This is a genomic window from Streptomyces sp. CA-106110, from assembly GCF_050936285.1.
GTDB lineage: Bacteria > Actinomycetota > Actinomycetes > Streptomycetales > Streptomycetaceae > Streptomyces.
Genome location: NZ_JBNJNB010000001.1, coordinates 2,049,968 through 2,107,515, shown reverse-complemented (window position 1 = coordinate 2,107,515; position 57,548 = coordinate 2,049,968). Strand labels below are relative to the sequence as shown.

Below are 57,548 nucleotides of genomic sequence, written 5' to 3'. Positions count from 1 at the left end.
GCATCACGCCCACCGCCGAGGCCGCCGACCTCGCGGGCTGCGACGCGGTCATCGAGGCGGTCTTCGAGGACCCGGCGCTCAAGCACAAGGTGTTCCAGGAGATCGAGAACATCGTCGAGCCCGACGCGCTGCTGTGCTCCAACACCTCGACCCTGCCGATCACCGCACTCGCCGACGGTGTGGAGCGGCAGGCCGACTTCATCGGACTGCACTTCTTCTCGCCCGTCGACAAGATGCCGCTCGTCGAGATCATCAAGGGGAAGCGGACCGGCGACGAGGCGCTGGCACGCGCCTTCGACCTGGTCCGGCAGATCAACAAGACGCCGATCGTCGTCAATGACTCGCGCGGCTTCTTCACCTCCCGGGTGATCGGCCACTTCATCAACGAGGGCGTCGCGATGGTCGGCGAGGGCATCGAGCCCGCGTCCATCGAGCAGGCGGCGGCCCAGGCCGGCTACCCGGCCAAGGTCCTCTCCCTGATGGACGAGCTGACGCTCACCCTGCCGCGGAAGATCCGCAACGAGTCGAAGCGTGCGGTCCAGGAGGCGGGCGGCACCTACACCCCGCACCCGGCCGAGGCCGTCATCGACCGCATGGTCGACGAGTTCGGCCGCACCGGGCGCAGCGGCGGCGCCGGCTTCTACGAGTACGGCGAGGACGGCAAGCGCGGCCGGCTGTGGCCGGGGCTGCGGGAGCACTTCACCAAGCCGGGCCACACGATCCCCTTTGAGGACATGCAGGAGCGCATGCTGTTCTCCGAGGCGCTGGACACCGTCCGGCTCCTTGAGGAGGGCGTGCTCACCTCCGTCGCCGACGCCAACATCGGTTCGATCTTCGGTATCGGCTTCCCCGGCTGGACCGGTGGCGTCCTGCAGTACATCAACGGCTACGAAGGCGGCCTGCCGGGCTTCGTGGCCCGCGCGCGGGAACTCGCGGAGCGGTACGGGGAGCGGTTCACGCCGCCCGCGCTGCTGGTGGAGAAGGCGGAGAAGGGGGAGCGCTTCACCGACGCGCGCTGACGCGGGCCGGTGCGGCTCGGGGACCCGCGGGGATCAGGAGTCTCCCGCGGGTCCTCCGTCTGTGAGCCACTCCCGCAGCTCCTCCTTCAGGGAGCGCTGGAAGCTGGTGAGCAGGGCCTGGACCACCAGCGGGTGCATGTGCGCGGACAGGGACTTCACGGCGGTGGAGTCGCGCTCGGCGACCGCGTCGCGGAACAGGTGCGACAGCTCGCGTGCCGCCGCGCGCGAATGCTCGATGAGCGCGGCCCGGGCCGCGAGGATCGTCTCCAGGCCGAAGGGAACGTCGAGGAGTTCGACCCCGAGCCGGAGCAGGCCCGGGTCCACGCGATACGTACCGTCCTCGTCCGGTACGGCCGCGTTCATCGCCGTGAGCAGTTCGAGGTCCTCCGCGCCGAGCGGCCGCCCCGCTCGCCGTTCCAGCTCCTCGCGGGGCAGGGTCTCCGCCGTGTCCGGCCCCCAGGACGCCACGACGGCGCGGTGGAGGGCGAGGTCCCGGGCGCTCACGTCCGCCGGCAACTGCTGCAGATGGCGCTCGATCGCCGCCAGGGTCATGCCCTGGTGCTGCAGCTCCTCGATGAGCGCCAGCCGGGCCAGATGCCCGGGACCGTAGTGACCCACACGCCGCGGGCCGATCACGGGCGGTGGGAGGAGCCCTTTGGCGCTGTAGAAGCGGACGGTGCGGACCGTGACGCCCGCACGCGCGGCGAGCTCGTCGACGGTGAGCGTCTGCTCCTCGGTCTCGGTCGTCATGTACAGCAGTATCGCTGTCTCACCAGAACTGTGACACCAGTAGGCCCCGAGCACGACCACATGGCGAACAGTCGAGCGCAATATGACCAGCGGGTGATGTTCAGGTAACGATCACGTGAGATGTGCCGCTCTGTGAGGTCCGCCACCGCGTGCACGGCGATCTCTGCGGGAAGGTGACGCCTTGGTCTGTGCCACGTCAGGGGTGGCCGGACCATGCCCCGATCCGGACACTCGCGCACCATCCCTGCGCCGGGCGCACCAGAGAGTAGATCCACTCGTGAGCAAGGACGCCGTGAACACGGCCGTGGCCGCATCCCGCACCGATGCCGCCCGGACGCCCGCGGATGCAGGCGACGCCGGCTACAGCAAGGACCTCAAGGCCCGCCACGTCAACATGATCGCGATCGGTGGCGCCATAGGCACCGGTCTGTTCCTGGGCGCAGGCGGCAGACTGCACAACGCCGGTCCCGCACTGGCCGTCGCCTACCTGGTCTGCGGCGTCTTCGCCTTCTTCGTCGTCCGCGCCCTCGGCGAGCTGGTCCTGTACCGGCCGTCGTCCGGGTCCTTCGTGTCGTACGCCCGTGAGTTCCTCGGTGAGAAGGGCGCCTACGTCGCCGGCTGGATGTACTTCCTCAACTGGTCGACGACCGGTATCGCCGACATCACCGCCATCGCGCTCTACACCCACTACTGGAGTTTCTTCACCTCCGTCCCGCAGTGGGTGCTCGCCCTGATCGCCCTCGCGGTCGTCCTGGCCGTGAACCTGATCTCGGTGAAGATCTTCGGCGAGATGGAGTTCTGGTTCGCGATCATCAAGGTCGCCACGCTGGTGAGCTTCATGTTCGTCGGCATCTTCCTGCTGGCCACGCAGCACAAGGTCGGGGGCGAGACGCCGGGTCTGAGCGTGATCACCGACCACGGCGGGATCCTGCCGCACGGCCTGATGCCCGTCGTCCTGGTGATGCAGGGCGTGATCTTCGCGTACGCGGCCCTCGAGCTGGTCGGCGTCGCGGCGGGCGAGACCGCCGAGTCGGAGAAGGTCGTCCCGCGCGCGGTGAACTCGATCATGTGGCGTGTGGGCCTGTTCTACGTCGGCTCGGTGGTCCTGCTGGCGCTGCTGCTGCCGGGCTCGGTGTATTCCGGCGACGAGAGCCCCTTCGTCACGGTGCTGTCGAAGATCGGCGTCCAGGGGGCAGGCGACGTGATGAACCTGGTCGTCCTGACCGCCGCGATGTCCTCGCTGAACTCCGGCCTGTACTCCACGGGCCGCATCCTGCGCTCCATGGCCATGGCCGGCTCCGCGCCCAAGTTCACGGCCCGGATGAACCGCAGCCAGGTCCCCTACGGCGGCATCCTGCTGACCTGTGCGGTGTGCGTGCTCGGCGTCGTGCTGAACTACCGATTGCCGAGCCAGGCATTCGAGATCGTGCTGAACGTGGCGTCCCTCGGGATCGTCAGCACCTGGGTGATCATCATGGTCTGCCACCTGGTCTTCGTCCGCCGTGCCAAGGCGGGTCTCGTCGCCCGGCCGTCCTTCCGGCTGCCCGGCAGCCCGGTCACGGAGATCGTCACGATCGCCTTCCTGCTGGCCGTGCTCGGCCTGATGTGGAACGACCCCGAGGTCGGCCGCAAGACGCTGATGCTCATCCCCGTGATCGCTGTTCTGCTCGTCGGCGGCTGGTTCGCACTCCGCCGCAGGATCTCGGACGCCGCGGACCGGGAACTGTCCGACTTCACGAAGTAACGGCTGACGGGCCGCTGTCAGTGGCGGCCCCTACGGTGGCGTCATGTCGGATATCACCTATGTCCGGGGTGACGCCACCGCGCCGTCCGGCGGGGGCGTCAGGCTGATCGCCCACGTCTGCAACGACATCGGGGGCTGGGGAAGGGGTTTCGTCCTCGCCCTGTCGCACCGCTGGCCCGAGCCGGAAGAGGCGTACCGCGCCTGGCACCGAGACCGTGCGGCGAACGACTTCGGCCTGGGCGCGGTCCAGTTCGTCCGGGTCGAGCCGGACGTATGGGTCGCCAACATGATCGGACAGCGGGGGATACGAAGGGGCGGCAAAGGCGTGCCCGTGCGGTACGAGGCGATCGACACGGCGCTCGGGGCGCTGGCCGACAAGGCGGTGGAACTCGGTGCGTCCGTCCATATGCCGCGTATCGGGTGCGGGCTGGCGGGCGGCAACTGGGCCCGTGTGGAGCCGCTCGTCGTCGAGCGGCTGGTGAAGCGGGGGATACGCGTGACGGTCTACGACCTCGACGGCTGACGGCAGGCGTCCTCTGGCCGCCCCGGGTCCCGCTCCGCGGCGTGGACGCGGAGCCGGACCCCGGGCCGGACCGGTAGGACCATGGGTGTCCGGCCCGGACTTCAGCGGAACGAGGCTGGTCAGCCGCCGTGCACGTCGTTCGTCGTCTCGATCTTCTTCCACGACTTCGGTGCGGTGGGAGCGGTGGCCGCTCGTGTCACGGCCGCCGTCCGTGCCGCCGGTGCGGACGGCTTCGACGGCTGGAACAGCCAGGTGTCGAACAGTGCGGCCAGCGGCTTTCCGGACACCTTCTCCGCGTACGCCTGGAAGTCGGCGACCGAGGCGTTGCCGTACGGGTGCTGCTTCGGCCAGCCCTTCAGGATGGCGAAGAACGCGTCGTCGCCGACCTCGTTGCGCAGAGCCTGGATGGCGAGCGCGCCCCGGTCGTAGACCGCCGTGTCGAACTGGTTGTCCGGGCCCGGGTCACCCGGCTTGACCGTCCAGAACGCGTCGTCGGCCGGATGGGAGGCGTACACGTAGTCCGCCAGCTCCTGCGTCGTGCCCTCGCCCTCGTGCTCCGACCACAGCCACTGCGCGTACCGCGCGAAGCCCTCGTTGATCCAGATGTCCTTCCAGCCCTTCAGCGACACGTCGTCGCCGTACCACTGGTGCGCCAGCTCGTGGACGACGACCGATGTGTTCGAGCCGTTCGCGAACTGCTTGGGGCTGTAATACACGCGGGTCTGCGTCTCCAGGGCGTACCCGGTGGTCGTGTTCGGGACGTACCCGCCGACCGAGTTGAAGGGGTAGGGCCCGAAGTAGCCGGTCAGCCAGTCGACGATCTCCCCGGTCCGTTCCACGCTCGCCCGCGCGGCCCCGTCGTTGTCCCCGAGGTCCTTGCTGTAGGCGTTGACGACCGGCACGCCGTCCGACGTCTGCCCGGTCGTGATGTCGAACCTGCCGATCGCCAGCGTGGTGAGATACGTCGCCTGCGGCTTGTTGGACCGCCAGTTGTAGCGGGTCCAGCCGAGCTTCGAACTCGTCGACTGGAGCGTGCCGTTGGAGATCGCCTGCGTGCCGCCCGGCACGGCCACCGACACGTCGTAGGTCGCCTTGTCGAGCGGATGGTCGTTGCTGGGGTACCACCACCACGCCGCCTCGGGCTCGTCCGCCGCCACCGCGCCGTCCGGGGTGCGGTGCCAGGTGGTGAAGCCGTACGCGCTCTTGGTGGACGGCACACCGCTGTAGCGGACCACGACGGTGACCGGCGTGCCCTTGGGCAGCGGGGTGGCCGGGGTGATCTGGAGTTCGTGCTGGCCGGAGGTGGCGAACGCCGCCTTCGCGCCGTTGACCCGCACCTCGCTCACGTCCAGCAGGAAGTCGAGGTCGAACCGGGAGAGGTTCTGCGTGGTGGTGGCGAGAATGGTCGCCGTGCCCGCCAGCTCGTCCGTCTGCGGCTGGTAGGTGAGCCGGAGGTCGTAGTGGGAGACGTCGTATCCGCCGTTGCCGTAGTACGGGTAGTAGGGGTCGCCGATACCCGGTGCGCCGGGCTGGAAGCCGGCCGCCGATGCCGGGATCGCCAGCAACAGGGAAGCCGCCGCGAGCGCGCCCGGGGCGATGAGTCTGCGGTGCACGAGAGCTCCAAGTCATAGGGGCACGAGGTCAGTTCGGACCCTATTCAGTTCCTGTGAGACCAGGCATGTCCATGGCACCCCCTGTCACACGATCGCCATCCGGCCGTCATGACCGCAACCGTCCCGCAGTGCTTTCCCGGCCATACGCTCCCGTCTGTCCGCCACGCCGTCAGTTGCCCTCTTCTGAACGGGAGTTGTCACCTGTACCGTCCCGCGCATGCCGAAACGCACGCGCTACACGATCTGGCGACAGCTCGCGACCGCGACCGTGGCCGCCCTGCTGGCCGCCTTCCTCACCCCGTCGGCCGCCCACGGTGCGCCGCGCGAGAGCCGGCCCGTCTACTCGTACGAGAACGCCGTCCGTGAGTCCGTCTGGGTCGACACCGGGCTGGACGGCGACGGCGACGGAAGGAACGACCGGGTCGCCGTCGACATCGTCCGGCCGCGCGAACCCGCCGCGCAGGGCCGCAAGATCCCCGTGATCATGGACGCCAGCCCGTACTACTTCTGCTGCGGGCGCGGCAACGAGAACCAGTTGAAGACGTACGACGCCGCGGGCCACGTCGTCCAGATGCCGCTTTTCTACGACAACTACTTCGTTCCGCGCGGCTATGCGTTCGTCGGCGTCGACCTGGCCGGAACCAATCGCTCGGACGGCTGCGTGGACGTCGGCGGACGCTCCGACATCCAGTCCGCCAAGGCCGTGATCGACTGGCTGAACGGCCGCGCCAAGGGCTACACCACCCGCACCGGCTCCGCCCGGGCCAAGGCGACCTGGACCAACGGCAGGACCGGCATGATCGGCAAGAGCTGGGACGGCACCATCGCCAACGGCGTGGCCGCCACCGGCGTGAAGGGCCTGAAGACCATCGTGCCGATCAGCGCCATCTCCTCCTGGTACGACTACTACTTCGCCAAGGGCGCGCCCCTGTACGACTCGGGGCCCGACTGGCTCTCCGACTACGTCGACAGCCCCGCCGCCCGCGCCAAGTGCGCCGCCGTGCAGCACAAGCTCGTCGACGGGGCGCCCCGCACCGGTGACTGGACGCCGCTGTGGACCGAGCGCGACTACGTCAAGGACGCGAGCAAGGTGCGGGCCAGCGTCTTCCTCGTGCACGGCATGCAGGACCTCAACGTCCGCACCAAGCACTTCGGCCAGTGGTGGAACGCCCTCGCGAAGAACGGTGTCCACCGCAAGATCTGGCTGTCCCAGACGGGCCACGTCGACCCCTTCGACTACCGGCGCGGGGCATGGGTGGACACCCTGCACCGCTGGTTCGACCACGAACTCCTCGGCTACGACAACGGCATCGACCGCGAGCCCATGGCCGACATCGAGCGCCACCCCGACCAGTGGGCCACCTCCGCCCTCTGGCCGCCGCGGGGCACGGCGACGACGACCCTGCGTCCGGGGCAGGGCTCCCAGGCGGGTGTCGGCGCGCTCGGCCTGCACAGCGGCACGGGCACCGAGACCTTCACCGACGACCCGCGGCTGAGCGAGACCGACTGGGCCGCGCACATCGACGAGTCCACCCCGGGCAAGGCCGGGTTCGTCACCCGGCCCCTGTCGAGGGACCTGCGCGTGTCCGGCTCCTCCACCGTGACCGTCACCGTCACCCCGACCACCTCCACGGCTCATCTCTCCGCCGTGCTGGTCGACCTCGGCCCCGACACGATCCGGGACTACGCCGACTCCGGCGAGGGCATCACCACGCTCACCGGCCGCACCTGCTGGGGCGCGAGCACGGCCGGTGACAGCGCCTGCTTCAAGGCCACCGAGGCCAAGAAGGCGGACGTCGGCTTCACCGTGTTCAGCCGTGGCTGGGCGGACCTCGGCAACTACGCCTCGGACCGCAAGGGCGTACCGCTCACTCCGGGCCGGGCGTACCGGATCACGCTCGACCTGGCCGCGACCGACCATGTCGTCCCCAAGGGCCACCGGCTCGCGCTGATCGTCGCGGGCACCGACAAGGACCTCATCGACCCTCCGTCCACCACCCCCACGCTGACCGTCGACCTCGCCCGTACGTCGGCCCGCGTGCCGCTCGTCGGCGGGGCGCCCGCGTTCGCCCGCGCGGTCTCCGGCTCCTCGTCCGCCGCTCCCGCGCCCACCGGCCTGGACGGCGTGCGGCACCCGGACACCCTCCACCGTGTTCCGGGAGACAGCCGCTGATCGAGCGACGACTGCCGGACGCCGACCACTGACGGCACGAGAGGCGGCCGGGCCCACAGGCCCGGCCGCCTGATTCACGGCTCGGCCCCGCAGGGCCCTGACCGCCCGGCCCCACGGCGGCGGTGGCGCCCTGCGCCGGTACCAGCACCGGTGTGCCGTCCCACCGGGCCGGTCGACGCCCGGTGTGATTGGGCCGGGCGTCCCGCGCTGGTTAGGATCGGCTCTCTGATGACTGCCACTCTCGTCGCCAAGGACCTCGCCGCCGGGCACGGCGACCGCTCGCTCTTCTCCGGGCTCGACCTCGTCGTCGCCCCCGGTGACGTGATCGGACTCGTCGGAGCCAACGGGGCCGGCAAGTCCACCCTGCTGCGGATGCTCGCCGGACTGATCGCCCCGGAGCGCGGCGAGCTGCGCCTGTCCCCGCCGACCGCCACGGTCGGCCATCTGCCGCAGGAGCCGGAGCGGCGGCCGGACGAGACGGTCCGCGCGTTCCTGGCGCGCCGTACGGGGGTGGCCGAGGCACAGCGGCTGATGGACGAGGCGACGCAGGGGCTCGTCGACGGCACGCCCGGTGCCGACGACGCCTACGCGGTGAGCCTGGAGCGCTGGCTCGGGCTCGGCGGCGCGGACCTCGACGAACGAGCCGAGGAGGTCGCCGACTCGCTCGGCCTCGGTGTCGGTCTCGACCAGCCGATGACGTCCCTGTCCGGCGGTCAGGCGGCCCGCGCCGGGCTCGCCTCACTGCTGCTGTCACGCTACGACGTGTTCCTGCTCGACGAGCCGACGAACGACCTCGACCTGGACGGCCTGGAGCGCCTGGAACGCTTCGTCGGCGGACTGCGCGCCGGGACGGTGGTCGTCAGCCACGACCGCGAGTTCCTCACCCGCACCGTCACCAAGGTCCTCGAACTCGACCTCGCGCAACGGCAGATCAACCTGTACGGCGGCGGATACGAGGCCTACCTGGAGGAGCGCGAGACGGCCCGTCGGCACGCTCGTGAGGACTACGAGGAGTACGCCGACAAGAAGGCCGCCCTCCAGGACCGGGCCCAAATGCAGCGTTCCTGGATGGACAAGGGCGTGAAGAACGCCCGACGCAAGGCGGGCAACGACAACGACAAGATCGGCCGCAAGTTCCGCAGCGAGTCCAGCGAGAAGCAGGCGGCCAAGGCCCGGCAGACCCAGCGCATGATCGAACGCCTGGACGTGGTCGAGGAGCCCCGCAAGGAGTGGGAGCTGCGCATGGAGATCGCCGCGGCCCCCCGTTCGGGCGCGGTTGTGGCCACACTGAGGGACGCGGAGGTACGGCGAGGGGACTTCACCTTCGGTCCGGTGTCCCTGCAACTGGACTGGGCGGACCGGGTCGCGGTGACGGGCGCGAACGGCGCGGGCAAGTCGACACTGCTCGGCGCCTTGCTGGGCCGCGTCCCCCTGGACGCCGGCCATGCCACTCTCGGCTCCGGCGTCCAGGTCGGCGAGGTCGACCAGGCACGCGGGCTGTTCCACGGCCCCCAGCCCCTGCTGGACGCGTTCTGCGCCGCGGTCCCGGACACGGAACCGGCGGACGTACGCACCCTGCTCGCCAAGTTCGGGCTGAAGGCCGACCACGTCCTACGCCCGGCGGCGACCCTCTCGCCGGGCGAGCGCACGAGGGCCGCCCTCGCCCTGCTCCAGGGCCAGGGCGTCAACCTCCTCGTCCTCGACGAGCCGACCAACCACCTCGACCTCCCGGCCATCGAGCAGCTCGAGTCGGCCCTGGACTCCTACCAAGGCACACTGCTCCTGGTCACCCACGACCGCCGAATGCTGGACGCGGTGCGGGTGAATCGCCGCCTGGAGGTGGCGGACGGCAAGGTGACGGAGCGCTAAGGACCCCGGTCGGTCGTCGGCCGCGGCCGCCCTTCGGCTTGTTCGCCGAACACCGAGCGCTCTAGAGTGAGTTCACTTCGACGAGACGTTCCCCCAGAAGTACGCCGCAGAGCGGGAGCGTCCCACCTCGATGAGGTGCCGGAGGGGCGGCAGCCTACTTTGTCGACCCTTCCTTTCGGAGGTCTCCTTCATGAACGTCGGAATCGGCCTGCCCATCGGCGACCCGGCCATTCTTCTCACCTGGGCCCGGCAGGCGGAGGCCGGGCCCTTCAGCACCCTCGGCCTGCTGGACCGGCTCGTCTACCACAACCCCGAACCCCTGGTGGCGCTCGCCGTCCTCGCGGGTGCCACCTCCCGCATCCGCGTCCAGACCGAAGTACTGCTCGCCCCGCTGCGCGACACCGCCCTGCTCGCCAAGCAGGCGGCCACCCTGGACCGGATGACCGGTGGCCGGCTGGTGCTCGGTCTCGGCATCGGCGGCAGGGACGACGACCACCAGGTCACAGGCGTCGACATTCGTACCCGGGGCAGGCGTCTCGACCAGCAGATGGCGGTGCTGCGCCGACTGTGGTCCGGCGAGCCGTACGGTGACGGCGCCGGGCCGATCGGGCCGCTGCCCGCCCGTCCCGGTGGCCCCGAGGTGCTCTTCGGCGGCTTCAAGCCCGTCGCCCTCGAACGCGTCGCGCGATGGGGAGACGGCTTCCTCGCCGCCGCGCCGCTCTCCTGGGCGGACGGCCTGTTCGACACCGTCCGGCGGTACTGGCGGGAGCACGGCCGTGCGGGCGAGCCCCGCATCGTCGCCCAGGTCAATGTCGCGCTCGGTCCGCAGGAGGTGATCGACGAGGCACGGGCGGCCATGCACGCGTACTACACCTTCACCGGCATGGCCGACCGGATGGTCGCCGGCATGCTCACCACGCCTGCCGAGATCCGCGACACGATCGCCGGCTTCTCCGGCCTCGGTGCCGACGAGGTCATGCTGTACTGCTACGGCCTCGACCCGGCGCAGGTGGACCGACTCGCCGACGCCCTGTGATGCCCCGCGGGTCCAGGTGAGGATCCGCCTCGAAGCCTGATCCGGTCGTCCGCAGAGCCCACGAAGAGCCCATCGTCCCCGGCATCTTCGGTCAGGCGGTGCACGCGTTCCGCGCGACGCGCGTCGGTGCGCCCCAGGGGCCCGGACCCCGTTCATGGAAGGGGTCCGGGCCCGGTGGGTTCAGCGGCGGCCGTTCTTCGGGTCGAGCAGGCCTGCGCGGCGCAACGCGTCGGCCATCGCGCTGTTGGCCGGCGGGGGCGCCTGCCGGGAGCCGCCGCCCTGGCGGGGCTGCCGCTGCTGCGGGGCACGCCCGCCACGCTGCTGGCGCCCGCCGCCGCCCTGCTGGGCAGGAGCCGCCTCGTCTTCCAGACGCAGCGTCAGCGAGATCCGCTTGCGCGGGATGTCGACGTCCAGCACCTTCACCTTGACGATGTCGCCCGGCTTCACCACGTCCCGCGGGTCCTTGACGAAGGTCTTCGACATCGCGGAGACGTGCACAAGGCCGTCCTGGTGGACGCCGATGTCCACGAAGGCGCCGAAGGCGGCGACGTTCGTGACGACGCCCTCCAGGATCATGCCGGAGGACAGGTCGGAGATCTTCTCCACACCCTCCTTGAAGGTGGCCGTCTTGAACGCGGGCCGCGGGTCGCGCCCCGGCTTCTCCAGCTCCTTGAGGATGTCGGTCACGGTCGGCAGACCGAACGTCTCGTCCACGAATTCGGACGCCTTGAGCGAGCGCAGCACCGACGTGTTGCCGATCAGCGAGGCCACTTCCTGGCCCGCGGTCTTCACCATGCGCCGGACGACCGGGTACGCCTCCGGGTGCACGCTGGAGGCGTCGAGCGGGTCCTCGCCGTCGCGGATCCGCAGGAAGCCCGCGCACTGCTCGTACGCCTTGGGGCCGAGCCGCGCCACGCCCTTCAGCTGCGAACGCGAGGTGAACGGGCCGTTGGTGTCACGGTGGGCCACGATGTTCTCCGCGAGCCCGGAGGAGATGCCGGAGACCCGGGCCAGCAAGGGGGCCGACGCCGTGTTGACGTCCACGCCCACGCCGTTCACACAGTCCTCGACCACCGCGTCCAGCGAGCGGGACAGCTTCACCTCGGACAGGTCGTGCTGGTACTGGCCGACGCCGATGGACTTGGGGTCGATCTTCACCAGCTCGGCGAGCGGGTCCTGCAGGCGGCGGGCGATGGAGACCGCGCCGCGCAGCGACACGTCCATGTCCGGCAGCTCCTGCGAGGCGAAGGCGGAAGCGGAGTACACCGACGCGCCGGCCTCCGACACCATCACCTTGGTGAGCTTCAGCTCCGGATGCTTGGTGATCAGTTCACCGGCGAGCTTGTCGGTCTCACGGGAGGCCGTGCCGTTGCCGATCGCGACGAGCTCGACCGCGTGCTCCTTGGCGAGGCGCGCCAGCTTGGCGATCGCCTCGTCCCACCTGTTGGCCGGTACGTGCGGGTGGATGACGTCGGTGGCGACGACCTTGCCGGTCGCGTCCACCACGGCCACCTTCACACCCGTACGGAACCCGGGGTCCAGGCCCAGCGTGGCCCGCGTGCCGGCCGGGGCGGCGAGCAGCAGGTCGCGCAGGTTGGCCGCGAAGACGGTGACGGCCTCGTCCTCGGCGGCCGTGCGCAGCCGGAGCCGCAGGTCGATGCCAAGGTGCACGAGGATGCGGGTGCGCCAGGCCCAGCGGACCGTGTCGAGCAGCCACTTGTCGGCGGGGCGGCCGCGGTCGGCGACCTCGAAGCGGTGGGCCATCATCCCCTCGTAGGAGGAGGGGCCGTCCGTCGGCTCCTCGGGCTCGAGGACGAGGTCGAGGACCTCCTCCTTCTCGCCGCGCAACATGGCGAGGATGCGGTGCGAGGGCAGCTCGGTGAAGGGCTCGGCGAAGTCGAAGTAGTCGGCGAACTTGGCGCCCGCCTCCTCCTTGCCCTCCCGCACCTTGGCGGCCAGGCGCCCGCGCACCCACATCCGCTCACGCAGCTCGCCGATCAGGTCGGCGTCCTCCGAGAAGCGCTCGGTGAGGATCGCCCGTGCGCCGTCGAGCGCGGCCTGGGGATCGTCCACCCCCTTGTCGGCGTCGACGAAGGCGGCGGCCGCGGCGAGCGGCTCCACCGTCGGGTCGCCGAGCAGGCCCTCGGCCAGCGGCTCCAGCCCCGCCTCGCGGGCGATCTGCGCCTTGGTGCGCCGCTTCGGCTTGTAGGGGAGGTAGATGTCCTCCAGTCGCGCCTTGGTCTCGGCGCCCCGGATCTGCGCCTCCAGCTCGTCGGTGAGCTTGCCCTGCTCGCGCACCGACTCCAGGATCGCCGTGCGCCGCTCCTCCAGCTCCCGCAGATAGCGCAGCCGCTCCTCGAGCGTGCGCAGCTGCGCGTCGTCGAGCATCTCGGTCGCTTCCTTGCGGTAGCGGGCGATGAAGGGCACCGTCGAACCGCCGTCGAGCAGCTCGACTGCGGCCTTCACCTGCCGCTCCCGTACGCCGAGCTCCTCGGCGATCCTGCCTTCGATGGACCCTACGAGGGGTGTCGTCACGATCCCGTACCGCCTTCTCCACTGAGGTTGCGCGGCAATTGTGGCAGGTCGCACCGACAGCAGGAGCTCAGGGCGGGAACACGGGCGGTTTCGGGTCGCGCGGGGCGGTCTCCGCCACTGGACCGCCCCGCGCGACCGGCTCCCCACACCCGGCGGGCGCCGCCCCGCGCCGTGGCCGGGACCCCGCAGGACAGCCGGGCCGGAGCCCGGAACGGCAGGGTCACCACGGCGGCGACGGCATCGACCGTCCGGCGCAGCACGTCTGCGATCGCACGGACCACAGAACTCCCTTTCGTCGTATCGGCGTGTCCGCCGATACGACGTCCGGGTACCTCATCCCTTGCCGATCATGCCCTGGGGAAAGGCCCCGGCCACCAGAACCGTGGCGAGCAGCCCGCCCGCCAGCTCCGTCAGCCGCTCGACGCCCGCGGCACCGAGGTGTTCGTAGGGAGCCCGGTCGAGGCGGTCGGTCTGCACCTCCAACTCCTTGCGCAGTGCGGTGCCGTGTTCGGTCAGCTCGCCGTCCGCGTCGATCAGCCCGCGCTCGCGCAGCCGCGCGGACGCCGCGTCCCAGTCCTCCCTGCTCCAGCCGCGCGTGGCCAGGGCCCACTTCGGGGCCATGCCCTTGCCGGTCGCCGTGTGCGTCACCAGTGCCTCGACCGGACCGAGTTCCGCGCCCAGCAGCACCGCCACATGGCCGTCCCCGCGGTGCTCCCGCAGGAGTGTGGCCGCGTGCCAGAACGCCAGGTGCGGCTCCTCGGGCACAGGCAGGTCGGCGTGCGCGGCGTACAGCGGGCGGGCGTGTGCGGTGCAGGCCTCTGTCGCGCGCAGTGCGAGTTCCGCGGCCTCCGCCATCTCCTTCGAAGCCACGCACTCCTCGCCGAGCAGCCGCCGCAGTGTCGTGTCGACGGCGCGCATGCGGGCGGCGAGCACCGCCTTTGGCCGGGCCGTCTCCCACACGGCGGGCAGGTGCAGCGCCACCATCCCGGGCCGGAAGTTGTAGAACGTCGCCGTCACCACGCCTGCTCCCACCGGCCCCATCGCGGCGGCCCTGACCGCCAAGTAGGCGGCCCTCCGGTCGGCGAGGCCCAAAGCGGTCAGTTCCCGGTCCAGATCCGGTGAGAAGTAGTGCGTCGAGTGCAGCGGATTGATCACGTTGTGGCAGCGCCGCCCGGCGCGCTCCGGAAGGGGAGTGGTCATGCCCGGCACGTTACCGACTGGTCGGTACGCAGGGAACGGCCGGGATCGCAATGGCAGGAAAGGTGGGCTGCTCGTCCTTGCAGCCATCCTGGGCTCCGCCAAGAATCGAGGTCATGCGCACCCTCCTGGTCGTCCTCTTCGACGCTGTGCAGAGTCTCGACGTCACCGGTCCGGTCGAGGTCTTCGCAGGTGCCGAGACCGGCTTTCCCGGCACGTATCGCATCGTCACCGCCTCACTCGACGGTGCCCCTGTCCGCACCTCGAGCGGCCTCACACTCGTCCCGGACCATGCGCTGGCCGATGCGCCCCCTCCGCAGACGCTCATCGTTCCGGGCGGCCAGGGCGCCCGGAGTCCCGACCCGCGACTGGTGGACTGGCTGCGGGAGCACGGTCCGCACGCCGGCCGTCTGGTCTCCATCTGCACCGGAGCGATCCTCCTCGCCCGCGCGGGCCTCCTCGACGGCCGCCGTGCGACCACCCATTGGGCCCACTGCGACACGCTGGCCCGCAACCACCCGGAGATCGAGGTCGACCCCGACCCCATCTACGTACGCGACGGTCATGTCGCCACCTCGGCCGGCGTCACCTCGGGCATCGACCTCGCCCTGGCCCTCGTGGAGGAGGACCTGGGCCGCGAGGCCGCCCTGACCATCGCCCGCCACCTCGTCGTCTTCCTGCGCCGCCCCGGCAACCAGGCCCAGTTCAGCGCCCAGCTCGCCGCCCAGACGGCGCGGCGCGAACCCCTGCGCGAAGTCCAGCAGTGGATCACCGAGCACCCGGGCGACGACCTCTGCGTGGACACACTCGCCACCCGCGCCCGGCTCTCGCCCCGGCACTTCGCCCGCGCATTCCAGGCCGAGACCGGGATGACGCCGGGCCGCTACGTGGACCGCGTCCGTCTCGAACACGCCCGGCGCCTCCTGGAGGACACCGCCGACGGCATCGAACAGATCTCCCGCGCCAGCGGCTACGGCACCCCCGAGGCGATGCGCCGCGCCTTCGTGAAGGCACTCGGCGCGGCCCCGGCGGAGTACCGGCGCCGCTTCCGTCCGGCAGCCACCCACTGATCACCTCGGATCACACAGCAACCGCCCCTGACCGAAAGGAAGCCCATGCAGATCGCGATCGTTCTCTTCGACCGGTTCACGGCCCTCGACGCCGTGGGCCCGTACGAGACCCTCGGCCGGCTCCCGGACGCGGAGACCGTCTTCGTCGCCGAGCGGTCCGGGCCTGTGCGCAGCGACACCGGCGCCCTCGCGCTCACCGCCGACCGGACCCTGGCCGAGGTGCCCGCCCCGGACATCGTCGTCGTCCCCGGCGGACCAGGCCAGACCCCGCAGATGGAGAACGAGGCACTCCTCGACTGGTTGCGCTCCGCAGACGCCACCAGTACCTGGACGACGTCCGTGTGCACCGGCTCCCTGCTGCTCGCCGCCGCAGGGCTGCTCCGGGGCCGCCGCGCCACCTCGCACTGGCTGGCCCTGGACTTCCTCGCGCAGTTCGGTGCGCAGCCCACGGGCGAACGCGTCGTCTTCGACGGCAAGTACGTCACCGCCGCCGGCGTCTCCTCCGGCATCGACATGGGACTCACCCTGCTCGGCCGCATCGCGGGCGACGAGCACGCCCAGGCCGTACAACTGCTGACCGAGTACGACCCGCAGCCGCCCTACGACGCGGGATCCCCGGACAAGGCGCCCGCACACCTCGTCGTGGAGTTCCGTACGAAGAGCCGCTTCATCCTGACGTAGTCCAGGTGAACCGCGGCTGCCTGCGCTCCAGGAACGCCGCGACGCCCTCCGCGGTGTCGCCGCTGCCGCGTGCCTGCTCGGCCCAGTGCGCGTCCCGGTCCGTGCGCCCGTTCGCGAACTCCTTGGCCGCTGCCTGCGTCAGCTGCGAACGGGAGGCGAGCACGCGGGTGAACTCGGCGACACACTTGGCGAGTTCACCCTCGGGCAGCACCTCGTCGAGCAGGCCCGTCCGTAGTGCCCGTGCCGCGTCGATCAACTCACCGGAGAACAAGAGGTACTTGGCGGCGCCAGGACCCACCAGCGACACCAGCCGGCGGGTGGAGGAGGCCGGGTAGACGATGCCGAGCTTGGCCGGCGTCACCCCGAACAGGGCGCCCTCCTCCGCGAACCGCAGGTCGCAGGCGGCGGCGAGCTGTGACCCACCGCCCACGCAGTGGCCGCGGATCGCCGCCAGGGTCGGCTTCGGGAACGCGGCCAGCGCCTCCTCGGCGAGCACGGCGAGGGTCTGCGCGCGCTGCGGCGATCCCCGCAACGTGGAGATGTCGGCGCCCGCGCAGAACGTGCCGCCCTCACCGGTGAGCACCAGCACCCGGACAGCCGCATCGGCGGCCAGCGTCTCGAGCAGCGGCGGCAGCGCCTCCCACATGCCGGCCGTCATCGCATTGCGCTTGGCCGGGTGGTGGATGACGACGGTCGCGACCCCGTCGGTGACGCGGTGCAGCAGTTGCGGCTCCATGCGCCGGATGCTATCCGCACCCGTGGAACCCGTGATCAAGAAGGGTCGGGCGCACCGGACGGACGAGTCGGCGCGCAACCCGTACAACCCGAAGAGTTCCGAAGTCGGCGCGACATGGACAGGATCCGGTCATTGAGTCGACCGCGCCATGCGTCAACGGTCAGATGTCGTCGATACCAGCCGACTTGTGCTCAGTCATTCGGGACGGACCAGTGCATTCCCAACACTCGACGTGTGGTGACAATCGAGCGCAAGGGTGGCGACCGGACGATGGAGAACCAAGGGCGGGGGTTCGGCTCGCGCCCTGAAGGCGGCGGGGAGGCTCCGGACGGCCGCAGAGCATCGGGGCCGCTGCCGTACGAGGGGGTGTGGCGGTTCACCGCCGCCGCCGTGGACGTCTCGGTGCCGCAGGCGCGGCACGCCGTCCGCGATCTGCTCGCCCGCCAGGGCGTGCCCGCATCGGACGACACTGTGTACGCACTGCTGCTGATCGTGTCCGAACTGGTCACCAACGCGGTGCGGCACGCGGCCCTGCTGTCGCCGCTCCTCGCGGTGGAGGTCGCCGTCGGCCCCGAGTGGGTGCGGGTGTCGGTGGAGGACGAGCATCCGTACCGGCCGAGTGCCCTGGAGACCGATCACGGACGGACCGGCGGCCGGGGGCTGCTTCTGGTCCGTGAGATCACCAGGGAGGCGGCCGGGGTCTGCGACGTCGAGCACACGGTGAGCGGGGGCAAGGTGATCTGGGCCGCGCTTCCGCTCAAGCACCCGGGGTTCGTGTGATTCCCGCGAGGGGCGTCAGGCCCACCAGGGGCGGCTGAGTCCGTCCGGCCGGGCGGGCCGGACGGACCTTCGGATCACCAGCCGGCGGCGGGCCCGGTCAGCTCTCGGACCGCCGGCCGCGCCGCCTCCAGGACGGTCATGAACCACGAGGAGAACGTGTCCTTGGCGTGCCGCTCCGCCAGCTCCTCCGCGCTCACGAAGGCCGTCGCGCCGACCTCCTCGGGGTCCGGGCGCGGAGAGGACTGCACCAGCCCGACGAAGAGGTGGTTGTACTCTTGCTCCACCAGACCCGAGGCCGGGTCCGGGTGGTTGTAGCGGACCGTGCCGGCCTCCGCGAGCAGCGACGGGGAGACACCCAGCTCCTCGTAGGTCCGGCGGGCCGCCGCCGCGAAGGGGGCCTCGCCCGGATAGGGGTGGCCGCAGCAGGTGTTCGACCAGACACCGGGGGAGTGGTACTTGCCCAGCGCCCGCTGCTGGAGCAGCAGCCGACCGTGCTCGTCGAAGAGGAACACCGAGAACGCGCGGTGGAGGCGGCCCGGCGGTTGATGGGCGGCGAGCTTCTCCGCCGTGCCGATCGTGGTGCCGTTCTCGTCGACGAGCTCCAGCAGAATCGCCTCGGCGGCGCCGTTCGGCGCATGGTGCGCCGCGCTGGCGGGTGTGATCGGCATACCTATCCTTCGCATCGGTTGTCCAGCCCCAAGTCTGCCGTACGAATCCGGCACTCCCGGCACTTCGTGACTCCCCGCATGTCCCACCCCGGCCGTCCGGACGGGCCCTCCGGCCCTCACGGAACAGACGCCGTGAGCGGCGGGACACCTGATCGTTCCCGGCGCCGGGGAGGCGGAACCGCCCTGCCGGGGGGCGCCCACCGCACATACGGCGTCCGGATGCGCGCCCGTACGCCGGAGCCCACCCCTACCTCACGACGAGGTGTCCTTCCGGGACCGTCGAGCGCGATCCCTCCGGCGTCCTGGGGACGCCGGAGGCGCGCGGTCAGCCGTGACGCTGCTGCGGGTGGTGCAGCTGCCAGCCCTGCCAGGCCGACTCCACCATCTCGCGCACCCCGCGCCGCGCGCTCCAGCCCAGCTCCCGCTCGGCCAGCGCGCAGGACCCGACCGCGCGCGCGGCGTCACCGGGACGGCGCGGCTCGACGATGGCGGGCGTGGTGTCCCCGGTCACCTCGCCGATGAGCGTGACGAGCTCCCGTACCGAGACGCCCTCGCCGCGGCCGATGTTCACGGTCAGGTCGCCCGTCGAGCCCCCGGCCAGCCGCCGGGCCGCCGCGAGGTGTGCCTCGGCGAGATCGGCGACGTGGATGTAGTCGCGTACGCAGGTGCCGTCCGGCGTCGGATAGTCGTCGCCGAAGATCCGCGGGGCCTCGCCGCGGGTCAGCCGGTCGAAGACCATCGGCACGACGTTGAAGATGCCCGTGTCGGCCAGCTCCGGCTCCGCGGCGCCCGCCACGTTGAAGTACCGCAGGCACACGGTCGCGATGCCGTGCGCCCGGCCCGCCGCACGCACCAGCCACTCGCCCGCGAGCTTGGTCTCACCGTACGGGCTCATCGGGGCACAGGGAGTGTCCTCCGTGATGAGGTCCACATCCGGGTTGCCGTAGACGGCCGCGGACGAGGAGAACAGGAATTGCCGGACGCCGGCTCCCGCCACCGCGTCCAGGAGCGTCGCCAGACCGCCCATGTTCTCCTGGTAGTAGCGCGTCGGCTCGGCCACGGACTCGCCGACCTGCTTGCGCGCGGCGAGGTGGACCACACCGGTGACCCCGTGCTCGGTGAGGACCCGCTTCAGCAGCTCACCGTCCAGCGCGGAGCCGTGCACCAGCGGAATGCCCTCCGGCAGTCGCGCCGGCACCCCGGTCGAGAGGTCGTCCAGGACGAGGACCTGCTCACCCTCCGCGGCCATCGCCCGCGCCCCATGTGCCCCGGTGTATCCGGCCCCGCCGGTGATCAGCCATGTCATGGCCCCTCACCCTATGCCCGTCCGGTGAACCCCGTCCCGGCACCGGGGGCGGGAGGATCCCTATGAAAATGGCGAGACGCGCATGTGCCCGCACAAGGCGACCGCGATGTCGTGCTTGTGTTGATCTGCGCCGGTGGTTTGGTGTGCGCTTGCCCGATCCGTGATGATGATCGCGGTGACGGCGATACAGGCCGGGTTGATCAGTTCATGAACGGCCGGTGAACACCGGCTGCCAGGCATCCGATAGCCTCTGCCGACATGCCCGGCGCCTGCCCCGGGCTCCCGCACCGCACACATGACCGACGTTCAGGCGTCGGGCCCCAGGGAGTGAGTTCGTCTGTCGACCGCCATCCTCACCGGTCAGCCGGTCCCCGGATCGTCGCTCGAGGGCGATCTGCGGTCCCTCGGCTTCGACGTGCGGGTCGCCACCGGCGCCGGAGACGCCGAGACGATCCTCGCGGCCGTACCGGAGAACCAGCGGGTCGCGATCGTCGACACCCGTTTCGTGGGCCATCTGCACGCGCTGCGCCTCGGTCTCACCGACCCCCGCTTCCCGGCCGCCGCCGTCCCCGGCGCCGTCACCGCCCAGCCCGCCGCCCGCCAGGCGCTCACCCGCGCCCTGGCCCGGGAGAACTCCGCCATGACGGGTGCAGCGGCCCCCGAACTCCCGGCCGCTGCCCCGGTCCCGGCCCCGATCGAGGGGGAGGACCGGCATGAGCCGGGAGGCGCCGCCACCGTCACCGACAACGTGGCCGAACGCGTCACCGCGGCCCTCGACGCCGACGGCGTCCCGGTCCACCGGCCCGAGCTCGGCACGCTGGTCGCCGCCGTCCCCACCGATCCGCAGACCCGCAACGAGGCACGGCAGGCCGTCGCCGCCGTAGACGACGAGGCGGTACGCCTGCGCAGTGCCGTCAAGGCCCGGGACGGCTTCTTCACCACGCACTTCATCAGCCCCTACTCGCGCTACCTGGCCCGCTGGTGTGCCCGTCGCGGTCTCACTCCCAACCAGGTGACCACCGCCTCGCTGCTGACCGCCCTGATCGCGGCAGGCTGCGCGGCCACCGGGACCCGTGCCGGCTTCGTCGCCGCGGGTGTCCTGCTGATCGCCTCCTTCGTCCTCGACTGCACCGACGGGCAGCTCGCCCGCTACTCCCTCCAGTACTCGACGCTCGGCGCCTGGCTCGACGCCACCTTCGACCGCGCCAAGGAGTACGCCTACTACGCGGGACTCGCCCTCGGCGCGGCCCGGGGCGGGGACGACGTCTGGGCGCTGGCCCTCGGCGCGATGGTCCTGCAGACCTGCCGGCACGTCGTGGACTTCGCCTTCAACGAGGCGAACGCCGGCCAGCCTGCCGCGACGGCCGGCGCCGGCCCCACGGCGGCCCTGTCGAACCGCGTCGACGACGTCGGCTGGACGGTGTGGGTGCGCCGGATGATCGTCCTGCCGATCGGTGAGCGTTGGGCTCTGATCGCCGTCCTGACGGCGGCCACCACCCCCCGGATCACCTTCACCGTGCTGCTGATCGGCTGCGCCTTCGCCGCCACCTACACCACCGCCGGCCGTCTGCTGCGCTCGGTGACGCACAAGGCCCGGCGCACCGACCGGGCGGCGCGGGCGCTGGCCGACCTGGCGGACAGCGGGCCCCTCGTCGAGCTGCTGCTGCGCACGGGCCGCGGCACCGTCAGGCAGGCCGCACCCGTCCTCGCCCTCACGGGCGGCGTCCTCGTCGTGGGCTCGGCCGTCCTGTGGGGCGCCGGATGGCAGACCGTCCTGTGCGCCGCCGGCTATGTGGTGATGTCCGCCATCGCGGTCCGGCGCCCGCTGAAGGGTGCCCTCGACTGGCTCGTCCCGCCCTTGTTCCGCGCAGCCGAATACGGCACCGTCCTGGTGCTGGCAGCTGAATCCGGGGTAAACGGAGTGCTTCCAGCGGCTTTCGGACTGGTGGCTGCGGTCGCCTACCATCACTACGACACGGTGTACCGCATCCGCGGCGACGCGGGCGCGCCGCCGCAGTGGCTGGTGCGCGCGATCGGCGGGCACGAAGGCCGGACGCTGCTGGTCACGGTCCTGGCCGCGCTGCTCACTGCCGCGCAGTTCAAGGTCGCGCTCACGGTCCTCGCCGTCTGTGTGGCCCTGGTGGTGCTCAGCGAGAGCGTCCGCTTCTGGGTGGCCGCCCACAAGGGCGGCGCGCCCGCCGTACACGACGAAGGAGAACCCGCATGATCGGCCTCGTGCTGGCGGCCGGCGCCGGACGGCGCCTGCGCCCCTACACGGACACCCTGCCCAAGGCTCTGGTGCCGGTGGGGCCCGCGGGTATAGAGGCCGGCCCGACGGTGCTCGACCTCACTCTCGGCAACTTCGCCGAGGTCGGACTGACCGAGGTCGCGATCATCGTGGGCTACCGCAAGGAGGCCGTGTACGAGCGCAAGGAGGCGCTCGAGCGCGAGTACGGCCTCAGGCTCACCCTCATCGACAACGACAAGGCCGAGGAGTGGAACAACGCCTACTCCCTGTGGTGTGGCCGGCGCGCCCTCGAGGACGGTGTGATCCTCGCCAACGGCGACACCGTCCACCCGGTCTCGGTCGAGAAGACGCTGCTCGCCGCCCGCGGTGACGGCAAGAAGATCATCCTCGCCGTCGACACGGTGAAGAAGCTCGCCGACGAGGAGATGAAGGTCGTGGTCCGCCCCGGCAAGGGCGTCGAGAAGATCACCAAGCTGATGGAGCCGTCCGAGGCGACCGGCGAGTACATCGGTGTCACCCTCATCGAGGGCGACGCCGCCGCGGAGCTCTCCGACGCGCTGAAGACGGTGTGGGAGACCGACCCGCAGCAGTTCTACGAGCACGGCTACCAGGAACTGGTCAATCGCGGCTTCAAGATCGACGTGGCACCGATCGGCGACGTCCCCTGGGTCGAGATCGACAACCACGACGACCTGGCCCGAGGGCGGGAGATCGCGTGCCTGTACTGACGAGGCTCATCCCCTCGCCGGTCGTCGTCGACATCCGTCCCGGTGCCCTCGACGATCTGGCGAGCGTGCTCGCGGACGAGCGCATCTCGCACTCGGGCAAGCTGGCCGTCGCGGTCAGCGACGGCTCCGGCTCCCGCCTGCGTGAGCGGCTCGCCCCCAAACTGCCGGGCGCCAGCTGGTACGAGGTCGGCGGCGGCACCCTCGACGACGCGGTCCGGCTGGCCGGCGCGATGAAGGCCGGTCACTACGACGCGCTGGTGGGCCTGGGCGGCGGGAAGATCATCGACTGCGCCAAGTTCGCCGCGGCGCGGGTCGGCCTGCCGCTCGTCGCGGTGCCCACGAACCTGGCGCACGACGGCCTGTGCTCGCCGGTCGCGACCCTCGACAACGACGCGGGCCGCGGCTCGTACGGTGTGCCGAACCCGATCGCGGTCGTCATCGACCTCGATGTCATCCGCGAGGCCCCGGCGCGTTTCGTCCGCGCGGGCATCGGCGACGCCGTGTCCAACATCTCGGCGATCGCGGACTGGGAGCTGGCCAACCGCGTCAACGGCGAGAAGATCGACGGCCTGGCCGCGGCGATGGCCCGGCAGGCCGGGGAGGCGGTGCTGCGCCACCCGGGCGGCATCGGGGACAACGACTTCCTCCAGGTACTCGCCGAGGCGCTGGTCCTCAGCGGTATCGCCATGTCGGTCTCGGGCGACTCCCGACCGTCCTCCGGCGCGTGCCACGAGATCAACCATGGCTTCGACCTGCTGTTCCCAAGGCGCGCCGCCGCCCACGGCGAGCAGTGCGGGCTGGGCGCCGCCTTCGCGATGTATCTGCGCGGCGCGCACGAGGAGTCCGTGTTCATGGCCCAGGTGCTGCGCCGGCACGGGCTGCCCGTACTGCCGGAGGAGATCGGCTTCACGGTGGACGAGTTCGTCCAGGTCGTGGAGTTCGCCCCGCAGACCCGGCCCGGCCGCTACACGATCCTCGAACACCTCGACCTGAAGACCGACCAGATCAAGGACACCTACGCCGACTATGTCAAGGCCATCGGTAGCTGAACTCCGTCCCGTCGTTCACCCCGCGGGGGTGAAGGACCGGCGCAGCGGTGAGCACTGGGCTGGACGCCTCTACATGCGGGAGATCTCGCTGCGTGTGGACCGCTACCTGGTGACCACGCGGGTCACGCCCAACCAGCTGACCTACCTGATGACTGTCTTCGGCGTCCTCGCAGGCCCGGCCCTGCTGGTGCCGGGCGTCGCGGGCGCCGTGCTCGGCGTGGTCATGGTCCAGCTCTACCTGCTCCTCGACTGCGTCGACGGCGAGATCGCCCGCTGGAAGAAGCAGTTCTCGCTGGGCGGGGTGTACCTGGACCGGGTGGGGGCCTATCTGTGCGACGCCGCGGTGCTGGTGGGCTTCGGGCTGCGCGCCGCCGACCTCTGGGGCTCCGGGCGGATCGACTGGCTGTGGGCCTTCCTCGGTACCCTCGCCGCCCTCGGCGCCGTCCTGATCAAGGCCGAGACCGACCTCGTGGGCGTCGCCCGCCACCAGGGCGGCCTGCCGCCGGTCAAGGAGACCGCCTCCGAACCGCGCTCGTCCGGTCTGGCGCTGGCCCGCCGTGCGGCCTCCGCGCTGAAGTTCCACCGCCTGGTCCTCGGGATCGAGGCGTCCCTGCTGATCCTGGTCCTGGCGGTCATCGACGCGATCAGGGGAGACCTCTTCTTCGAGCGGCTCGGCGTCGCCGTGCTGGCCGGTATCGCGCTCGTCCAGACCCTGCTGCACCTGGTGTCCATCCTCGCCTCCAGCAGGCTGAAGTGAGGGGCGCGATAACGGTCGGGGCGGTGGTCATCACCATGGGCAACCGTCCCGCCGAGCTCCGCGCCCTCCTCGACTCGGTGGCCAAGCAGGACGGCGACCCGGTCCAAGTGGTCGTCGTCGGCAACGGTTCGCCCGTCCCCGACGTCCCCGACGGCGTCCGGACCGTGGAGCTGCCCGAGAACCTCGGCATACCCGGCGGCCGCAACGTCGGCATCGAGGCCTTCGGCCCCAGCGGCAGCGATGTCGACGTGCTCCTGTTCCTGGACGACGACGGCCTGCTGGCCCGCAACGACACCGCGGAACTCTGCCGCCAGGCCTTCGCCGCCGACCCCCGGCTCGGCATCGTCAGCTTCCGCATCGCCGACCCCGACACCGGTGAGACACAGCGCCGCCATGTGCCGCGGCTGCGCGCCTCCGACCCGATGCGCTCCTCCCGGGTCACCACCTTCCTCGGCGGCGCCAACGCCGTCCGTACGAAGGTCTTCGCCGAGGTCGGCGGTCTGCCCGACGAGTTCTTTTACGCCCATGAGGAGACCGACCTGGCCTGGCGGGCCCTGGACGCCGGCTGGATGATCGACTACCGGTCGGACATGGTGCTGTACCACCCCACGACCGCCCCCTCCCGGCACGCGGTCTACCACCGGATGGTCGCCCGCAACCGGGTCTGGCTGGCCCGCCGCAACCTGCCCGCCGTCCTCGTCCCCGTCTACCTGGGCGTCTGGATGCTCCTGACGCTGGTGCGCCGTCCCTCGCGGGCCGCCCTGAGCGCCTGGTTCGGGGGTTTCCGGGAGGGCTGGACGGCTCCGTGCGGTCGCCGGCGCCCCATGCGGTGGCGCACGGTGTGGCGGCTCAGCCGACTGGGCCGACCCCCGGTGATCTGACAAGCTCGATAGACGGAACCCGGCGGACGGGCCTCCACCCCGGCCCGCACCACCTGCGCGGGCAGGCCGCGCACACGGAGGACGGGGGGTGCGCCGACCTGTGGGTGAGACAACGCATGACGGCCGTATCGCGGTGAGCGAGGGACCGTCACTCGACGAAGGGCTGAGCGCGGCCGAGCTGGCCGCCAAATACGGGCTCGCGGTCAGCGGTGCCCGGCCCGGGCTCGTCGAGTACGTCCGCCGGTTGTGGGGACGGCGTCACTTCATCCTCGCCTTCTCGCAGGCCAAGCTCACCTCGCAGTACAGCCAGGCCAAGCTGGGCCAGCTGTGGCAGGTCGCCACTCCGCTGCTGAACGCGTGCGTGTACTACTTGATCTTCGGGCTCATCCTGAAGGCCAGCCGGGGCATGCCGCACGGTACGTACATCCCGTTCCTCGTGACCGGCGTGTTCGTGTTCACCTTCACCCAGAGCTCGATGATGGCGGGTGTCCGGGCGATCTCCGGCAACCTGGGCCTGGTGCGCGCCCTGCACTTCCCGCGGGCCTCGCTGCCCGTCTCCTTCGCGCTGCAGCAGCTTCAGCAGCTCCTCTTCTCGATGATCGTGGTCTTCGTCGTGGTGGTGGGGTTCGGCAGCTACCCGCGCCTGTCCTGGCTGCTGATCGTTCCGGTGCTGGCGCTGCAGTTCCTCTTCAACACCGGTCTCGCGATGATCGTGGCGCGTATGGGCGCGAAGACGCCGGACCTTGCCCAGCTGATGCCGTTCGTCCTGCGTACCTGGATGTACACATCCGGGGTCATGTTCTCCCTGCACACCATGCTCGCCGGCCGACCCGAATGGGTCGTACGCGTGTTGCAGGTGAACCCGGCCGCCGTCTACATGGACCTGATGCGTTTCGCGCTCATCGAGGACTACGGGGCCGAGAACCTCCCCCCGCACGTCTGGGCCCTCGCGCTCTTCTGGGCGGTCGTCGTCTTCGCCGGCGGTTTTGTGTACTTCTGGAAGGCGGAGGAGCGGTACGGCCGTGGCTGAGCAGAACACCGGGGCCCGGGTGCCCACCGTCATCGCGGACGACCTGCACATCGTCTACCGCGTCAGCGGTGCGAAGAGCGGCAAGGGCAGCGCCACCGCCGCCCTCAGCCGCATCCTCAAGCGAGGCTCCGACGACGCGGCGCGCGGCGTGCGCAAGGTGCACGCGGTCAGGGGCGTCTCGTTCGTCGCCTACCGCGGCGAGGCGATCGGTCTGATCGGTTCGAACGGCTCCGGCAAGTCCACCCTGCTGCGGGCCATCGCCGGCCTGCTGCCCCCCGAGCGGGGCAAGGTCTACACCGACGGTCAGCCCTCGTTGCTCGGTGTGAACGCCGCCCTGATGAACGACCTGACCGGCGAGCGGAACGTCATCCTGGGCGGCCTGGCGATGGGCATGTCCCGCGAGGAGATCAAGGCCCGCTACCAGGAGATCGTCGACTTCTCGGGCATCAACGAGAAGGGCGACTTCATCACCCTGCCGATGCGCACCTACTCCTCCGGCATGGCGGCACGGCTGCGGTTCTCCATCGCGGCCGCCAAGGACCACGACGTCCTCATGATCGACGAGGCCCTCGCCACCGGGGACCGCAAGTTCCAGATGCGCTCCGAGGAGCGGATCCGGGAGCTGCGCAAGGAGGCGGGCACGGTGTTTCTGGTCAGTCACAACAACAAGTCGATCCGGGACACCTGCGACCGCGTCCTGTGGCTGGAGCGCGGCGAGCTGCGGATGGACGGCCCGACCGAAGAGGTCCTCAAGGAGTACGAGAAGTTCACGGGCAAGTAACCGAGTGATCCACAGGGCCCCGCCGGAACGTTTCCTGCGGGCCCTGTGTCTGCAAAGGAAACGCCAACTCTGTTTGCGGTCAGGAATCTTGACACCAATCGGTGTGTTGTTGTGATGTGCAGGACACCCCGACGAACCTCGCTCCGTTGTACAACGTAAGCTGTACCGGTGCTGATTCGCGGCAACTGGGGCGATAATGCCCCGCACCCCCACACACCTGCCGCGCTGCGCGGAGGCGGGGCGGCGTGTCCGAAATAGGATGTATTAGGTCAGCAGTGTAGAACGGGAGATGTGACGGCAATGGCTACGGAAAGTCTGCAGCTCCGCGAGGCATGTGCCGTCTCCGCGGCGGGCGGCGAGCGGTGACCCAAGCCGGGACGGCGCGCACCGGCGATCCGGAGCGCGGCACCCTCGACAAAGCTGCGGACGAGAACTTCCCCGTGGCGCCCTTTTTCCTGCCCAGGGCCTGGCGTGCCGATCTGATGGCCGTCTACGGCTTCGCCCGTCTGGTCGACGACATCGGTGACGGCGATCTCGCTCCCGGTGGCGCCGACGCCCGCCTTCTCGGCGTGCCGCCCGAGGAGGCGGAGGACCGTCTCACCCTTCTGGACGCCTTCGAGGCCGATCTGCACCGGGTCTTCGACTCGACGCCGCGTCACCCCCTCCTGCGCCGCCTCCAGCCCACGGTCCGGCGCGCCGGCCTCACCCCTGAGCCGTTCCTCGGCCTGATCGCCGCCAACCGCCAGGACCAGCTCGTCAGCCGGTACGAGACCTACGACGACCTCCTCGCCTACTGCGAGCTGTCCGCCAACCCGGTCGGCCGGCTCGTCCTCGCCGTCACCGGCACCTCCACCCCCGAACGCATCCGGCGCTCCGACGCGATCTGCACCGCACTGCAGATCGTGGAGCATCTCCAGGATGTGGCAGAGGACCTCGGCCGCGACCGTATCTACCTGCCCGCCGAGGACATGAAGCGCTTTTATGTCCAGGAGACGGATCTCGCCACGAAAACAGCAGGCGCATCGGTGCGCGCTCTGGTTGCATACGAAGCAGAACGCGCCCGCGATCTCCTGAATGAAGGCGCCCCCTTGGTGGGTAGCGTCCACGGCAGGCTGAGGCTGCTGCTTGCAGGGTTCGTGGCGGGAGGGAGGGCGGCTGTCCACGCGATCGCCGCCGCCGAGTACGACGTACTTCCCGGCCCGCCCAAACCCGGCAAGCTCCGGTTGCTGCGTGAGGTGGGCGTGACTCTGCGAGGAGAGGGGTGATCCGGACCGTGGAGTCGGAACAGCACATGTCGCGACCGGTGCTCGCCGCGTACAGCTACTGCGAGACCGTCACCGGGCAGCAGGCCCGCAACTTCGCCTACGGCATCAGGCTTCTGCCAACGCCCAAGCGCCGTGCGATGTCCGCGCTCTACGCGTTCTCGCGGAGGGTCGACGACATCGGCGACGGCGTACTGGCGCCGGACGTCAAGGCCGAGCGGCTGGAGGAGACCCGGAGGCTGCTGGACCGGATCAGGAACGAAGAGGTGGCCGAGGACGACACCGACCCGGTCGCGGTCGCCCTGGCCCATGCCGCCCGGCACTTCCCGATCCCGCTCGGGGGCCTCGACGAACTCATCGACGGTGTCCTCAAGGACGTCCGCGGCGAGACCTACGAAACCTGGGACGACCTGAAGGTCTACTGCCGCTGTGTGGCCGGGGCCATCGGGCGGCTCTCGCTGGGTGTGTTCGGCACCGAGCCGGGGGCGCGGGGGGCCGAACGTGCGCCGGAGTATGCCGACACGCTCGGGCTCGCGCTGCAACTCACCAACATCCTGCGGGACGTTCGCGAGGACGCCGAGGGCGGGCGCGTCTATCTGCCCGCCGACGACCTCGCCAAGTTTGGCTGCTCGGCCGGGTTCCACGGGCCGACCCCGCCCGAGGGCTCCGACTTCGCGGGCCTCGTGCACTTCGAAGTACGCCGGGCCCGGGCCCTCTTCGCCGAGGGCTACCGGCTGCTGCCCATGCTCGACCGGCGCAGCGGCGCCTGCGTCGCCGCCATGGCCGGTATCTACCGCCGGCTCCTCGACCGCATCGAGCGCGAGCCGGAGGCCGTGCTGCGCGGCCGGGTCTCGCTGCCCGGCCGTGAGAAGGCGTACGTCGCCGTGCGCGGTCTGTCGGGTCTGGACGCGCGCAGCGTGACCCGACGGACCGTCAGGAGGCGTCCGTGACGGACAACCCACTCCCAGGCCACTCGACCGCCGAAAAGCGGCAGGCAACCCTCCGGTGCGGCGCGGCGTCCCTGACTGCGACGGCCTGCCGTGCATCGTTCAAGCACCACGGCGGACCGGCAGGGGAGGAAGCACGATGAGCGACGGCACACAGCAGGAGGGCCCGGCCGCGGACACCGCCGGGCACCCCGCGACGCCGTCGGCCTCGGCAGGATCCGCCGTCGTCGTCGGCGGTGGGATCGCAGGGATCACGGCCGCACTCGCGCTCGCCGACGCCGGTGTACGGGTCACCCTGCTGGAGGGGCGCCCGCGCCTGGGTGGTCTCGCCTTCTCCTTCGAGCGCGGTGACCTGACCGTCGACAACGGCCAGCACGTCTATCTGCGCTGCTGCACTGCCTACCGCTGGTTCCTCGACCGTATCGACGCGAGCGCGCTCGCCCCGCTGCAGGATCGTCTCGACGTGCCCGTTCTCGACGCGAACGCGGCACCGGGGCGCAGGCTCGGCAGACTACGGCGCGACGCACTGCCCGTACCCCTGCACCTCGGGCGCAGCCTCGCCACCTACCCCCATCTCTCGCTCGCCGAGCGCGCCAGAGTCGGGCGTGCCGCACTCGCGCTCCGAGCACTGGACCTCGGCGATCCCGCGCTGGACGCGCAGGACTTCGGCAGCTGGCTGGCCGCGCACGGTCAGTCGGCGCGTGCCGTCGAGGCACTGTGGGACCTGGTCGGAGTCGCCACCCTCAACGCGGTGGCCGGCGACGCATCGCTCGGGCTCGCCGCGATGGTGTTCAAGACCGGTCTGCTGTCCGACCCGGGCGCGGCCGACATCGGATGGGCTCGCGTCCCGCTGGGCGAACTGCACGACCGGCAGGCCCGCAAGGCGCTCGACTCCGCGGGCGTGCGTACCGAGGTCCGTACACGCGTCACCTCCATCTCTACTGACGGAAACGGGAACTGGAGCGTTCAGGTTCCCGGCGAGCGCATCGAGGCCGACGCCGTCGTCCTCGCCGTACCCCAGCGCGAGGCCCACGATCTGCTGCCCCCGGGCGCGGTCGACGCCCCCGAGCGGCTGCTCGAGATCGGCACCGCGCCGATCCTCAACGTCCATGTCGTCTACGACCGCAAGGTGTTGAGCCAACCGTTCTTCGCCGCGCTCGGCTCCCCGGTGCAGTGGGTCTTCGACCGCACCGAGGCCTCCGGGCTGCGCGAGGGCCAGTACCTCGCGCTGTCGCAGTCGGCCGCCCAGGAGGAGATCGACGAGCCCGTGGCGGTGCTGCGGGAGCGCTATCTCCCGGAACTCCAGAGGCTGTTGCCCGCCACCCGCGGCGCAGAGGTGAAGGACTTCTTCGTGACCCGGGAACGCACGGCGACGTTCGCCCCCGCCCCGGGCGTCGGGCGGCTGCGGCCCGGCGCCCGTACCAAGGCCCCCGGCCTGTATCTGGCCGGAGCGTGGACCGCCACCGGGTGGCCCGCGACCATGGAAAGCGCGGTCCGCAGTGGAGTCGGTGCGGCAGGCGCCGCGCTGGGCGCCCTGGGCCGGTCCGGCGCACATCTCGCCGGCCTCTTCGAGGAGGCGGCATGAGCGCGGATCAGCACGGGACAGACCCCCGCACCCCCGGTATCGCAACAAGAGGAGAGACTGTGCCCACTGTGCCCCCGGCCGAGACGGCCGCTCGTAGGACCGCGGTGGACGTGTCCGCGCTTCTGGAGCGCGGCCGGACCCTGGCCACCCCGGTGCTGCGGGAGGCAGTGGACCGACTGGCACCGCCCATGGACACCGTCGCCGCCTATCACTTCGGCTGGATCGACGCCGAGGGCAATCCCGCGGACGGTGACGGCGGCAAGGCCGTGCGTCCCGCCCTCGCCCTGCTCTCCGCCCAGGCCGCGGGCCGTGACCCCGAGGTCGGCGTGCCCGGCGCGGTCGCGGTCGAGCTGGTGCACAACTTCTCGCTGCTGCACGACGACCTGATGGACGGCGACGAACAGCGCCGCCACCGCGACACCGTGTGGAAGGTGCACGGACCCGCCCAGGCCATCCTGGTCGGCGACGCCCTGTTCGCGCTGGCCAATGAGGTCCTGCTGGAACTCGGCACCGTGGAGGCCGGACGCGCCACCCGCCGTCTGACCACCGCCACACGCGCCCTGATCGACGGTCAGGCCCAGGACATCTCGTACGAGCACCGCGACCGCGTCAGCGTCCCGGAGTGCCTGGAGATGGAGGGCAACAAGACCGGCGCCCTGTTGGCCTGCGCCTCCTCCATCGGCGCGGTCCTCGGCGGCGCGGACGACTCGACCGCCGACACCCTGGAGAAGTACGGCTACCACCTCGGCCTCGCCTTCCAGGCCGTCGACGACCTCCTCGGCATCTGGGGCGACCCGGAGGCCACCGGAAAGCAGACCTGGAGCGATCTGCGCCAGCGCAAGAAGTCCCTGCCCGTGGTGGCCGCGCTCGCGGCGGGCGGACCCGCCTCCGAGCGGCTCGGCGAGATCCTCGCCGAGGACGCCAAGAGCAGCGACTTCGAGAACTTCTCCGAGGAGGAGTTCGCGGCCCGCGCCGCGCTCATCGAGGAGGCGGGCGGCCGGGAGTGGACCACCCAGGAGGCGCGTCGCCAGCACGCGATCGCCGTCGAGGCCCTGGACTCGGTCCGGATGCCCGAGGAGGTGCGCGCGCAGTTCACTGCGCTCGCGGATTTCGTCGTCGTACGAAAGAGATGATCACTATCGGTCGAATACACCGCGCGTAGTCGCCGGCCGGTGCCTCCCCACGCTCGACCTCGCTCGAGCAGGGGTCGCCCATCGGGTACGTGCACCGGCCGACGGCGGACCCACAGCAGCACGATTCGCACGACTGCACGAAGGGGAAGCCATGACAGCGACGACCGACGGAAGCACCGGGGCAGTGCCGCCCCGCGCTGCCTCGGCCAGCGAGACAAACGAACCGCTCCCGCAGGCGGCCGGGACGGTCGGCACCAGAGAAGCCGCCGAGCGCGCCATGCGGCGCGCCACGGACTTCCTGCTCGCCCGGCAGGACACCCAGGGCTGGTGGAAGGGCGACCTCGAGACGAACGTCACGATGGACGCCGAGGACCTGTTGCTCCGCCAGTTCCTGGGAATCCGTGACGAGAAGACCACCCGAGCCGCGGCTCTCTTCATCCGTGGCGAGCAGCGCGACGACGGGACCTGGGCCACCTTCTACGGCGGGCCCGGTGAACTCTCCGCCACCATCGAGGCGTACGTCGCCCTGCGCCTGGCCGGCGACGCACCCGACGAGCCGCACATGGCGAAGGCGTCGGCGTGGGTCCGCGAGCAGGGAGGCATCGCGGCCTCCCGTGTCTTCACCCGGATCTGGCTCGCCCTCTTCGGCTGGTGGAAGTGGGAGGACCTCCCGGAACTGCCGCCGGAGCTCATCTACTTCCCGAAGTGGATGCCGCTGAACATCTACGACTTCGGGTGCTGGGCACGGCAGACCATCGTTCCGCTCACCATCGTCTCGGCCAAGCGCCCGGTGCGGCCCGCGCCCTTCCCGCTCGACGAACTGCACACCGACCCGAGCGATCCCAACCCGGCCAGGGACCTCGCCCCGGTGGCGAGTTGGGACGGTGTCTTCCAGCGACTCGACAAGGCGCTGCACCAGTTCCGCAAGGTCGCCCCGCGCGGGCTGCGCAGGGGCGCCATGAACGCCGCCGCCCGCTGGATCATCGAGCGGCAGGAGAACGACGGCTGCTGGGGCGGGATCCAGCCGCCCGCGGTGTACTCGGTCATCGCCCTGCACCTGCTCGGCTACGACCTCCAGCACCCGGTGATGCGCGAGGGCATCGCGTCCCTCGACCGCTTCGCCGTGTGGCGCGAGGACGGCGCCCGCATGATCGAGGCGTGTCAGTCCCCGGTGTGGGACACCTGCCTCGCCACCATCGCGCTCGCGGACGCGGGTGTGCCCGCCGATCACCCGCAGTTGGTGAAGGCCGCCGACTGGATGGTCGGCGAAGAGATCGTCCGGCCGGGCGACTGGTCGGTGAAGAGGCCTCAACTGCCCCCGGGTGGCTGGGCGTTCGAGTTCCACAACGACAACTACCCTGACATCGACGACACCGCGGAGGTCGTCCTCGCCCTGCGCCGTGTGAGCCACCACGACCCGGAGCGGGTCGAGAAGGCCATCGGGCGCGGGGTGCGCTGGAACCTCGGTATGCAGTCGAGGAACGGTGCCTGGGGCGCCTTCGACGTCGACAACACCAGCCCGTTCCCCAACCGGCTGCCGTTCTGCGACTTCGGTGAGGTCATCGACCCGCCGTCCGCCGACGTCACCGCGCACGTCGTGGAGATGCTCGCGGTCGAGGGCCTGTCCCACGACCCGCGCACCCGCCGGGGCATCGAGTGGCTGCTGGCCGAACAGGAGTCGGACGGCTCGTGGTTCGGGCGCTGGGGCGTCAACTACATCTACGGCACGGGCTCGGTGGTACCCGCTCTGGTCGCCGCCGGCATCCCCGGCTCGCATCCGGCGATCCGCCGGGCCGTCGCGTGGCTGGAGAGCGTGCAGAACGACGACGGCGGCTGGGGCGAGGACCTGCGCTCCTACAAGTACGTCCAGGAGTGGAGCGGCCGCGGCGTCTCAACCGCCTCGCAGACGGCGTGGGCGCTGCTCGCACTGCTGGCGGCGGGGGAGAGCCGGAGCAAGGCCGCGGAGCTCGGTATCGAGTTCCTCGCCCGGACCCAGAACGAGGACGGCTCCTGGGACGAGCCGTACTTCACCGGTACCGGGTTCCCCTGGGACTTCTCCATCAACTACCACCTCTACCGGCAGGTCTTCCCGCTCACCGCGCTCGGCCGCTACGTCAACGGCGAACCGTTCGCCGAGGTCAAGGGGAGCTGATGAGCCAGAAGCCCGATCCGGCCCCGCTGCTGGTCGCCTGCGCGCTCGGCATCGAGCACCTCGCCCTGCGCAGCCGCCACCGCACGGGCGCCGACGGGCCCCTCACCCTGCTCCGCACGGGGATGGGACCCCGGACGGCCGAACGCTCGGTCACCCGGGCGCTCGCCGACCCGGCCCTCGCCAAGGCGGCCGTCGTCGCCACGGGCTTCTGTGCGGGGCTCGCCCCGGGTATGCACCCCGGCGACCTTGTCGTCGCCGAGGAGGCCCGGGATCCGCGCGGTACCACCCCGTGCGTGGGCACCGAACTGCTCATCAAGGAACTCGCCCGCGTCGTCCCGGGGCGCACCGTCCACACCGGGCCGCTCACCGGCTCGGACCATGTCGTCCGCGGTCAGGAGCGGTCGGAACTGCTCGCGACCGGTGCGATCGCGGTCGACATGGAGTCCGCGGCCACGCTCTACAGCTCCGTACGGGTGGGCGTGCGTCCGGTTGCGGCCGTCCGGGTGGTCGTGGACGCTCCAGAACATGAACTCGTCCGTATCGGCACGTTGCGCGGTGGAATATCAGCTTTCCGCGTTCTTCGTGCCGTCCTTCCCGCTTTCTTCGAATGGCACCGTTCTTTGCTGCTCCCTCGGAGGTGAGCCAGATGGCCATGCCGCTGCGTCAGTCCATCAAGGTCGCTACATATCTTTTCGAACAGAAACTCAAGAAGCGGGACAAGTTCGCGCTGCTGGTGGAGTTGGAACCTCTCTTCGCCTGCAACCTGAAGTGCGAGGGCTGCGGCAAGATCCAGCATCCGGCAGGCGTGCTCAAGCAGCGCATGCCCGTTGCCCAGGCGGTGGGAGCGGTGCTCGAATCCGGTGCGCCGATGGTGTCCATCGCGGGCGGAGAGCCCTTGATGCATCCGCAGATCGACGAGATCGTGCGGCAGTTGGTGGCCAAGAAGAAGTTCGTCTTCCTCTGCACCAACGCGCTGTTGATGCGCAAGAAGATGGACAAGTTCAAGCCGTCCCCCTATTTCGCCTGGGCGGTCCACATCGACGGGCTGCGTGAGCGGCACGACGCCTCGGTGGCCAAGGAGGGCACCTTCGACGAGGCGGTGGAGGCCATCAAGGAGGCCAAGCGGCGCGGATTCCGGGTCACCACCAACTCGACCTTCTTCAACACGGACACCCCGCAGACCATCGTGGAGGTGCTGAACTACCTCAACGACGACCTGCAGGTCGACGAGATGATGCTCTCGCCCGCCTACGCCTACGAGAAGGCCCCCGACCAGGAGCACTTCCTCGGCGTCCAGCAGACCCGTGAGCTCTTCAAGAAGGCCTTCTCGGGCGGCAACCGCAGGCGGTGGCGGCTCAACCAGAGCCCGCTCTTCCTCGATTTCCTGGAGGGCAAGGTCGACTTCCCCTGCACCGCGTGGGCGATCCCGAGCTACTCGCTCTTCGGCTGGCAGAAGCCCTGCTATCTGATGAGCGACGGCTACGTGGCCACCTACAAGCAGCTGCTGGAGGAGACCGACTGGGACCAGTACGGCCGCGGCAAGGACCCGCGCTGCGCCAACTGCATGGCGCACTGCGGCTACGAGCCGACCGCCGTGCTCGCCACCATGGGCTCCCTGAAGGAGTCCCTGCGGGCCGCCCGCGAGACCATGGTCAGCGGAAAGCAGCGGTGACGAGATGACCGCCGTTCCCTTGGGGATCCCCGAGGTACCGGTCCGGCTGGCAGTGCCGCGGCGCGTGTCGCGGCAGATCCAGGTCGGGCCGGTGGCGGTGGGCGGTGACGCCCCGGTGTCGGTGCAGTCGATGACGACGACTCGTACCTCGGACATCGGTGCCACGTTGCAGCAGATCGCGGAGCTGACCGCGTCGGGCTGCCAGATCGTCCGGGTGGCGTGTCCGACGCAGGACGACGCGGACGCGCTTGCGACGATCGCGAAGAAGTCGCAGATCCCGGTGATCGCGGATATCCACTTTCAGCCGAAGTACGTGTTCGCGGCGATCGAGGCGGGCTGTGCGGCCGTCCGGGTGAATCCGGGCAACATCAAGCAGTTCGACGACAAGGTCCGGGAGATCGCGAGGGCGGCCAAGGATCATGGCACGCCGATCCGGATCGGGGTGAACGCGGGCTCGCTGGACCGTCGGCTGCTGCAGAAGTACGGCAGGGCGACGCCGGAGGCGCTGGCGGAGTCGGCGCTGTGGGAGGCGTCGCTGTTCGAGGAGCACGACTTCCGGGACATCAAGATCTCGGTCAAGCACAACGACCCGGTTGTGATGATCGAGGCCTACCGGCAGCTGGCGGAGCAGTGCGAGTACCCGCTGCACCTGGGTGTCACCGAGGCGGGTCCCGCTTTCCAGGGCACGATCAAGTCGGCGGTCGCTTTCGGTGCGCTGCTCTCGCAGGGCATCGGGGACACCATCCGGGTTTCTCTGTCGGCTCCTCCGGTGGAGGAGGTCAAGGTGGGCATCCAGATCCTGGAGTCGCTGGGGCTGCGTGAGCGTGGTCTGGAGATCGTGTCCTGCCCGTCCTGCGGTCGTGCGCAGGTGGATGTGTACAAGCTGGCCGAGGAGGTCACGGCGGGCCTGACGGGGATGGAGGTCCCGCTGCGGGTGGCGGTCATGGGCTGTGTCGTCAACGGTCCGGGCGAGGCCCGGGAGGCGGACCTGGGCGTCGCCTCCGGCAACGGCAAGGGCCAGATCTTCGTCAAGGGCGAGGTCATCAAGACCGTGCCGGAGTCGAAGATCGTGGAGACGCTCATCGAAGAGGCGATGAAGCTCGCCGAGCAGATGGAGAAGGACGGCGCGGCGTCCGGCGGCCCGACCGTCACCACTCCGGGAGTGCCCGGCACCACCGTCGCTTGACCGGAGCTATCAGCGAGTGAGCCGAAGGAACGCGACGGTGCCGGGAAGGCGACCGTGCACAGGCCCGGCGAAAGAGGGCCGGGCACGGCCGCCTTGCCCGCACCGGCTGCGCCGCTCCGGAGGTGAACCGAGCTCTTGAGAACAGGGGAGGCCTGAGCGTGACGATTCTGGAGAACATCCGGGGACCACGGGACCTGAAGGCGCTGTCCGAGGCGGAGCTGAGCCGACTGGCCGAGGAGATCAGGGAGTTCCTGATCCACGCCGTGGCCAGGACGGGTGGTCACCTGGGGCCCAATCTGGGGGTGGTGGAGCTCGCCATCGCGCTCCACCGGGCCTTCGAGTCCCCGGTCGACCGCATCCTGTGGGACACCGGTCATCAGAGCTATGTGCACAAGCTCCTGACAGGGCGTCAGGATTTCTCCAAACTGCGCGGCAAAGGTGGCCTGTCCGGCTATCCGTCGCGTGAGGAGTCCGAGCACGACATCATCGAGAACAGTCACGCCTCCACCGCGCTCGGCTGGGCCGACGGTCTCGCCAAGGCCCGCCAGGTGCAGGGGGAGAAGGGCCATGTCGTCGCGGTCATCGGCGACGGCGCACTCACCGGTGGCATGGCGTGGGAGGCGCTCAACAACATCGCCGCCGCCAAGGACCGTCCGCTGATCATCGTCGTCAACGACAACGAGCGCTCGTACGCGCCGACCATAGGCGGCCTCGCCAACCACCTGGCCACCCTGCGCACGACGGACGGCTACGAGCAGGTCCTGGCCTGGGGCAAGGACATGCTCCAGCGCACCCCCGTGGTCGGCAACACCGTCTACGAGGCACTGCACGGCGCCAAGAAGGGCTTCAAGGACGCGTTCGCGCCGCAGGGTCTGTTCGAGGACCTGGGCCTGAAGTACGTCGGCCCGATCGACGGACACGACATCCGGGCCGTCGAGTCGGCGCTGCGCCGCGCCAAACGCTTCCACGGGCCCGTGCTGATCCACTGCCTCACCGAGAAGGGCCGCGGCTACGAGCCCGCGCTCGCCCACGAGGAGGACCACTTCCACACCGTCGGCGTGATGGACCCGCTGACCTGCGAGCCCCTGGCGCCGTCGGACGGCCCGTCCTGGACGTCGGTGTTCGGCGACGAGATCGTCAGGATCGGCGAGGAGCGCGAGGACGTCGTGGCGATCACGGCGGCCATGCTGCACCCGGTGGGCCTGGCCAAGTTCGCGGAGCGCTTCCCCGAACGGGTGTGGGACGTGGGGATCGCCGAGCAGCACGCGGTCGTCTCCGCGGCCGGTCTGGCGACCGGGGGACTGCACCCTGTGGTCGCCGTCTACGCCACGTTCCTCAACCGTGCCTTCGACCAGCTCCTCATGGACGTCGCCCTGCACCGCTGCGGGGTCACGTTCGTCCTGGACCGGGCCGGGGTCACGGGTGTCGACGGAGCGTCCCACAACGGGATGTGGGACATGTCGGTCCTGCAGGTCGTGCCCGGCCTCAGGATCGCCGCACCGCGCGACGCCGACCAGTTGCGGGCGCAGCTGCGGGAGGCGGTGGCGGTGGACGACGCGCCGACCCTGATCCGCTTCCCGAAGGAGTCCGCCGGCCCCGTGGTCCCGGCGGTCGACCGCGTGGGCGGACTCGACGTCCTGCACCGCGCGGACCGGCCCGAGGTGCTGATGGTCGCCGTCGGCGTCATGGCGTCCGTCTGCCTCCAGGCCGCCGACCTGCTGGACGCTCGCGGCATCGGCTGCACGGTCGTCGACCCGCGCTGGGTCAAACCCGTCGACCCCGCGCTGCCGGGCCTCGCCGCCGAGCACCGGCTCGTCGCGGTCGTGGAGGACAACAGCAGGGCCGCCGGCGTCGGCTCGGCGGTCGTGCTGGCGCTCGGCGACGCCGACATCGACGTTCCCGTACGGCAGTTCGGGATTCCGGAGCAGTTCCTCGCGCACGCCAAGCGGAGCGAGGTGCTCGCCGACATCGGGCTCACGCCCGTCGAGGTCGCGGGGCGGATCAGCGCCTGCCTGACCGCCAAGGATGAGCTCGCCAAGGAGAAACACGCATGACCACCCCTCCCCGGAACCGGGAGTTCGACCTCGGCGCGCTCCTGGCCGAGCGCGGAGCCGAGCGCTACGAGCTGCACGCCAGGTACCTCAACCACCAACTCCCGCGCATGCTTCACACCATCGGCTTCGACAAGGTCTACGAGCGGGCCGAGGGCGCCCACTTCTGGGACGCGGACGGCGCCGACTACCTGGACATGCTCGCCGGCTTCGGCGTGATGGGCCTGGGGCGCCACCATCCCGTGGTCCGCAAGGCCCTGCACGACGTCCTGGACGCCCGGCTCGCCGACCTCACCCGCTTCGACTGCCAGCCGCTGCCCGGGCTGCTGGCGGAGAAGCTGCTCAGCCACAGCCCGCATCTGGACAGGGTCTTCTTCGGCAACAGCGGCACGGAGGCGGTCGAGACCGCGCTGAAGTTCGCCCGCTTCGCCACGGGAAAGCCGCGGATCCTGTACTGCGAGCACGCCTTCCACGGCCTGACCACCGGATCGCTGTCCGTGAACGGTGAAGACGGCTTCCGCGACGGGTTCTCCCCGCTGCTGCCCGACACGGCGGTCCCGCTCGGCGATCTCGAGGCCCTGGCCCGGGAACTGAGGAAGGGGGACGTGGCGGGCCTCATCGTCGAGCCGATCCAGGGCAAGGGCGTCCACGAGGCACCGCCGGGCTATCTGGCGGCGGCCCAGGAACTGCTGCACCGTCACAAGGCGCTGCTGATCGCGGACGAGGTGCAGACCGGGCTCGGCCGGACCGGGGACTTCTACGCCTACCAGCACGAGAGCGGCGTCGAACCGGACCTGGTGTGCGTGGCGAAGGCGCTCTCCGGCGGCTATGTGCCGGTCGGCGCCACCCTCGGCAAGGAGTGGATCTTCAAGAAGGTCTACTCGTCCATGGACCGGGTGCTTGTGCACTCGGCGAGTTTCGGGTCCAACGCGCAGGCGATGGCGGCCGGGCTCGCCGTTCTGTCCGTCATGGAGAACGAGCAGACCGTCGCGCACGTGCGTGCTGTCGGGGAGCAGCTCAAGTCCCGCCTTGCGGCGCTGGTCGACAAGTACGAGCTGCTCAGCGACGTGCGCGGCCGGGGCCTGATGATCGGCATCGAGTTCGGCCGGCCCAGCTCGCTGAAGCTGCGCGGCCGGTGGTCCATGCTCCAGGCCGCTCGCAAGGGTCTGTTCGCACAGATGGTGGTCGTTCCGCTGCTGCAACGGCACCGCATCCTCACCCAGGTCTCCGGGGACCACCTCGAGGTGATCAAGCTGATCCCGCCGCTGATCATCGGCGAAGAGGACGTCGACCGGTTCGTGGAGGCCTTCACCGCGGTCATGGACGATGCCCACAGCGGCAGCGGACTCATGTGGGACTTCGGCAAGACACTGATCAAGCAGGCGGTGGCCAACCGCTAGCCGCATCCCGGGGGGCTTTGCCTCTGAGGCAAGAAATTTGCCGCGGAGGCAAAGCTGCGGCTGAATGGAGAGCATGAGCTCTCCCGAGAACGAGTCCGGGAACGGCGTGGACCTGCCCGCCGTCGCGCCGCAGCTGCGTGCGCTGCGCCGCCGTGCCTCGCTCACCCTGGAGGCCGCGGCCCGTTCTGCCGGGCTCTCGCCCGCCCATCTGTCCCGGCTCGAGACCGGGCAGCGCCAGCCCTCGCTGCCGATGCTGCTCGCACTCGCCCGTATCTACGGTACGACTGTCTCCGAACTGCTGGGAGAGACCGTCGCCGACCCCGACGCGGTCGTCCGCGCCCCCGACATGGAGCCGACGCGGGCGGGCGGCTGGACCTACTGGCAGGCCGGCGCGCCGGGCCGCTGTATGCAGGCCCTGCGCGTCCACGTCCCGTACGGCACCCAGGGCGACCTCGTGCGTGTCCATCCCGGTGAGGAGTGGCTGTACGTCCTGAGCGGGCGGCTGCGGCTGCGCCTCGGCGACACGATGCACGTGCTCGGGCCCGGCGACAGCGCGCACTTCGACTCCCTGACCCCGCACCGCCTCGATGCCGCCGACCAGGGCGGCACCGAGCTGCTCTTCGTCCACACCCTGCTGCAGAGCCCGGTCTCGGCGCTCTGCCTCGGACCCACCCCAGGAGAAACACTGTGACAGAGCAACCGGAGACCCGCCCCCAGCGCAGGTCCATGGAGGAGAAGTTCCCCCGTGCCCTGTGGATCCGGCTGATCGTCTACATCGCCGTCGGCCATCTCTTCGCTGGCTTCATCTTTCTGCTGTTCGAGGTCGGCGCGAAGTAGGCGGGGTCACGCAGCGGGGAGCGGAAGCGGCTCAGTCCAGCAGCCGGGCGCGCAGCCGCTCCCGCACCGCGGGGGTGATCCCGAGGCCCCGCTCCAGGTAGACGTCGACGCCGCCCCAGGTCTCCTCGACGGTCTCGATCGCGGCCGCCAGATACTCGGCGCGCGCGTCGAACAGAGGGCTGAGCAGCTCCATCACCTCGGGGGAGTACGTGTCAGGCGAGGAACCGTTGCGGTGCACCTTGTACCGGCGGTGCTTCGCGTTGGACTCCAGGTAGTCCGCGACGATCGCCTCGCGCTCGACCCCGAGGGCCAGCAGCGTCACCGCGATCGACAGACCCGCGCGGTCCTTGCCGGCGGCGCAGTGCATGAGGGCGGGCACGCTGTCCTCGGCGAGCGCGCGCAGCACCTGGGAGTGCTCGGCCGTGCGCTCCTTGATGATCGTGCGGTACGAGACGATCATGCGGTTGGCCGCCTTGCCGTCGTCGAGGAGCGCGCGCAACTGGTCCAGATCGCCGTCGCGGACCATCTTCCAGAACTCGGCACCGTCCGCCGGGTCGGTCAGCGGAAGGTTGATGTTGCGCACCCCCGCCAGTTCGACGTCCGGCCCCTCCAGCTTCTGGTCCGCCGCGTTGCGGAAGTCGAAGATCGTGTGCAGTCCGAGCGAGGAGAGGAACGCCGCGTCCTGCTCCGTCGCATGCGCGAGGTGACCGCTGCGGAAGAGCACTCCGTGCCGCACACGCCGCCCGTCCACGGTGGGCAGACCGCCCACATCACGAAAGTTGCGCACCCCGGTCAGCTCGGGCTCGGTAGACGGGACCTGCTGCGTCACGGGGGCTCCTCCCATCCGTCCGCCGGCGCTGTTCGCCGGCGGGGCGCGCTTCGACGATACGACATAGGTTTATCGCGCAATCGTCGGAGACCGGACGCCGGGCTGAACCTGCGCTGACCCCGCGTTGGACCCTCGCTCGACGTGCCCCGGGCGTTGCCTACGAGGCATGCCACCCTCGATGATGTTGAGGTCTGATCGTACCTGTTCGGATCTGTGGGGGTCTTATGTTGGAGATCAGCGCCGACCGTCGCACCTGGCTGCTGTCCGGGCCCGGAAGCAGCTACGCGCTGCGGCTCACCGACGGCGGCGAGCTGCTGCACCTGCACTGGGGCCCGCGGATCGCGCTCCCCGACGCCGAGGCGCTCGCGGCCCTGCCCGAGCCCCGGTACTGGCCCTTCGAGTCCCCGCTCGACGGCCGCGAAGAGTACCCGGTGGAGGGCGGCCCCCGCTTTGTGCGCCCCGCCCTCTCCGCCCGCACACAGGAGCGCCGCGGCACCGAGTGGACCTTCGAGACGGCCGAGGCCGACGGCGACGAACTGCGGCTGCGGTTCAGGGACGCCGGGCTTCTGATCACGCTCCACTACCGGATGCGTGCGGATGTCGTGGAGCGCTGGGTGACGCTCGCCAACGACGGTCCCGGGCCCGTCGAGCTCCTCCGCGCCGACTCCGCCGCCTGGACCCTGCCCGAGCGCGACGGCTGGCGTCTGTCCCAGCTGCACGGCCGCTGGGCGGCCGAGTCCAGGCTCGCGCGGTCCGCCCTCACCTACGGCGAGAAGGTCATCGGCAGCCGCCGCGGCCACACGGGGCACCAGCACCTCCCCTGGGTCGCCCTCGACACGGACGCGACCGAGGAGCGCGGCGAGGTCTACGGCTGTGCGCTCGGCTGGTCGGGCAGCTGGCGGATCGCGGTGGCCCAGCTGCCGGACGCCCGTGTGCAGATCACCGGCGGGGCGGGGTACGACGACTCCGGCCTGCTGCGCCTCGCGGCGGGGGAGACGTTCACGACGCCCGTCTTCGCGGGGCTGTGGACCGACGGCGGATTCGGGGAGGCGAGCCGCGCCTGGCACGCGTATCAGCGGGCCCATGTCATACCGGACGCCGACCGGGACCGCCCCGTGCTCTACAACTCCTGGGAGGCCACCGAGTTCGACATCTCCGAGGAGCAGCAGGAGGCGCTCGCGCGGCGGGCGGCGGAGATCGGGGTCGAGCTGTTCGTGGTCGACGACGGCTGGTTCGGCGAGCGCACCAGCGACCGCGCCGGGCTCGGGGACTGGCGGCCCAACCCCGACCGGTTCCCTTCCGGCCTCAAGCCGCTCGCCGACTATGTGCACTCCCTCGGAATGCAGTTCGGGATCTGGGTCGAGCCCGAGATGGTCAACCCGGACAGCGACCTCTACCGGGCCCACCCCGACTGGGTGCAGTTCCAGCCCGGGCGGAAGCGGACGGAATTCCGTAACGAGCTCGTCCTGAACCTCGCCCGCGATGACGTCCAGGAGTACCTGTGGGAGCAGCTGGACGCACTTCTCTCCAGCGCCCCGGTCGACTACGTGAAGTGGGACTTCAACCGCTGCTTCACCGATGCCGGCTGGCCCGGCGAGGCGTATCCGCAGCGGCTCTGGGTGGACCACGTACGTGCCCTGTACGCACTGCTGGACCGGCTGCGGGCCGCGCACCCCGGTGTCGCCTTCGAGTCCTGCTCGGGCGGCGGCGGGCGCATCGACCTCGGAGTCATGAGCCGCACGGACCAGGTGTGGACCTCGGACAACACCGACCCGCTGGACCGGCTCGCCATTCAGTACGGCTTCAGCCAGCTCCATCCGGCCCGGGTCATGGCCGCCTGGGTCACCGACAGTCCGAACACCCAGCTCAACGGGCGGGTCAGCTCGCTGCGCTTCCGGTTCGTGAGTGCCATGGCCGGGGTGCTCGGTGTCGGCGGGGACCTGACGAAGTGGACGGAGGAGGAGCTGGCGGAGTCCCGGGACTGGGTCGGTCTCTACAAGGAGATCCGCCCGGTGGTCCAGCGCGGCGACCTCTACCGGCTGCGGCCGCCGGCCGGCGGGCTGAGTGCGGTCCAGTACGTGCTCGGCGACGAGACGGTGGTCCTCGCCTGGCTCCAGGCGCAGCACTTCGGGGAGCCCGTCGCCCCGCTGCGGCTGCGCGGGCTCGACCCGACGGCGACGTATGAATGCTGCGAAACGGGCGAAGTGCACCGTGGTGCCGTGCTGTTGCATCACGGTTTGCCGACCGGGCTGCACGGTGACTTCGATGCGACGGTCGTCCGGCTGCGTCGTATCTGAGAGTTCTGCCCGAATTGGAGCCCTCGTTCAAACTCGCCCTGGAATGAGGGTTCCTGGGTAAACGGTACGTGAGCAGCGCACTTCGAGATCCGTACGACCCCGGACTGCGGCTCCGACGTGAGCCTCGGCTGACACCGCTCGGCCCCGCCGCCTTCGGAGGCCGGACCCGCCCTCCCGGTTCGGCCTCCAGCCCGTCCGCTCACCGGGCCGGGGTCCTGCTCCGGTGGCTCACCTGAACACCGCTGCTCAGAGGGTTATTCCGGATCGGCCCACACTTCGTGAGTGGTTTATCTCACCGCCCGTCAACCCTTCCCTACGGTCGCGTAGCTCACATCCCAAGGTGAATCATGGGCCGACGTGGCAGACGATTCGAAGAATGACGGCGGATCAGTGATCGGGTCGTACGTGGCGGTGGGGGACAGCTTCACCGAGGGCGTCGGCGACCCCGGCCCCGACGGACAGTTCGTCGGCTGGGCCGACCGGTTCGCGGTGCTCCTCGCCGACCGGCGGCCCGAGAACGACTTCAACTACACGAACCTCGCCGTGCGCGGCAAACTGCTCGACCAGATCGTGGCGGACCAGGTTCCGAAGGTCCTCGAACTCGCCCCGGACCTGGTCTCGTTCTGCGCCGGCGGCAACGACATCATCCGGCCGGGCACCGACCCTGACGACGTCGCCGAGCGCTTCGAGCGCGCCGTCGCCGAGCTCACCTCCGCGGCCGGCACGGTCATGGTGACGACCGGCTTCGACACCCGCGGCGTGCCCGTGCTCAGGCACCTGCGCGGCAAGATCGCCACGTACAACGGGCATGTCCGGGCGATCGCCGACCGGTACGGCTGCCCGGTCCTCGACCTCTGGTCGCTGCGGACCGTGCAGGACCGGCGGGCTTGGGACGGGGACCGTCTCCACCTCTCGCCCGAGGGTCACACCCGGGTCGCCCTGCGGGCGGGCCAGGTGCTCGGCCTGGAGGTGCCGGCCGACCCGGACCAGCCGTGGCCGCCGCTGCCGCCGCGGGGGACCTTGGACGTGCGGCGCGACGACATCCACTGGGCGCGCGAGTACCTGGTCCCGTGGATCGGCCGCCGGTTGCGCGGCGAGTCCTCCGGCGACCGCGTCGTGGCGAAGGGCACGCTGTCGCCCGACGACATCAAGATGCGCATCGCGAAGGCGGTCTGACCACCTCGTCGGACACGGCCCGGGCCATGTGCCCGGGCCTTCGACTTTGCGGGGCGCGGTGCGGCCCGGGTCATGTGTGCGGGCCTGCGGCTCTGTGGGCGTGCTGCGGCGCCGGCCATGTGCCCGGACCCCGGGTCTCAGAGGGTGTCGTACGGCCCCGCGGCGCCTGGCTGTGCCGGCCCGCTCTCTTCCATCGCGTGGACGTCAGGCCTTCGCCGAGGTCAACGCCGTGCGTTCCAGCCCCAGTTCACGGGCGAGCGCGTCGTCCACCCACCCCTGGGCCCGGGCCCGCGGCACGGTCCCCTCGTACGCCGTCATCTGCACGGCCAGCCCGTCGAGCAGCGCGGTCAGCCGCAACGCGGTGCCCGCCGGGTCGGGGCAGTGGAACTCGCCCGCGGCCACCCCCTCCGCCACGACCTCGGTGATCGCGGCCTTCCACTGGCGGTCGAGGTCCCGCGTGACCTCCCGCAGCGCGGGCTCGCGGAGCGCCGCGGCCCAGCCCTCGATCCACAGCCGCCAGCCCTTGGCCTGACCGGTCGGCGCGTACCAGCGCACCGCGGACCTGAGGCGCCGCAGCGCAGTCGTACGGCGGCCGAGCAGCTTGCGCAGATGCCCGAGGTCGCCCTCGGCGGCGTACGCGAACGCCTCCGCGACGAGCTTCTCCTTCGTCGAGAAGTGGTACAGCACCAGCGCGTTGCTCACCCCGAGGGCCGAGGCCACATCGGCGATCCGCACCGCCGCAACGCCCCGCTCCTCGATCTGCTCGACGGCGGCCCGCAGCAGTTCCTCACGCCGCTGGGCCACGCTCAACCGCACCCTCGTCACGCGCCAACACTACGTCACCGATACCAGCCGAACCGTTCCGCGATCACCGGCAGCCGGTCCGCCACAAGGGCGTGGGCGGCAGCCCGGGGACTCGTCCCGTCGGTCTCCGCCCGGTCCAGCACCAGGCCGACCAGGGCACGCATGGAGCGCCGTGTGTACGCGAACGCCTCCGGCGCCTCGGCTCCTATGTCGCCGAACAAGGTCCACCACCACCAGGCGTTCGTACCGGAGTTGACCACCACGTCCGGCAGGACGGTCACCCCGCGTGCGGTGAGCAGTTCCTCCGCCTCGGGCAGCACCGGCATGTTGGCCGCCTCCACGATCCATCGCGCGTGGATCCGCGCCTGGTTCCCGGTGTCGACGGCATACGAGACCGCCGCGGGCACCAGCACCTCGGCCTCGGCCGCGAGCCAGGCGTCGCCGGGCAGTTCACGGTCGGCCGGGCGCAACGCGCCGCGGTCCACCGCTCCGTACGCGTCGCGCGCGGCGAGCAGCGCCTCGACGTCGAGCCCGTCCGGGTTGGCGATGGTGCCCTTGACATCGGCGACGGCGACGACCGTCAGGCCCGCGCGGGCCAGGAAGCGCGTCGTGGCGCCGCCCATGGTGCCGAATCCCTGCACGGCCACGCGCGTTCCCGCATACGGAGTTCCGGCCCGGTCCAGGGCGGTCAGCACCGACTCGGCGACCCCGCACCCGCCGACCAGCGCGTCGAGCCCGACGCCGTCCACCTCCACCGCGAAGGCGTCCGCGAGCCGCTTGCGGGCCGCCGCCTCGTCGTCGAGAAGCGGATAGACGGCCTGGATCGAGGACACAAGTCCCGCTTCGGCGGCCGCGCGGTCCACCAGGTCCTGGGTGAGCCCGAGGTCCTCACCGGTGGTCCAGAACGACTCGATGTACGGCCGCATGGCCCGCAGGTAGCGCACCAGGACGTCGTACGCCTCCGGGGCCCGGGGGTCACAGTCGATACCGCCCTTGGCGCCGCCCAGCGGGACGTACCGGGCCTTAGGGTCGTAGTGCAGCGCCTCCTTCATGCTCATGCCGCGTGCGAGCCCGGCCACCTCGTCCAGCGTGCAGCCGGGCCGCATCCGCAGCCCGCCGCTCGCGACGCCCCTGACGAGGCGGTCGACGACGAGATAGCCCCGTCGGCCGGTGACATGGTCGGTCCAGACGAGCGTCATGAGGGGAGCGCCCCGATCGGTGGTCATGCGCTCACTGTACTGAACCGCCGTTCAGTTGCCTGCATGCCTTCGGCAGCGGGAGGGCCCGTCTCGAAGCGCGGACCGGCCCGGCGTTCGGCGCGTTCCCGGGACCGAGGACCTTGCCACACCGCTGCGTGCCGCGGAAGGAGAGCGTGCCTCGCGGGGCGGAGAGAGCCGACGGGCCAGGAGGCGCCTCCGGTACGGCGGACCCGGCGCCCCGTGCCGGGGCATCGCGGTGTGACACGGCCGACCCGGTGATGTCAGAGGGGCCGACCATAATGGAACCCCTCATCGATTCCCTGGAGGTCCCGTGACCGGTTCCCGTTCCCTGAGTTCGGGGCTGCGTGCGCTGCGGCCCGTCGCCTTCGGCGCGGATCCGAGCGGGGAGCGCCTGGCGCGCATCCGCAGATCGCCGCACTTCGCGGACGGCGCCTTCGTGAACCCGGAGGGCACCAGGACCCGGCCCTCGGGCGGCTCCGCGCTCGAGCTTGCGAAGTCCTACTTCCGCAAGGACGACCGCGTCCGCCGTGCCCCGGCCGGCACCGTGCCGGTGCACCCGACGACGTACGCCGATCTGGCCCGCCCCCCGGCGACCGGGCTGCGGCTGACCTGGATGGGGCACTCCAGCGTGCTTGCCGAGATCGACGGGCACCGGGTCCTGTTCGACCCGGTCTGGGGCGAGCGCTGCTCCCCCTTCGACTTCGCCGGCCCCAAGCGGCTGCACCCGGTGCCCCTGCCGCTCGCCGCGCTCGGGCCGGTCGACGTCGTGGTCATCTCCCACGACCACTACGACCACCTCGACCTGCCCACCATCAAGGCCCTGGCCGGCACGGACACCGTGTTCGCGATACCCCTCGGCGTCGGCGCCCACTTGGAGCGCTGGGGCGTGTCGGCCGACCGGCTGCGCGAACTGGACTGGCACGAGTCGACGAAGGTCGGCGGCATCACCCTGACCGCCACCCCGGCCCGGCACTTCTGCGGCCGCGGTCTGCGCAACACCCAGCACACGCTGTGGGCGTCCTGGTCGGTGGCCGGCGACGAGCACCAGATCTACCACAGCGGCGACACCGGCTACTTCGAGGGCTTCAAGGACATCGGGGCCGAGCACGGCCCGTTCGATGCCACGATGATCCAGATCGGCGCCTATTCCGAGTTCTGGCCGGACATCCACATGACTCCCGAGGAGGGCATGCGGGCCCACCTCGACCTCCAGGGCGGGCGGCCGGGGGGCGTGATGATGCCCATCCACTGGGCGACGTTCAACCTGGCACCGCACCCCTGGGCCGAGCCCGGCGAGTGGACGAAGGACGCGGGCGAGGAAGTGGGACAAGCCGTGGCGTTGCCCAGGCCCGGGGAACCCTTCGAGCCGTCGAAGAACCCCCCTGCGGACCCGTGGTGGCGAGCGGTGTCCACGCCGTTCGAACGGCCGTGGCGCCGAGTCGAGAGGCCGGAAGCCTCGCCGGTCGCCGAGAGGGCAGACGCCTCGCCAGTCGCAGAGGGGCCGGACGCCTCGCCGGTCGCCGAGGGTGATCTCGACCTCGCGGGCGACCGCTGACACCGGAGCCGGACGAAGAGCAGAACCGCGGAGCGGGCTCGCACGGTCGGTGACGTCCGGGCCCGCACGTGGCCGCAGGGACCGAGGGTGACCGCAGGGCGAGGGCTGCCACCATGCCCTTGTGCGGACAGGACCCGGCGATCGCGGCGGGGCCTGCGGTGCGCTTGATCGGTCTGGTTCCACTAAGACCTGTGTCACAGTAGAAAGGACGTGAGGGGGAGGCGAGCGCAGGAGACAGGGGACGAGAGCCTGTCATGTCCATACATCCGGGTCACCACAGCTCGGACACAGAACGTCCCGGCGTCGTCGACCGACGGCGCGACGAGTACGAGGTTCTGTTCGGGCAAGCGCCGGTGATCTTTGCTGCACTGGGCGGCCCGAGACACCTGCTGGAAGCGGCGAACTCGGCGTTCTCGGAGGTCGTGGGGCCTGAGCGCGTGCGCATCGGCGCGCCGATAGGGGAGCTCATTCCGGAAGTGGCTGCGCAGGGCCTCCTGGAACGGCTCGACGCCGTCCACCGCACCGGCCGGGCGTACCGGGCCTGGGGCGTGCGGCTCCTGCTCGGCGGTCCGGGCAAGCAGCGGGAGCGCTTCTTCGACTTCACCTATGAACCCCGCCGGGACGCGGCGGGCCAGGTCGACGGGATCGTGGTGATCGCCGTCGAGACCACGGGGTACCACCACGAGCGTCTCCTGGCCGCCGAGCAGCGCGCGCTGCTGGAGCAGATCGCACGCGACGCACCGCTGGACGACACTCTGGGCGGGATGGCCAAGGTGATCGAGGAGTTCTCACCCGGCACGATCGTCTCGGTGCAGCTTCTCGATCCCGATGGACGGCACCTCCGGCACGGCAGCGCCCCGTGCCTGCCCGACTTCTACAACCAGGGGATTGACGGAGCGCTCATCGGCGAGGGCGCCGGCTCATGCGGCACGGCCGCCCACCGGCGGGAGCCGGTGATCGTCACCGACATCGCCACCGATCCCCTCTGGAAGGACTACCGCGATCTGGCCCGGCGGGCCGGGGTCGCGGCGTGCTGGTCCACACCGATCCAGGACGCGGACGGCCGGCTGCTGGGCACCTTCGCGATGTACCACCGCACTCCGAGGGCTCCCGAGGAGAAGGACCGGGCACTCAGCGCCGCATTCGCCCGCATCGCCGCGCTGGCCATCGAACGTCATCGCGAGGTGGAGGCGAGCCACGCAGCCCAGAAGCGCGAGAAGGTGGCCCATGAGGACCTGGCCTTCGTGCTGGAAGCCAGCACCGCCGTGGCGAGCGAGCCGCACTATGCCGACTGCCTGCAGCGCATGGCCCGGCTGACCGTGCCGGCCCTCGCGCCGTTGTGCGCCGTGCACGTCGTCGAGCACGGCCGGACCAGGCGCATCGCCGTCGCCGCCTCGACCCGGGAGGGGCGAGAGCTCCTCGCATCCTCCGTACTGTGCGACGCGATGGACACGGCGGTCGCTGGCGCGCTGGCCTCCGGTACCACCGAGACCGCCCAGGTGGGTGGTCCGTGCGCACACTCCGGCATCACCGGTTACGTCTGTGTCCCGTTGAGGACCCGGGGCCGCACCTTCGGCGTGCTCACACTCCTGTCCACCGATCTGCCCCTGGACAGCCACACGATCGCCCTCGCCGAGGAACTCGCCCGCCGGGCCGCTTCGAGTGCCGACAACGCCCACCAGTTCACCGACCGGGTCCGGCTGGCCCGCGATCTGCAGAAGGCCCTGCTGCCTCCCGAGTTGCCCACGATTCCCGGTGCCACCCTGGCGACCTCGTACCATCCGGCCGGCGAAGGGCTCGATGTCGGCGGCGACTTCTACGACGTGTTCCCGCTCCCCGGCGACCGCTGGGCGCTCATGATCGGCGACGTGTGCGGACGTGGTGCGCTGGCCGCCACCACCACCGGCCTGGTCCGCCACACCGCACGCGCCGCCGCCCGCCTCCTGCGCGATCCGGCGGCTGTGGTCGCCGCGATCAACGACGCGCTGAGGGACGGCATTGGCGACGAGGGCCAGTTCGTGTCGCTCGTCTACGGCGAGCTGCGGCATTCCGCGTCCCACCTCGCGCTCACGCTGATCCGCGCGGGCCATGTACCGCCTCTCGTCCGCCATGCCGACGGCCGGGTCGAGGAAATCGCCGGTCCAGGACTGCTGTTGGGCATCGGTCCCGACCCCGACCTGTACCCCTGCGATGTCGAGCTGCGCCACGGCGACAGTCTCATCCTGGCCACCGACGGCATCACCGAGGCGCGTTGCGCCGACGGCGAGTTCTTCGGTGAGGGCCGTCTGGCCGACGCGCTGGTCGCGGTCCGGGCCACGACGCCCACCGCCGCCGACCTCATCGAGTCCGTCACGAGTGCCGTGACCGCGTTCGCCGGCAACGCCAGCCTCGACGACCAAGCCGCACTGGTTCTCGCCGCCGCCTGACGCTCACGGGGCCGCGGCAGCCACAACGGTTATGCGGGGAGCGTTGGCGTGCGCGGCGTGGCTGTCGGAGCAGGCGATGCCGTCGCCCGCCGGCGTCTTCCCGCCCAATGGGCGCGGCAAGGCGCGGGGACGGTCGCGCCGCGCAGGCGGCGGGTGAGCCGGTCGCTCTGCCGCACCCCGGTGAGCCCTTCGAACCGACGGTCGAGACCCTCCCGGCCGAGCCGTGGTGGCGCGGGATGGCGATCGGGCCCGAGGGCCGTCGGCCCGGGGCGAGGCCGACCGCCGACACGCCGGGTGACGTTCCCGCTGGGGTGCAGGGGGCTCCTGGGAGCCGGAAGTGGCTCCGGCGGGCTGGGTTTCCGGTCGGCTTTCGGACCGGAGGCGAGGGCCGGGGAGCGTAGGGCTCCTCGGCCCTCTCTTTTGATTGTGACCGCATCTGACCAGCATTGATCGGTTCGTTGGCTCACGAGAACGCGCCCGTCGGCGGGGTTATCGGTCTGTCGTACGACCCCTCATACCAGAGCGGGAAGCTCTCCGGAGGACTTTGTCAACAGCCCACCGCACTTGCTGCGTCGGCGACTACTCTGAGTTGCCATCGGACGGCACAGGGCCGAATTCCTCGGTTCTCCCGGCCGACGCCGCGATGGCGCATGCCCGAGTGGCGCAGAACCGCGGGAGCCCCCACGCCCCCGACGCACCCAGCACGAGGACGCCGATGTCTCACCTCCGCGCACCGGCCGCACGCGTAGACCGCCGCGAGGGCGGGCGGCACGGGCGGCCCGCCGTCCGCCCCCTCCCCTCATCGCGCGAGACCGGGATACGGCCCCAGCTGCTGCGTCTGGCGGTCCTGCCACCGATCGCGGTGGCCCTGAGCGCCTGCGCCGCCGTGTTCTTCACCGTCCGCTCCACCGGCGCCCGCCCGACTGCCACGCTCTGGGCCGTGCTCGCGGGCGCCCTCGGAGTGAGCCTTGTGGGCATCGTGGTCGCCGCCGTGGCCGCCCGCCGCGCGGCCAGGTCCGTCGCCGACCGGCTCGCGCCACTGCGCCGCGCCGGCGCCCGTGGTGAGGCCGAGCTGCGTGCCCTGCTCGAGGTGCTGCGTCGTGGCGAGACGCCGCCCACGCGGCCACGACGCGCCGAACCGGCCGTGAACGCCGACGACTTCGACCTGTTCGCGGCCGAGCTGGCGAGCGCCCACGACGGCGCGGTCGCCGCCGTCGTCCAGGCCGCTCAGCTCTCCAGCCACACGGGCAGCGAACAGAAGCTCGAGGTCTTCGTCAATCTGGCCCGGCGCCTTCAGTCGCTCGTGCACCGGGAGATCTCGATCCTGGACGAGCTGGAGAACGAGATCGAGGACCCCGACCTCCTCAAGGGCCTCTTCCACGTCGACCACCTCGCCACCCGCATCCGGCGCCACGCCGAGAACCTCGCCGTGCTCGGCGGTGCCGTCTCGCGCCGCCAGTGGAGCCATCCGGTGTCCATGACCGAGGTACTGCGCTCGGCGATCGCCGAGGTCGAGCAGTACTCCCGGGTCAAGCTCGTGCCGCCGATCGACGGCACCCTGCGCGGACACGCCGTGGCCGACGTGATCCATCTGCTGGCCGAACTGGTCGAGAACGCCACTGTGTTCTCGGCTCCGCACACCCAGGTGCTGCTGCGCGCCGGCCTCGTCACCTCGGGCCTCGCCGTCGAGGTCGAGGACCGCGGGCTCGGCATGCCACCGGCCGAACAGGGCAGGATGAACGCCCTATTGGCCGATCCCGACCAGGTCAACGTCGCCAGCCTGCTGGCGGACGGCCGCATCGGGCTGTTCGTCGTCTCCCAGCTCGCCCGCCGCCACGGCATCCACGTCCGGTTGCAGCCCAACATCTACGGCGGTGTGCAGGCGGTGCTCGTCGTGCCGCAGAACCTGCTCGGGCCGGCCCCGGCCGCGTCCGCGAGCACCATCCGGGAGGTGTCGCGCGGGACGGTCACGGTGACGGGGCCGCTCGCAACTCCAGGCGTGACGCCCGGTGTCGCGGGACCGCAGAAGGCCGTCCCGCAAAGCCCGGACCGCCAGGTTCCCCCACCGCGGGGCGGTCGGCACGCAGGGCCGTCGCCGACCGTCTCCGAGCACTCGGGGCCTCCCGGACCGCGGCAGCCGGAGGACGATCCGGGCCTGGCCGGCCACAGCCGATCGCCGCTGCCCGTACGCGACGCCGACAGACCACGACCCAACCCCGCGGAGGCGATGCCCGGGATCCGCGCCGATGACCGGACGGCCGTCGACCGGAACGCCGGCGGAACGCCGGCGCCGCTGCTCGGCCCCGTGCGCGGAACGATGAGCAAGCCCCAACTGCCCCGCCGCCGCGCCCAGGAGCACATCGCACCCCAGCTGCGCGGCGGCCCCACGCCGCCCGTGCGCCAGGACGCCGACCGGCACATCGGCCACGACCCGGGCCTGATGGCCGCGTTCCAGCGGGGCATCGGCCGCGCGGATGCGGAGCCGACGCCCGAGCCCGGGCGCTCCGAGGCGGACACCCCCACGGGCTCCGACGATTCCGGGCACACCGACGTCCCGCCGGACGCGACGCTCGACGGTGACGGACCGGCGTCGGCGCCCGCCCCCGGCGCACCCGCCGTGGACCCGGCGGACACGGCCGAACCACGCCCCCCACACGTGCCCGACCACGACCCGACCGCCCGGCACGACGGGACCACACCGGCCGGATGACCACACCGACCGCTCCCGCAGACCCGCGTACCCCAAGGAGTCGATCCACCATGGCGAGCGAAGTGCCGACTGCCCATGTCCCCGACCTCGACTGGCTGATGAGCGGCCTCGTGCAGCGCGTACCGCACACCACGAGCGCGGTGCTCCTGTCCTGCGACGGGCTCGTGAAATCCGTCCACGGCCTGGACCCGGACAGCGCCGACCACATGGCCGCCCTGGCCTCCGGCCTCTACTCCCTCGGCCGTAGCGCCGGTGTCCGCTTCGGGGACGGCGGTGACGTCCGGCAGGTGGTCGTCGAGCTCGACTCCACCCTGCTGTTCGTCACCACGGCGGGCTCCGGCACCTGCCTCGCCGTACTCGCCGGCCGTGAAGCGGACGCGGCGGTCCTCGGCTACGAGATGGCGATGCTCGTCAAGAGCGTGCGGCCCTATCTGATGACAGCGCCCCGCCGGCCCACGGCGTCCAGGCCATGAGCGTGACCGCGGTCGGCGACGGCCCCTGGCTCGACGACGCGGCCGGGCGGCTGGTGCGCCCCTACACCGTCAGCAACGGCCGCACCCGGCCGGCCACCGCCCTCGATCTCCTGTCCCAGGTCATGGTCACCGGCACCGTCCCCCGCGGCTACCTCGGCCCCGAGCACGCCCAGGCCCTCGACGTGTGCCGGGCGCCGGTCTCGATCGCCGAGGTCGCCGCCCACCTGAAGTTGCCGGCGGTGGTCACCAAGGTCCTGGTGTCGGACCTCGTCGGCTGCGGGGCGCTGACCACGAAACCCCCCGCCTTCCACCACAACCCCACGGACCGGTCCCTTCTGGAGGCAGTGCTCGATGGATTACGACGGCAGCTCTGATCCCTTCCCCACCGCGCTGAAGATCCTGGTGGCGGGAGGGTTCGGAGTAGGCAAGACGACCTTCGTGGGCGCGGTCAGCGAGATCGCGCCGCTGAGCACGGAGGAGCTGCTCACCACGGTCAGCGCCGCCATCGACAGCCTCGACGGCGTCGAGAACAAGGTCGAGACCACCGTTGCGATGGACTTCGGCCGTATCACGCTCGACCCGCAGCATGTGCTGTACCTGTTCGGGACCCCCGGACAGCAACGCTTCTGGTTCATGTGGGACGAGCTGTCCGAGGGCGCGCTCGGCGCGGTGATCCTCGCGGACACACGCCGTCTGGAGGACTGCTTCGCGGCCGTCGACTTCTTCGAGCAGCGCGGCCTCGGGTTCGTGGTGGCCGTCAACGAGTTCGACGGTGCCCACCGCTACGACGCGGACGAGGTGCGCTCCGCCCTCGACCTCGCGTCCGAGATCCCCGTCGTGCGCTGCGACGCCCGGATCTCCAGTTCGGGGGTGCAGACCCTGCTCACGCTCGTCCGTCACCTCCTCGCCCTCGCCCCGGCGGCCTCAGACCGTGGAGTCCGCGCATGACTCCAAGACGGCTGCTGCTGACCCCCGAGGACAAGGACGCCCCCGCGCGTGCCGGCAGGTTGCGTGGGCTCGGCCTCGGCGAGCGCCCGGAGCCGGAGTTCGACGCGTTCGCGGACCGGCTGGCCGCTGTGGCCGCGGTGCCCTACGCGATGGTGAACTTCGTCGGCGAACACCGGCAGTTCTTCGCCGGACTCCACCAGCCAGGGGACCGTCCGCTCACCGCCGTCCTCGACCGGGAGGACGGATCCAGGGAACCGGTCCGGCACCTGGGCCGCGAGTACGGTTTCTGCCCGCACGTCGTCGTGCGCCGCAAGGCACTGGTCCTGGAGGACGTCCAGGACTATCCGCGCTTCGCAGGCAACCCGGCCGTCGACGAACTCGGCGTCCGCTCCTACCTCGGCGCTCCGCTCGTCGACAGTACGGGCATCGCCCTCGGCACGGTCTGCGCCGTCGACCTCGCACCACGCCCCTGGGGCCGGGCCGGTCTGGAGACCATCAAGGCGTTGGCGGCGGAGCTGGCGGAGCGGATCGCGCAGCGCGAGTACCGGGTATGAGGCCGCGTCGGCCGTACAGTGTGGTCTGTGCTCGCTGAACCTCCGGCGGACGGGCGCACCAGGACCGGCCCGCGTTACGGTGCCCCCTGCCACCGTGTCGCCACGTGCCACCCACCTGGCGGAATAGCCCGCCGCAGGCCGTCCCCGGTGCCCCGGCCGGTCGCCGACCACTGCGAGGCCCAGGCGTCGAGGCGTCGGTACCGTGCTCACCAGGGCCGCAGGGCACGGGCGTGAAGGAAAGCTGCGGCCCAGGTTTAGAAATCCTCGATGGACCCGGGCGCCGCGGTAGGGCAGATTTCTAGCCGATCTCACTTCTCTCCCCGGTACGGGCTCCTTCGGCATGCCCGCCTCCGGGAATTCACCCACAGGAGCCGTTGCGTGAAGGCGCTGGTCAAGGACAAGGCGGAACCGGGGCTCTGGCTCATGGACGTCCCCGAGCCGCAGGTCGGCCACGGCGATGTACTGATCAAGGTCCTCAGGACCGGGATCTGCGGCACCGACCTGCACATCCGGTCCTGGGACGGCTGGGCGCAGCAGGCCATCCGCACGCCCCTGGTGGTCGGGCACGAGTTCGTCGGCGAGGTGGTCGACACCGGCCGCGACGTCACCGACATCAAGGCCGGCGACCGGGTCAGCGGCGAAGGCCACCTGGTGTGCGGCAAGTGCCGCAACTGTCTGGCCGGGCGCCGCCATCTGTGCCGGGCGACGGTCGGACTGGGCGTCGGGCGCGACGGCGCGTTCGCCGAGTACGTCGTGCTGCCCGCCTCCAACGTGTGGGTGCACCGGATCCCCGTCGACCTGGATGTCGCCGCGATCTTCGACCCGTTCGGCAACGCCGTCCACACGGCGCTCTCCTTCCCGCTGGTCGGTGAGGACGTCCTGATCACCGGCGCCGGCCCGATCGGACTGATGGCCGCCGCCGTGGCCCGCCACGCCGGCGCCCGCAACGTCGTCATCACCGATGTCAGTGAGGAGCGTCTGGAGCTGGCGCGCAAGATCGGCGCGAGCCTCGCCCTGAACGTCTCGGACGCCACCATCGCCGACGGGCAGCGCGAACTCGGCCTGCGCGAGGGCTTCGACATCGGCCTGGAGATGTCGGGCCGCCGGGAGGCGCTGCGCGAGATGATCGCCAACATGACGCACGGCGGGCGGATCGC

50 protein-coding genes (2 of these 50 running past the window's edge) are annotated in these 57,548 nt (G+C 70.9%); 39 read left to right on the top strand and 11 right to left on the bottom strand.

Annotated elements, in window-relative coordinates; genetic code table 11:
- A protein-coding gene (locus tag ACQEXA_RS09785) for a 3-hydroxyacyl-CoA dehydrogenase NAD-binding domain-containing protein (protein WP_433129423.1) crosses the window boundary here: on the top strand, window positions 1–1,019 show its final stretch. 1,162 nt of this gene lie to the left of the window's left edge; 1,019 of the gene's 2,181 nt are visible here — the last part of the coding sequence; its start codon lies off the left edge, out of view; its stop codon occupies window positions 1,017–1,019.
- Window positions 1,020–1,052: 33 nt separating this feature from the next.
- On the opposite strand, the gene ACQEXA_RS09780 is transcribed toward ACQEXA_RS09785, so the two are convergent.
- The gene (locus ACQEXA_RS09780) at window positions 1,053–1,769 is read right to left on the bottom strand and encodes a MerR family transcriptional regulator (RefSeq protein WP_359399442.1); all 717 of its coding nucleotides are present in this window, start codon (window positions 1,767–1,769) and stop codon (window positions 1,053–1,055) included.
- A gap of 277 nt (window positions 1,770–2,046) precedes the next feature.
- Here ACQEXA_RS09780 and ACQEXA_RS09775 point away from each other — a divergent pair, with 277 nt between their 5' ends.
- Together ACQEXA_RS09775 and ACQEXA_RS09770 are read left to right on the top strand one after the other, a co-directional pair.
- A complete protein-coding gene (locus tag ACQEXA_RS09775) occupies window positions 2,047–3,513 on the top strand; it encodes an amino acid permease (protein WP_432935243.1) in 1,467 nt (488 codons plus the stop codon).
- Window positions 3,514–3,556: 43 nt separating this feature from the next.
- Window positions 3,557–4,036 (top strand): macro domain-containing protein, encoded by a 480-nt coding sequence (locus ACQEXA_RS09770; RefSeq protein WP_433129421.1) that lies wholly within the window; start codon window positions 3,557–3,559, stop codon window positions 4,034–4,036.
- Window positions 4,037–4,155: 119 nt separating this feature from the next.
- On the opposite strand, the gene ACQEXA_RS09765 is transcribed toward ACQEXA_RS09770, so the two are convergent.
- Entirely contained in the window at window positions 4,156–5,649 is a 1,494-nt protein-coding gene (locus ACQEXA_RS09765) for a M1 family metallopeptidase (RefSeq protein WP_433129419.1), read from the bottom strand.
- Between the two features lie 217 nt (window positions 5,650–5,866).
- Here ACQEXA_RS09765 and ACQEXA_RS09760 point away from each other — a divergent pair, with 217 nt between their 5' ends.
- From ACQEXA_RS09760 to ACQEXA_RS09750, 3 genes are all read left to right on the top strand, one after another.
- A complete protein-coding gene (locus ACQEXA_RS09760; RefSeq protein ID WP_432935244.1) occupies window positions 5,867–7,822 on the top strand; it encodes a Xaa-Pro dipeptidyl-peptidase in 1,956 nt (651 codons plus the stop codon).
- A gap of 228 nt (window positions 7,823–8,050) precedes the next feature.
- The gene (locus tag ACQEXA_RS09755; RefSeq protein WP_432935245.1) at window positions 8,051–9,691 is read left to right on the top strand and encodes an ABC-F family ATP-binding cassette domain-containing protein; all 1,641 of its coding nucleotides are present in this window, start codon (window positions 8,051–8,053) and stop codon (window positions 9,689–9,691) included.
- Between the two features lie 190 nt (window positions 9,692–9,881).
- Window positions 9,882–10,727, top strand: a complete 846-nt coding sequence (locus ACQEXA_RS09750) for an LLM class flavin-dependent oxidoreductase (RefSeq protein WP_432935246.1) — start codon at window positions 9,882–9,884, stop codon at window positions 10,725–10,727.
- A gap of 180 nt (window positions 10,728–10,907) precedes the next feature.
- On the opposite strand, the gene ACQEXA_RS09745 is transcribed toward ACQEXA_RS09750, so the two are convergent.
- Genes ACQEXA_RS09745 through ACQEXA_RS09735 form a run of 3 tightly spaced genes read right to left on the bottom strand, consistent with a single transcriptional unit; the run spans window position 10,908 to window position 14,462 of the window.
- Window positions 10,908–13,262, bottom strand: a complete 2,355-nt coding sequence (locus ACQEXA_RS09745; protein WP_433129417.1) for a Tex family protein — start codon at window positions 13,260–13,262, stop codon at window positions 10,908–10,910.
- The gene (locus tag ACQEXA_RS09740; RefSeq protein WP_432935248.1) at window positions 13,259–13,543 is read right to left on the bottom strand and encodes an LPFR motif small protein; all 285 of its coding nucleotides are present in this window, start codon (window positions 13,541–13,543) and stop codon (window positions 13,259–13,261) included. The genes ACQEXA_RS09745 and ACQEXA_RS09740 overlap by 4 nt, the downstream gene beginning before the upstream one ends.
- 52 nt (window positions 13,544–13,595) lie before the next feature.
- Window positions 13,596–14,462, bottom strand: coding sequence for an SCO6745 family protein (locus ACQEXA_RS09735; protein WP_432935249.1), 867 nt, complete (start codon window positions 14,460–14,462; stop codon window positions 13,596–13,598).
- 113 nt (window positions 14,463–14,575) lie between these two features.
- Between ACQEXA_RS09735 and ACQEXA_RS09730 the strand changes: the two genes are divergently transcribed.
- Window positions 14,576–15,529 carry a GlxA family transcriptional regulator gene (locus ACQEXA_RS09730; RefSeq protein WP_432935250.1) on the top strand — a complete coding sequence of 318 codons (954 nt, stop codon included), beginning with the start codon at window positions 14,576–14,578 and terminating at the stop codon, window positions 15,527–15,529.
- A gap of 45 nt (window positions 15,530–15,574) precedes the next feature.
- Window positions 15,575–16,210: a DJ-1/PfpI family protein gene (locus ACQEXA_RS09725; RefSeq protein WP_432935251.1), complete on the top strand. Its 636-nt coding sequence runs from the start codon at window positions 15,575–15,577 to the stop codon at window positions 16,208–16,210.
- Here ACQEXA_RS09725 and ACQEXA_RS09720 read toward each other — a convergent pair.
- Window positions 16,197–16,946, bottom strand: a complete 750-nt coding sequence (locus ACQEXA_RS09720) for an enoyl-CoA hydratase/isomerase family protein (protein WP_432935252.1) — start codon at window positions 16,944–16,946, stop codon at window positions 16,197–16,199. The genes ACQEXA_RS09725 and ACQEXA_RS09720 overlap by 14 nt on opposite strands.
- A 270-nt stretch (window positions 16,947–17,216) precedes the next feature.
- Here ACQEXA_RS09720 and ACQEXA_RS09715 point away from each other — a divergent pair, with 270 nt between their 5' ends.
- Complete coding sequence (locus ACQEXA_RS09715; RefSeq protein WP_432939781.1) at window positions 17,217–17,726, top strand: ATP-binding protein; 510 nt, start codon at window positions 17,217–17,219, stop codon at window positions 17,724–17,726.
- 74 nt (window positions 17,727–17,800) lie between these two features.
- On the opposite strand, the gene idi is transcribed toward ACQEXA_RS09715, so the two are convergent.
- The gene (gene idi, locus ACQEXA_RS09710; protein ID WP_433129415.1) at window positions 17,801–18,394 is read right to left on the bottom strand and encodes an isopentenyl-diphosphate Delta-isomerase; all 594 of its coding nucleotides are present in this window, start codon (window positions 18,392–18,394) and stop codon (window positions 17,801–17,803) included.
- A 325-nt stretch (window positions 18,395–18,719) separates the two neighbouring features.
- Entirely contained in the window at window positions 18,720–19,700 is a 981-nt protein-coding gene (gene galE / locus ACQEXA_RS09705) for a UDP-glucose 4-epimerase GalE (RefSeq protein ID WP_433129413.1), read from the bottom strand.
- A 337-nt stretch (window positions 19,701–20,037) separates the two neighbouring features.
- Here galE and ACQEXA_RS09700 point away from each other — a divergent pair, with 337 nt between their 5' ends.
- From ACQEXA_RS09700 to ACQEXA_RS09605, 20 genes are all read left to right on the top strand, one after another.
- A complete protein-coding gene (locus tag ACQEXA_RS09700) occupies window positions 20,038–21,927 on the top strand; it encodes a DUF5941 domain-containing protein (protein ID WP_432939783.1) in 1,890 nt (629 codons plus the stop codon).
- Window positions 21,924–22,676, top strand: a complete 753-nt coding sequence (locus tag ACQEXA_RS09695; protein ID WP_433129411.1) for a sugar phosphate nucleotidyltransferase — start codon at window positions 21,924–21,926, stop codon at window positions 22,674–22,676. Before ACQEXA_RS09700 ends, ACQEXA_RS09695 begins: the two co-directional genes overlap by 4 nt.
- Window positions 22,664–23,725, top strand: coding sequence for an iron-containing alcohol dehydrogenase family protein (locus ACQEXA_RS09690; protein ID WP_432935256.1), 1,062 nt, complete (start codon window positions 22,664–22,666; stop codon window positions 23,723–23,725). Before ACQEXA_RS09695 ends, ACQEXA_RS09690 begins: the two co-directional genes overlap by 13 nt.
- The gene (locus ACQEXA_RS09685; RefSeq protein ID WP_432935257.1) at window positions 23,703–24,482 is read left to right on the top strand and encodes a CDP-alcohol phosphatidyltransferase family protein; all 780 of its coding nucleotides are present in this window, start codon (window positions 23,703–23,705) and stop codon (window positions 24,480–24,482) included. Before ACQEXA_RS09690 ends, ACQEXA_RS09685 begins: the two co-directional genes overlap by 23 nt.
- An 8-nt stretch (window positions 24,483–24,490) precedes the next feature.
- Window positions 24,491–25,363, top strand: a complete 873-nt coding sequence (locus ACQEXA_RS09680) for a glycosyltransferase family 2 protein (RefSeq protein WP_432939785.1) — start codon at window positions 24,491–24,493, stop codon at window positions 25,361–25,363.
- A 100-nt stretch (window positions 25,364–25,463) separates the two neighbouring features.
- The gene (locus ACQEXA_RS09675; protein WP_432935258.1) at window positions 25,464–26,393 is read left to right on the top strand and encodes an ABC transporter permease; all 930 of its coding nucleotides are present in this window, start codon (window positions 25,464–25,466) and stop codon (window positions 26,391–26,393) included.
- Entirely contained in the window at window positions 26,386–27,174 is a 789-nt protein-coding gene (locus ACQEXA_RS09670; RefSeq protein WP_359399409.1) for an ABC transporter ATP-binding protein, read from the top strand. The genes ACQEXA_RS09675 and ACQEXA_RS09670 overlap by 8 nt, the downstream gene beginning before the upstream one ends.
- 362 nt (window positions 27,175–27,536) lie before the next feature.
- Window positions 27,537–28,439 carry a squalene synthase HpnC gene (gene hpnC, locus ACQEXA_RS09665; RefSeq protein WP_359399407.1) on the top strand — a complete coding sequence of 301 codons (903 nt, stop codon included), beginning with the start codon at window positions 27,537–27,539 and terminating at the stop codon, window positions 28,437–28,439.
- On the top strand, window positions 28,436–29,386 hold the full coding sequence (gene hpnD / locus ACQEXA_RS09660; RefSeq protein WP_433129408.1) for a presqualene diphosphate synthase HpnD: 951 nt from the start codon (window positions 28,436–28,438) through the stop codon (window positions 29,384–29,386). The genes hpnC and hpnD overlap by 4 nt, the downstream gene beginning before the upstream one ends.
- Complete coding sequence (locus tag ACQEXA_RS09655; protein WP_359399402.1) at window positions 29,383–29,526, top strand: DUF6380 family protein; 144 nt, start codon at window positions 29,383–29,385, stop codon at window positions 29,524–29,526. The genes hpnD and ACQEXA_RS09655 overlap by 4 nt, the downstream gene beginning before the upstream one ends.
- Window positions 29,523–30,968 (top strand): hydroxysqualene dehydroxylase HpnE, encoded by a 1,446-nt coding sequence (gene hpnE / locus ACQEXA_RS09650; protein WP_432935260.1) that lies wholly within the window; start codon window positions 29,523–29,525, stop codon window positions 30,966–30,968. The genes ACQEXA_RS09655 and hpnE overlap by 4 nt, the downstream gene beginning before the upstream one ends.
- Window positions 30,965–32,101, top strand: coding sequence for a polyprenyl synthetase family protein (locus ACQEXA_RS09645; protein WP_359399398.1), 1,137 nt, complete (start codon window positions 30,965–30,967; stop codon window positions 32,099–32,101). The genes hpnE and ACQEXA_RS09645 overlap by 4 nt, the downstream gene beginning before the upstream one ends.
- 151 nt (window positions 32,102–32,252) lie before the next feature.
- Complete coding sequence (gene shc / locus ACQEXA_RS09640) at window positions 32,253–34,253, top strand: squalene--hopene cyclase (protein WP_432935261.1); 2,001 nt, start codon at window positions 32,253–32,255, stop codon at window positions 34,251–34,253.
- Window positions 34,253–34,894 carry a 1-hydroxy-2-methyl-2-butenyl 4-diphosphate reductase gene (locus ACQEXA_RS09635; RefSeq protein ID WP_432935262.1) on the top strand — a complete coding sequence of 214 codons (642 nt, stop codon included), beginning with the start codon at window positions 34,253–34,255 and terminating at the stop codon, window positions 34,892–34,894. Before shc ends, ACQEXA_RS09635 begins: the two co-directional genes overlap by 1 nt.
- Before the next feature lie 5 nt (window positions 34,895–34,899).
- Entirely contained in the window at window positions 34,900–35,925 is a 1,026-nt protein-coding gene (hpnH, locus tag ACQEXA_RS09630; protein ID WP_359399393.1) for an adenosyl-hopene transferase HpnH, read from the top strand.
- Window positions 35,926–35,929: 4 nt separating this feature from the next.
- Window positions 35,930–37,111 carry a flavodoxin-dependent (E)-4-hydroxy-3-methylbut-2-enyl-diphosphate synthase gene (gene ispG / locus ACQEXA_RS09625; protein WP_433129406.1) on the top strand — a complete coding sequence of 394 codons (1,182 nt, stop codon included), beginning with the start codon at window positions 35,930–35,932 and terminating at the stop codon, window positions 37,109–37,111.
- Between the two features lie 158 nt (window positions 37,112–37,269).
- Complete coding sequence (dxs, locus tag ACQEXA_RS09620; RefSeq protein WP_432935264.1) at window positions 37,270–39,165, top strand: 1-deoxy-D-xylulose-5-phosphate synthase; 1,896 nt, start codon at window positions 37,270–37,272, stop codon at window positions 39,163–39,165.
- Window positions 39,162–40,562 (top strand): aspartate aminotransferase family protein, encoded by a 1,401-nt coding sequence (locus ACQEXA_RS09615; protein ID WP_432935265.1) that lies wholly within the window; start codon window positions 39,162–39,164, stop codon window positions 40,560–40,562. The genes dxs and ACQEXA_RS09615 overlap by 4 nt, the downstream gene beginning before the upstream one ends.
- A gap of 73 nt (window positions 40,563–40,635) precedes the next feature.
- A complete protein-coding gene (locus tag ACQEXA_RS09610) occupies window positions 40,636–41,253 on the top strand; it encodes a helix-turn-helix domain-containing protein (RefSeq protein ID WP_359397403.1) in 618 nt (205 codons plus the stop codon).
- 35 nt (window positions 41,254–41,288) lie between these two features.
- Window positions 41,289–41,399: a DUF6126 family protein gene (locus ACQEXA_RS09605; protein ID WP_359397421.1), complete on the top strand. Its 111-nt coding sequence runs from the start codon at window positions 41,289–41,291 to the stop codon at window positions 41,397–41,399.
- Between the two features lie 31 nt (window positions 41,400–41,430).
- Here the strand turns inward: ACQEXA_RS09605 and ACQEXA_RS09600 are convergent, their stop codons facing one another.
- Window positions 41,431–42,228, bottom strand: a complete 798-nt coding sequence (locus tag ACQEXA_RS09600; protein WP_433129404.1) for a tyrosine-protein phosphatase — start codon at window positions 42,226–42,228, stop codon at window positions 41,431–41,433.
- A 224-nt stretch (window positions 42,229–42,452) separates the two neighbouring features.
- On the opposite strand from ACQEXA_RS09600, the gene ACQEXA_RS09595 reads away from it, so the two are divergent.
- Window positions 42,453–44,525, top strand: coding sequence for an alpha-galactosidase (locus ACQEXA_RS09595; protein ID WP_433129402.1), 2,073 nt, complete (start codon window positions 42,453–42,455; stop codon window positions 44,523–44,525).
- Window positions 44,526–44,915: 390 nt separating this feature from the next.
- The gene (locus tag ACQEXA_RS09590; RefSeq protein ID WP_432939787.1) at window positions 44,916–45,701 is read left to right on the top strand and encodes an SGNH/GDSL hydrolase family protein; all 786 of its coding nucleotides are present in this window, start codon (window positions 44,916–44,918) and stop codon (window positions 45,699–45,701) included.
- A 204-nt stretch (window positions 45,702–45,905) separates the two neighbouring features.
- On the opposite strand, the gene ACQEXA_RS09585 is transcribed toward ACQEXA_RS09590, so the two are convergent.
- Complete coding sequence (locus ACQEXA_RS09585; RefSeq protein WP_432935268.1) at window positions 45,906–46,526, bottom strand: TetR/AcrR family transcriptional regulator; 621 nt, start codon at window positions 46,524–46,526, stop codon at window positions 45,906–45,908.
- Between the two features lie 14 nt (window positions 46,527–46,540).
- Window positions 46,541–47,731 carry a Glu/Leu/Phe/Val dehydrogenase dimerization domain-containing protein gene (locus ACQEXA_RS09580; protein ID WP_432935269.1) on the bottom strand — a complete coding sequence of 397 codons (1,191 nt, stop codon included), beginning with the start codon at window positions 47,729–47,731 and terminating at the stop codon, window positions 46,541–46,543.
- A 304-nt stretch (window positions 47,732–48,035) separates the two neighbouring features.
- Between ACQEXA_RS09580 and ACQEXA_RS09575 the strand changes: the two genes are divergently transcribed.
- The 8 genes from ACQEXA_RS09575 to tdh all read left to right on the top strand — a co-directional run.
- Window positions 48,036–49,280 carry an MBL fold metallo-hydrolase gene (locus ACQEXA_RS09575; protein ID WP_433129400.1) on the top strand — a complete coding sequence of 415 codons (1,245 nt, stop codon included), beginning with the start codon at window positions 48,036–48,038 and terminating at the stop codon, window positions 49,278–49,280.
- A 254-nt stretch (window positions 49,281–49,534) separates the two neighbouring features.
- Window positions 49,535–51,706 carry a SpoIIE family protein phosphatase gene (locus ACQEXA_RS09570; protein ID WP_433129398.1) on the top strand — a complete coding sequence of 724 codons (2,172 nt, stop codon included), beginning with the start codon at window positions 49,535–49,537 and terminating at the stop codon, window positions 51,704–51,706.
- Window positions 51,707–52,421: 715 nt separating this feature from the next.
- A complete protein-coding gene (locus ACQEXA_RS09565; protein WP_433129396.1) occupies window positions 52,422–54,416 on the top strand; it encodes an ATP-binding protein in 1,995 nt (664 codons plus the stop codon).
- A 50-nt stretch (window positions 54,417–54,466) separates the two neighbouring features.
- A complete protein-coding gene (locus tag ACQEXA_RS09560) occupies window positions 54,467–54,889 on the top strand; it encodes a roadblock/LC7 domain-containing protein (protein ID WP_432935273.1) in 423 nt (140 codons plus the stop codon).
- Between the two features lie 2 nt (window positions 54,890–54,891).
- On the top strand, window positions 54,892–55,263 hold the full coding sequence (locus tag ACQEXA_RS09555; RefSeq protein ID WP_360999005.1) for a DUF742 domain-containing protein: 372 nt from the start codon (window positions 54,892–54,894) through the stop codon (window positions 55,261–55,263).
- Window positions 55,241–55,837 (top strand): GTP-binding protein, encoded by a 597-nt coding sequence (locus ACQEXA_RS09550; protein ID WP_433129394.1) that lies wholly within the window; start codon window positions 55,241–55,243, stop codon window positions 55,835–55,837. Before ACQEXA_RS09555 ends, ACQEXA_RS09550 begins: the two co-directional genes overlap by 23 nt.
- Window positions 55,834–56,391 (top strand): GAF domain-containing protein, encoded by a 558-nt coding sequence (locus tag ACQEXA_RS09545; RefSeq protein ID WP_432935275.1) that lies wholly within the window; start codon window positions 55,834–55,836, stop codon window positions 56,389–56,391. Before ACQEXA_RS09550 ends, ACQEXA_RS09545 begins: the two co-directional genes overlap by 4 nt.
- Before the next feature lie 378 nt (window positions 56,392–56,769).
- Window positions 56,770–57,548, top strand: the 5' portion of a protein-coding gene (gene tdh / locus ACQEXA_RS09540) for an L-threonine 3-dehydrogenase (protein WP_359397379.1). Its footprint extends 250 nt past the window's final position; the window shows 779 of its 1,029 coding nt (coding positions 1–779); it begins with the start codon at window positions 56,770–56,772; its stop codon lies beyond the right edge, outside the window.

What these genes read in the sequence shown, in the direction of transcription:
- ACQEXA_RS09780 (WP_359399442.1), bottom strand. Translation starts at nt 1,769, where the DNA reads ATGACGACCGAGACCGAGGAGCAGACGCTCACCGTCGACGAGCTCGCC.
- ACQEXA_RS09770 (WP_433129421.1), top strand. Translation starts at nt 3,557, where the DNA reads ATGTCGGATATCACCTATGTCCGGGGTGACGCCACCGCGCCGTCCGGC.
- ACQEXA_RS09760 (WP_432935244.1), top strand. Translation starts at nt 5,867, where the DNA reads ATGCCGAAACGCACGCGCTACACGATCTGGCGACAGCTCGCGACCGCG.
- ACQEXA_RS09755 (WP_432935245.1), top strand. Translation starts at nt 8,051, where the DNA reads ATGACTGCCACTCTCGTCGCCAAGGACCTCGCCGCCGGGCACGGCGAC.
- ACQEXA_RS09750 (WP_432935246.1), top strand. Translation starts at nt 9,882, where the DNA reads ATGAACGTCGGAATCGGCCTGCCCATCGGCGACCCGGCCATTCTTCTC.
- ACQEXA_RS09735 (WP_432935249.1), bottom strand. Translation starts at nt 14,462, where the DNA reads ATGACCACTCCCCTTCCGGAGCGCGCCGGGCGGCGCTGCCACAACGTG.
- ACQEXA_RS09730 (WP_432935250.1), top strand. Translation starts at nt 14,576, where the DNA reads ATGCGCACCCTCCTGGTCGTCCTCTTCGACGCTGTGCAGAGTCTCGAC.
- ACQEXA_RS09725 (WP_432935251.1), top strand. Translation starts at nt 15,575, where the DNA reads ATGCAGATCGCGATCGTTCTCTTCGACCGGTTCACGGCCCTCGACGCC.
- ACQEXA_RS09720 (WP_432935252.1), bottom strand. Translation starts at nt 16,946, where the DNA reads ATGGAGCCGCAACTGCTGCACCGCGTCACCGACGGGGTCGCGACCGTC.
- ACQEXA_RS09715 (WP_432939781.1), top strand. Translation starts at nt 17,217, where the DNA reads ATGGAGAACCAAGGGCGGGGGTTCGGCTCGCGCCCTGAAGGCGGCGGG.
- idi (WP_433129415.1), bottom strand. Translation starts at nt 18,394, where the DNA reads ATGCCGATCACACCCGCCAGCGCGGCGCACCATGCGCCGAACGGCGCC.
- galE (WP_433129413.1), bottom strand. Translation starts at nt 19,700, where the DNA reads ATGACATGGCTGATCACCGGCGGGGCCGGATACACCGGGGCACATGGG.
- ACQEXA_RS09695 (WP_433129411.1), top strand. Translation starts at nt 21,924, where the DNA reads ATGATCGGCCTCGTGCTGGCGGCCGGCGCCGGACGGCGCCTGCGCCCC.
- ACQEXA_RS09685 (WP_432935257.1), top strand. Translation starts at nt 23,703, where the DNA reads ATGTCAAGGCCATCGGTAGCTGAACTCCGTCCCGTCGTTCACCCCGCG.
- hpnE (WP_432935260.1), top strand. Translation starts at nt 29,523, where the DNA reads ATGAGCGACGGCACACAGCAGGAGGGCCCGGCCGCGGACACCGCCGGG.
- ACQEXA_RS09645 (WP_359399398.1), top strand. Translation starts at nt 30,965, where the DNA reads ATGAGCGCGGATCAGCACGGGACAGACCCCCGCACCCCCGGTATCGCA.
- shc (WP_432935261.1), top strand. Translation starts at nt 32,253, where the DNA reads ATGACAGCGACGACCGACGGAAGCACCGGGGCAGTGCCGCCCCGCGCT.
- ACQEXA_RS09635 (WP_432935262.1), top strand. Translation starts at nt 34,253, where the DNA reads ATGAGCCAGAAGCCCGATCCGGCCCCGCTGCTGGTCGCCTGCGCGCTC.
- hpnH (WP_359399393.1), top strand. Translation starts at nt 34,900, where the DNA reads ATGGCCATGCCGCTGCGTCAGTCCATCAAGGTCGCTACATATCTTTTC.
- ispG (WP_433129406.1), top strand. Translation starts at nt 35,930, where the DNA reads ATGACCGCCGTTCCCTTGGGGATCCCCGAGGTACCGGTCCGGCTGGCA.
- ACQEXA_RS09615 (WP_432935265.1), top strand. Translation starts at nt 39,162, where the DNA reads ATGACCACCCCTCCCCGGAACCGGGAGTTCGACCTCGGCGCGCTCCTG.
- ACQEXA_RS09610 (WP_359397403.1), top strand. Translation starts at nt 40,636, where the DNA reads ATGAGCTCTCCCGAGAACGAGTCCGGGAACGGCGTGGACCTGCCCGCC.
- ACQEXA_RS09605 (WP_359397421.1), top strand. Translation starts at nt 41,289, where the DNA reads ATGGAGGAGAAGTTCCCCCGTGCCCTGTGGATCCGGCTGATCGTCTAC.
- ACQEXA_RS09595 (WP_433129402.1), top strand. Translation starts at nt 42,453, where the DNA reads ATGTTGGAGATCAGCGCCGACCGTCGCACCTGGCTGCTGTCCGGGCCC.
- ACQEXA_RS09580 (WP_432935269.1), bottom strand. Translation starts at nt 47,731, where the DNA reads ATGACCACCGATCGGGGCGCTCCCCTCATGACGCTCGTCTGGACCGAC.
- ACQEXA_RS09570 (WP_433129398.1), top strand. Translation starts at nt 49,535, where the DNA reads ATGTCCATACATCCGGGTCACCACAGCTCGGACACAGAACGTCCCGGC.
- ACQEXA_RS09565 (WP_433129396.1), top strand. Translation starts at nt 52,422, where the DNA reads ATGTCTCACCTCCGCGCACCGGCCGCACGCGTAGACCGCCGCGAGGGC.
- ACQEXA_RS09560 (WP_432935273.1), top strand. Translation starts at nt 54,467, where the DNA reads ATGGCGAGCGAAGTGCCGACTGCCCATGTCCCCGACCTCGACTGGCTG.
- ACQEXA_RS09550 (WP_433129394.1), top strand. Translation starts at nt 55,241, where the DNA reads ATGGATTACGACGGCAGCTCTGATCCCTTCCCCACCGCGCTGAAGATC.
- ACQEXA_RS09545 (WP_432935275.1), top strand. Translation starts at nt 55,834, where the DNA reads ATGACTCCAAGACGGCTGCTGCTGACCCCCGAGGACAAGGACGCCCCC.